Annotated in this window: 54 protein-coding genes and 3 pseudogenes (1 of these 57 running past the window's edge); 35 read left to right on the forward strand and 22 right to left on the reverse strand. The window is 42.7% G+C overall.

The window, feature by feature from the left end; all coding sequences use genetic code 11:
- A pseudogene (locus tag V7K49_RS03990) lies at positions 1–122 on the reverse strand (photosystem II D2 protein (photosystem q(a) protein)); the annotation flags it as partial.
- 978 nt (positions 123–1,100) lie between these two features.
- Between V7K49_RS03990 and V7K49_RS03995 the strand changes: the two are divergent.
- Entirely contained in the window at positions 1,101–1,670 is a 570-nt protein-coding gene (locus V7K49_RS03995; RefSeq protein WP_334971987.1) for a photosystem I assembly protein Ycf4, read from the forward strand.
- 61 nt (positions 1,671–1,731) lie between these two features.
- On the opposite strand, the gene V7K49_RS04000 is transcribed toward V7K49_RS03995, so the two are convergent.
- Positions 1,732–1,905, reverse strand: coding sequence for a hypothetical protein (locus V7K49_RS04000; protein ID WP_335204604.1), 174 nt, complete (start codon positions 1,903–1,905; stop codon positions 1,732–1,734).
- A gap of 211 nt (positions 1,906–2,116) precedes the next feature.
- On the opposite strand from V7K49_RS04000, the gene V7K49_RS04005 reads away from it, so the two are divergent.
- From V7K49_RS04005 to V7K49_RS04015, 3 genes are all read left to right on the forward strand, one after another.
- Positions 2,117–2,917 carry a peptidylprolyl isomerase gene (locus V7K49_RS04005; RefSeq protein WP_335204605.1) on the forward strand — a complete coding sequence of 267 codons (801 nt, stop codon included), beginning with the start codon at positions 2,117–2,119 and terminating at the stop codon, positions 2,915–2,917.
- A 179-nt stretch (positions 2,918–3,096) separates the two neighbouring features.
- Positions 3,097–4,239, forward strand: a complete 1,143-nt coding sequence (locus V7K49_RS04010; protein ID WP_335204606.1) for a beta-ketoacyl-ACP synthase — start codon at positions 3,097–3,099, stop codon at positions 4,237–4,239.
- Positions 4,240–4,820: 581 nt separating this feature from the next.
- Positions 4,821–6,110 carry a Glu/Leu/Phe/Val family dehydrogenase gene (locus V7K49_RS04015; protein WP_335204607.1) on the forward strand — a complete coding sequence of 430 codons (1,290 nt, stop codon included), beginning with the start codon at positions 4,821–4,823 and terminating at the stop codon, positions 6,108–6,110.
- Positions 6,111–6,318: 208 nt separating this feature from the next.
- Here the strand turns inward: V7K49_RS04015 and V7K49_RS04020 are convergent, their stop codons facing one another.
- Complete coding sequence (locus tag V7K49_RS04020) at positions 6,319–7,440, reverse strand: Gfo/Idh/MocA family oxidoreductase (protein WP_335204608.1); 1,122 nt, start codon at positions 7,438–7,440, stop codon at positions 6,319–6,321.
- 393 nt (positions 7,441–7,833) lie between these two features.
- Between V7K49_RS04020 and V7K49_RS04025 the strand changes: the two genes are divergently transcribed.
- The 7 genes and pseudogenes from V7K49_RS04025 (at position 7,834) to minE (ending at position 13,741) form a co-directional block, all read left to right on the forward strand.
- Positions 7,834–7,998 (forward strand): hypothetical protein, encoded by a 165-nt coding sequence (locus V7K49_RS04025; RefSeq protein WP_334867329.1) that lies wholly within the window; start codon positions 7,834–7,836, stop codon positions 7,996–7,998.
- A 96-nt stretch (positions 7,999–8,094) separates the two neighbouring features.
- A pseudogene (locus V7K49_RS04030) lies at positions 8,095–8,589 on the forward strand (DUF29 domain-containing protein).
- 359 nt (positions 8,590–8,948) lie between these two features.
- Positions 8,949–9,611, forward strand: coding sequence for a hypothetical protein (locus V7K49_RS04035; protein WP_335204609.1), 663 nt, complete (start codon positions 8,949–8,951; stop codon positions 9,609–9,611).
- 185 nt (positions 9,612–9,796) lie between these two features.
- Entirely contained in the window at positions 9,797–11,137 is a 1,341-nt protein-coding gene (locus V7K49_RS04040) for a four-carbon acid sugar kinase family protein (RefSeq protein ID WP_335204610.1), read from the forward strand.
- Positions 11,138–11,279: 142 nt separating this feature from the next.
- A complete protein-coding gene (minC, locus tag V7K49_RS04045; protein ID WP_335204611.1) occupies positions 11,280–12,308 on the forward strand; it encodes a septum site-determining protein MinC in 1,029 nt (342 codons plus the stop codon).
- A gap of 293 nt (positions 12,309–12,601) precedes the next feature.
- Positions 12,602–13,408, forward strand: a complete 807-nt coding sequence (gene minD, locus V7K49_RS04050) for a septum site-determining protein MinD (protein ID WP_334867319.1) — start codon at positions 12,602–12,604, stop codon at positions 13,406–13,408.
- A 36-nt stretch (positions 13,409–13,444) separates the two neighbouring features.
- Positions 13,445–13,741 carry a cell division topological specificity factor MinE gene (gene minE, locus V7K49_RS04055; RefSeq protein ID WP_273768710.1) on the forward strand — a complete coding sequence of 99 codons (297 nt, stop codon included), beginning with the start codon at positions 13,445–13,447 and terminating at the stop codon, positions 13,739–13,741.
- A gap of 160 nt (positions 13,742–13,901) precedes the next feature.
- On the opposite strand, the gene V7K49_RS04060 is transcribed toward minE, so the two are convergent.
- Together V7K49_RS04060 and V7K49_RS04065 are read right to left on the reverse strand one after the other, a co-directional pair.
- The gene (locus tag V7K49_RS04060; RefSeq protein ID WP_335204612.1) at positions 13,902–14,435 is read right to left on the reverse strand and encodes a Rho termination factor N-terminal domain-containing protein; all 534 of its coding nucleotides are present in this window, start codon (positions 14,433–14,435) and stop codon (positions 13,902–13,904) included.
- A 281-nt stretch (positions 14,436–14,716) separates the two neighbouring features.
- Complete coding sequence (locus V7K49_RS04065) at positions 14,717–16,033, reverse strand: hypothetical protein (RefSeq protein ID WP_335204613.1); 1,317 nt, start codon at positions 16,031–16,033, stop codon at positions 14,717–14,719.
- Between the two features lie 859 nt (positions 16,034–16,892).
- Between V7K49_RS04065 and fmt the strand changes: the two genes are divergently transcribed.
- Positions 16,893–17,897, forward strand: a complete 1,005-nt coding sequence (gene fmt, locus V7K49_RS04070) for a methionyl-tRNA formyltransferase (RefSeq protein WP_334867312.1) — start codon at positions 16,893–16,895, stop codon at positions 17,895–17,897.
- A gap of 149 nt (positions 17,898–18,046) precedes the next feature.
- Here the strand turns inward: fmt and V7K49_RS04075 are convergent, their stop codons facing one another.
- Positions 18,047–18,409: a DUF6464 family protein gene (locus V7K49_RS04075; RefSeq protein ID WP_335204615.1), complete on the reverse strand. Its 363-nt coding sequence runs from the start codon at positions 18,407–18,409 to the stop codon at positions 18,047–18,049.
- A 107-nt stretch (positions 18,410–18,516) separates the two neighbouring features.
- Positions 18,517–20,028: a hydroxysqualene dehydroxylase gene (locus V7K49_RS04080; protein WP_335204659.1), complete on the reverse strand. Its 1,512-nt coding sequence runs from the start codon at positions 20,026–20,028 to the stop codon at positions 18,517–18,519.
- Between the two features lie 278 nt (positions 20,029–20,306).
- On the opposite strand from V7K49_RS04080, the gene V7K49_RS04085 reads away from it, so the two are divergent.
- Positions 20,307–21,209, forward strand: a complete 903-nt coding sequence (locus tag V7K49_RS04085; protein ID WP_335204616.1) for a class I SAM-dependent methyltransferase — start codon at positions 20,307–20,309, stop codon at positions 21,207–21,209.
- Positions 21,210–22,115: 906 nt separating this feature from the next.
- Positions 22,116–23,918 carry a molybdate ABC transporter permease subunit gene (gene modB / locus V7K49_RS04090; protein ID WP_335204617.1) on the forward strand — a complete coding sequence of 601 codons (1,803 nt, stop codon included), beginning with the start codon at positions 22,116–22,118 and terminating at the stop codon, positions 23,916–23,918.
- A 215-nt stretch (positions 23,919–24,133) separates the two neighbouring features.
- On the opposite strand, the gene V7K49_RS04095 is transcribed toward modB, so the two are convergent.
- A complete protein-coding gene (locus V7K49_RS04095) occupies positions 24,134–24,268 on the reverse strand; it encodes a hypothetical protein (RefSeq protein ID WP_335204618.1) in 135 nt (44 codons plus the stop codon).
- A 35-nt stretch (positions 24,269–24,303) separates the two neighbouring features.
- Here V7K49_RS04095 and V7K49_RS04100 point away from each other — a divergent pair, with 35 nt between their 5' ends.
- Positions 24,304–24,918 (forward strand): Uma2 family endonuclease, encoded by a 615-nt coding sequence (locus V7K49_RS04100; RefSeq protein ID WP_334867302.1) that lies wholly within the window; start codon positions 24,304–24,306, stop codon positions 24,916–24,918.
- Positions 24,919–25,536: 618 nt separating this feature from the next.
- Here the strand turns inward: V7K49_RS04100 and V7K49_RS04105 are convergent.
- Positions 25,537–26,706 (reverse strand): pyridoxal phosphate-dependent aminotransferase, encoded by a 1,170-nt coding sequence (locus V7K49_RS04105; RefSeq protein ID WP_335204619.1) that lies wholly within the window; start codon positions 26,704–26,706, stop codon positions 25,537–25,539.
- Between the two features lie 198 nt (positions 26,707–26,904).
- Between V7K49_RS04105 and V7K49_RS04110 the strand changes: the two genes are divergently transcribed.
- From V7K49_RS04110 to V7K49_RS04145, 8 genes are all read left to right on the forward strand, one after another.
- On the forward strand, positions 26,905–27,504 hold the full coding sequence (locus V7K49_RS04110; RefSeq protein ID WP_335204620.1) for an MBL fold metallo-hydrolase: 600 nt from the start codon (positions 26,905–26,907) through the stop codon (positions 27,502–27,504).
- 739 nt (positions 27,505–28,243) lie between these two features.
- Entirely contained in the window at positions 28,244–29,272 is a 1,029-nt protein-coding gene (locus V7K49_RS04115; RefSeq protein WP_335204621.1) for an effector-associated domain EAD1-containing protein, read from the forward strand.
- A gap of 45 nt (positions 29,273–29,317) precedes the next feature.
- A complete protein-coding gene (locus V7K49_RS04120) occupies positions 29,318–29,713 on the forward strand; it encodes a hypothetical protein (protein WP_335204622.1) in 396 nt (131 codons plus the stop codon).
- A 20-nt stretch (positions 29,714–29,733) separates the two neighbouring features.
- Positions 29,734–31,149, forward strand: coding sequence for a VMAP-C domain-containing protein (locus tag V7K49_RS04125; protein ID WP_335204623.1), 1,416 nt, complete (start codon positions 29,734–29,736; stop codon positions 31,147–31,149).
- Positions 31,150–31,162: 13 nt separating this feature from the next.
- Entirely contained in the window at positions 31,163–32,188 is a 1,026-nt protein-coding gene (locus V7K49_RS04130) for an AAA family ATPase (protein WP_335204624.1), read from the forward strand.
- Entirely contained in the window at positions 32,181–35,315 is a 3,135-nt protein-coding gene (locus tag V7K49_RS04135; RefSeq protein WP_335204625.1) for an SAV_2336 N-terminal domain-related protein, read from the forward strand. Before V7K49_RS04130 ends, V7K49_RS04135 begins: the two co-directional genes overlap by 8 nt.
- A gap of 389 nt (positions 35,316–35,704) precedes the next feature.
- Positions 35,705–36,967, forward strand: coding sequence for an NAD(P)/FAD-dependent oxidoreductase (locus V7K49_RS04140; RefSeq protein ID WP_335204626.1), 1,263 nt, complete (start codon positions 35,705–35,707; stop codon positions 36,965–36,967).
- An 80-nt stretch (positions 36,968–37,047) separates the two neighbouring features.
- On the forward strand, positions 37,048–37,251 hold the full coding sequence (locus V7K49_RS04145) for a hypothetical protein (protein WP_334867291.1): 204 nt from the start codon (positions 37,048–37,050) through the stop codon (positions 37,249–37,251).
- Here the strand turns inward: V7K49_RS04145 and V7K49_RS04150 are convergent.
- Positions 37,238–37,369 (reverse strand): hypothetical protein, encoded by a 132-nt coding sequence (locus tag V7K49_RS04150; protein ID WP_334867289.1) that lies wholly within the window; start codon positions 37,367–37,369, stop codon positions 37,238–37,240. The genes V7K49_RS04145 and V7K49_RS04150 overlap by 14 nt on opposite strands.
- Positions 37,370–37,551: 182 nt before the next feature.
- On the opposite strand from V7K49_RS04150, the gene ribD reads away from it, so the two are divergent.
- Positions 37,552–38,766 carry a bifunctional diaminohydroxyphosphoribosylaminopyrimidine deaminase/5-amino-6-(5-phosphoribosylamino)uracil reductase RibD gene (ribD, locus tag V7K49_RS04155; RefSeq protein ID WP_335204627.1) on the forward strand — a complete coding sequence of 405 codons (1,215 nt, stop codon included), beginning with the start codon at positions 37,552–37,554 and terminating at the stop codon, positions 38,764–38,766.
- 42 nt (positions 38,767–38,808) lie between these two features.
- Here ribD and V7K49_RS04160 read toward each other — a convergent pair whose 3' ends face one another.
- From V7K49_RS04160 to V7K49_RS04205, 10 genes and pseudogenes are all read right to left on the reverse strand, one after another.
- The gene (locus V7K49_RS04160) at positions 38,809–39,027 is read right to left on the reverse strand and encodes a hypothetical protein (RefSeq protein WP_163937100.1); all 219 of its coding nucleotides are present in this window, start codon (positions 39,025–39,027) and stop codon (positions 38,809–38,811) included.
- Positions 39,028–39,379: 352 nt separating this feature from the next.
- On the reverse strand, positions 39,380–39,622 hold the full coding sequence (locus V7K49_RS04165) for a hypothetical protein (RefSeq protein WP_335204628.1): 243 nt from the start codon (positions 39,620–39,622) through the stop codon (positions 39,380–39,382).
- 271 nt (positions 39,623–39,893) lie between these two features.
- Positions 39,894–40,298, reverse strand: a complete 405-nt coding sequence (locus V7K49_RS04170; RefSeq protein ID WP_334867281.1) for a nuclear transport factor 2 family protein — start codon at positions 40,296–40,298, stop codon at positions 39,894–39,896.
- Between the two features lie 99 nt (positions 40,299–40,397).
- The gene (locus V7K49_RS04175) at positions 40,398–40,883 is read right to left on the reverse strand and encodes a MarR family winged helix-turn-helix transcriptional regulator (RefSeq protein ID WP_335204629.1); all 486 of its coding nucleotides are present in this window, start codon (positions 40,881–40,883) and stop codon (positions 40,398–40,400) included.
- Between the two features lie 336 nt (positions 40,884–41,219).
- Complete coding sequence (locus V7K49_RS04180) at positions 41,220–41,573, reverse strand: nuclear transport factor 2 family protein (RefSeq protein ID WP_335204630.1); 354 nt, start codon at positions 41,571–41,573, stop codon at positions 41,220–41,222.
- 423 nt (positions 41,574–41,996) lie between these two features.
- Positions 41,997–43,348 (reverse strand): annotated as a pseudogene (locus V7K49_RS04185) (IS4 family transposase); the annotation flags it as partial.
- Positions 43,349–43,354: 6 nt separating this feature from the next.
- Complete coding sequence (locus tag V7K49_RS04190) at positions 43,355–44,056, reverse strand: aldo/keto reductase (RefSeq protein WP_335204631.1); 702 nt, start codon at positions 44,054–44,056, stop codon at positions 43,355–43,357.
- A 29-nt stretch (positions 44,057–44,085) separates the two neighbouring features.
- A complete protein-coding gene (locus tag V7K49_RS04195) occupies positions 44,086–44,235 on the reverse strand; it encodes a hypothetical protein (RefSeq protein ID WP_335204632.1) in 150 nt (49 codons plus the stop codon).
- 75 nt (positions 44,236–44,310) lie between these two features.
- Positions 44,311–46,170, reverse strand: coding sequence for a protein kinase domain-containing protein (locus V7K49_RS04200; RefSeq protein ID WP_335204633.1), 1,860 nt, complete (start codon positions 46,168–46,170; stop codon positions 44,311–44,313).
- A gap of 94 nt (positions 46,171–46,264) precedes the next feature.
- Positions 46,265–47,212, reverse strand: coding sequence for a LysR family transcriptional regulator (locus V7K49_RS04205; RefSeq protein ID WP_334867271.1), 948 nt, complete (start codon positions 47,210–47,212; stop codon positions 46,265–46,267).
- Between the two features lie 131 nt (positions 47,213–47,343).
- On the opposite strand from V7K49_RS04205, the gene V7K49_RS04210 reads away from it, so the two are divergent.
- From V7K49_RS04210 to V7K49_RS04230, 5 genes are read left to right on the forward strand one after another with little or no spacing between them, the layout of a single operon-like run.
- Positions 47,344–47,988, forward strand: coding sequence for a DsbA family oxidoreductase (locus tag V7K49_RS04210; protein ID WP_335204634.1), 645 nt, complete (start codon positions 47,344–47,346; stop codon positions 47,986–47,988).
- A gap of 44 nt (positions 47,989–48,032) precedes the next feature.
- On the forward strand, positions 48,033–48,614 hold the full coding sequence (locus V7K49_RS04215; RefSeq protein WP_335204635.1) for an NAD(P)/FAD-dependent oxidoreductase: 582 nt from the start codon (positions 48,033–48,035) through the stop codon (positions 48,612–48,614).
- Positions 48,611–49,345: an FAD binding domain-containing protein gene (locus tag V7K49_RS04220; protein WP_335204636.1), complete on the forward strand. Its 735-nt coding sequence runs from the start codon at positions 48,611–48,613 to the stop codon at positions 49,343–49,345. Before V7K49_RS04215 ends, V7K49_RS04220 begins: the two co-directional genes overlap by 4 nt.
- Entirely contained in the window at positions 49,330–49,782 is a 453-nt protein-coding gene (locus tag V7K49_RS04225; protein WP_335204637.1) for an FAD binding domain-containing protein, read from the forward strand. The genes V7K49_RS04220 and V7K49_RS04225 overlap by 16 nt, the downstream gene beginning before the upstream one ends.
- On the forward strand, positions 49,779–49,955 hold the full coding sequence (locus tag V7K49_RS04230; protein WP_334867262.1) for a TMEM175 family protein: 177 nt from the start codon (positions 49,779–49,781) through the stop codon (positions 49,953–49,955). Before V7K49_RS04225 ends, V7K49_RS04230 begins: the two co-directional genes overlap by 4 nt.
- A gap of 141 nt (positions 49,956–50,096) precedes the next feature.
- Here V7K49_RS04230 and V7K49_RS04235 read toward each other — a convergent pair whose 3' ends face one another.
- Positions 50,097–51,158 (reverse strand): hypothetical protein, encoded by a 1,062-nt coding sequence (locus V7K49_RS04235; RefSeq protein WP_334867260.1) that lies wholly within the window; start codon positions 51,156–51,158, stop codon positions 50,097–50,099.
- 676 nt (positions 51,159–51,834) lie between these two features.
- Between V7K49_RS04235 and V7K49_RS04240 the strand changes: the two genes are divergently transcribed.
- The 5 genes from V7K49_RS04240 to V7K49_RS04260 all read left to right on the forward strand — a co-directional run bounded on the left by V7K49_RS04240 (position 51,835) and on the right by V7K49_RS04260 (position 56,345).
- Complete coding sequence (locus tag V7K49_RS04240; protein WP_334867258.1) at positions 51,835–53,763, forward strand: alpha-amylase family glycosyl hydrolase; 1,929 nt, start codon at positions 51,835–51,837, stop codon at positions 53,761–53,763.
- A 361-nt stretch (positions 53,764–54,124) separates the two neighbouring features.
- Positions 54,125–54,865, forward strand: coding sequence for a hypothetical protein (locus V7K49_RS04245; protein WP_335204638.1), 741 nt, complete (start codon positions 54,125–54,127; stop codon positions 54,863–54,865).
- Positions 54,866–54,980: 115 nt separating this feature from the next.
- Entirely contained in the window at positions 54,981–55,655 is a 675-nt protein-coding gene (locus V7K49_RS04250; protein WP_334867254.1) for a hypothetical protein, read from the forward strand.
- A gap of 84 nt (positions 55,656–55,739) precedes the next feature.
- Positions 55,740–56,177: a DUF29 domain-containing protein gene (locus V7K49_RS04255; RefSeq protein ID WP_334725679.1), complete on the forward strand. Its 438-nt coding sequence runs from the start codon at positions 55,740–55,742 to the stop codon at positions 56,175–56,177.
- Positions 56,178–56,201: 24 nt separating this feature from the next.
- Positions 56,202–56,345: a hypothetical protein gene (locus tag V7K49_RS04260; protein ID WP_334867250.1), complete on the forward strand. Its 144-nt coding sequence runs from the start codon at positions 56,202–56,204 to the stop codon at positions 56,343–56,345.
- A gap of 292 nt (positions 56,346–56,637) precedes the next feature.
- Here V7K49_RS04260 and V7K49_RS04265 read toward each other — a convergent pair whose 3' ends face one another.
- Complete coding sequence (locus tag V7K49_RS04265; RefSeq protein ID WP_335204660.1) at positions 56,638–57,042, reverse strand: hypothetical protein; 405 nt, start codon at positions 57,040–57,042, stop codon at positions 56,638–56,640.
- Positions 57,043–57,339: 297 nt separating this feature from the next.
- Here V7K49_RS04265 and ppsA point away from each other — a divergent pair, with 297 nt between their 5' ends.
- Positions 57,340–57,671 carry the 5' portion of a phosphoenolpyruvate synthase gene (gene ppsA, locus V7K49_RS04270; protein ID WP_335204639.1) on the forward strand. Its footprint extends 2,170 nt past the window's final position, so the window shows 332 of its 2,502 coding nt (coding positions 1–332); the start codon lies at positions 57,340–57,342; its stop codon lies beyond the right edge, outside the window.

The raw sequence follows: 57,671 nt of genomic DNA on the forward strand, positions 1-57,671 counted from the left end.
AAGGCGCAGGGGAACAATAATATCCCTGACCAACCTACGAATACGAAGCGATCGCGCTTGAGCCAGTCGTCTAGAACGTCAAACCACCCTCTACTAGGGGCGCGTCCAACTGCGATGGTCATCGGACTAAAATCCTCTTTTTTTACTAAAATTGCAACGTTTCTAAAGCAATACGGAGAGCCGATGTAACCGACTGCCGTGAGGAATTAACGTTTTTTTTGACAATCTCAACTGCGTGAAAGCAACTAAGATTCTGAGAATTTGCTGATTAGTGAAATCAGTATTTCTCTTTCTTTATGCCATTACACGTACCATCGGCTAGTAATCTAGCTTGTGGTAACTTAATGATTCTTAACTTATCACACTAGTCGCGGTTTTTGCCTGATACACAGAAGCAAATCAGGCATTAGACGCAAACCTTATAATTAATATGAATATCAGAAATTTTACAATTTGACACAAGTTTTCTCAGAAATGTAAAAAAATTTAGTGCAGATGGACGTAGGTAGGTAACTCATTCTCAAGAGGTCAGAAAGAGGCAGGGGGCATACAACTCTTGGAGAGGCTGCGCCAACGACTGCGCCCTTCGGCTACGCTCAGGACAAGCTCAGTAACCAGGGGGCAGGGGAGAAAGAATTTTTATCAGCTACTGAGTGAAAAAATTATTATATAACGTGCCTTAACAAATTATATGGATTATATGGGTAGCAGGAACAGGAAGGGGCGCAGTTGAGTTTTTGTCAACAATGTTTGGTAAAATGTGGATGGTTACTTCGCAGCCCTGGTCGTTGATACACCTCTGGAAAACCTATGTGAAACGTTGGACAAGGGGAAAGGAAGTTGGCACATCTTGACTAATACAAATAGCCTAAGTGGTTTGTCCCATAGTGCAAGTAAGCCAGCATCATCCAGGACAGTAAAATTTGTCGGGTACAGGGTAAAAAATTCATAGTCTGCGGTAATGTATCCCGTGGACTTAAGACAGAGCTTCAGTGCCTCCTAAGCATTAGCCAGGTTGGCACCGAGAGCCACCACTCTATGCAAGAGCATTCAGTGTACGAGTATGTCACAGCGAGTATCTCAAGGGCAATGGTAGTTCAATGATGGCATCAACAACAATTAACAAAGGCGATCGCCTCCTGCATCAAAATGTTCTCGGTTCTCGTCGCTTCAGTAACTACTGGTGGGCAACTATCGTTACCTTGGGAGCAAGCGGCTTTTTATTGGCTGGAATATCTAGTTATTTAAAAGTTAATTTACTCATAGTTTCCGATCCAACTAAACTGGTATTTGTCCCCCAAGGATTAGTGATGGGATTATATGGCACTGCTGGCTTGCTATTAGCCACATATTTGTGGCTAGTGATTTTATTGGATGTAGGTGGCGGTTACAACGAATTTAATCAGGAAACTGGCACAATCAAAATCTTCCGTTGGGGGTTTCCTGGCAAAAACCGCCGAATTGAGATTGACAGCCGCATAGAAGATGTGCAATCTGTGCGAATAGCCGTCAAAGAAGGTCTTAATCCCCTTCGTGCCCTCTATCTACGCATTAAGGGCCGACGAGATATACCCTTAACACGGGTTGGACAACCGTTATCTTTAACAGAGTTGGAAACAGAAGGCGCAAAGTTAGCCCGCTTTTTGGGAGTGTCACTAGAAGGACTTTAATTAATTGGGCATGGGGCAAAAGAATTTTAGATTTTGAATTTTAGATTTTGGTGAAGCAGCGCTAGCCTCTCCCCTTGGGAGAAGCTAGCGCCAAGGGGGTTTCCACGCCACTTGCTTTATGCCGGGGAACCCGTCCACCGCAGTGGCTCCCCATGAGTGACTGCACCAAGCCGAAGGGATTGAACAATCTAAAATCTAAAAGATGATCGTAAGCGTTGTGTAGAGCCTGCGGCATGGCAACTCTTAGAGAGGCTACGCGTAGCTTGCTTCCCCGCAGGGGTACGCTTAGAGCGACTGTGCGTAGCGTCTGACTCGCTAAGGCAAATCCAAAATTGAGGGGGCATGGGGAATGAAGAAAAATAATGTTTTGCTTGCTCCCTCATCTCCCCCTAATCCCCAATGCCCCTCGAAAGGATAAGATACTGTGGTTGAATCAGTAACTGGCAATGCGGTTAAAAATTTCACAATTTTTGCTTTCTCTTGTGATCATCAGTGCTTTGATGTTGGGAGGATGTTCCACACAGCAAGTAGCTTCTAATACGTCTTCTCCAAGCTCGACAGCTACCTCGGCTACAAGCCAGGCAAGCACTAAGACGACTACTGAAGCAACATCTGTATCTCAAACTAGTAGTGAGAGTATTCCTGGAATCACAGATTTACCACGGCTCGAAGGCAAGGCTACTGTGGTGCTCACAGTTAAAGGTTCGCCGATTACTATCGAAGTAGACGGCACTGATGCCCCCATTACAGCTGGCAACTTCGTAGATTTAGTGCAAAAGGGTGTTTACAATGGTTTAGCTTTCCATAGAGTTGTGCGCGAACCCCAACCGTTTGTAGTTCAAGGGGGCGATCCCCAAAGCAAAGACCCGAAAGTTCCAGCAGATAGACTGGGAACCGGTAGCTATATTGACCCAAAAACGGGAAATGCTCGCTATATACCTTTAGAAGTTAAACCAAAAGGTTCAGATACTCCGATTTACAATAAACCATTTGATGCTACTGCTCAACCTGTCGTATTACCCCATAAGCAGGGTGCAGTAGCAATGGCGCGATCGCAACCACCAGATTCCGCCTCTGCTCAGTTTTACTTTGCTTTGGCAGATTTGGCGTTCTTGGATGGTAACTACGCCGTGTTTGGCAATGTCACTCAAGGCTTCGATGTAGTGAACAAAATTCAGCAAGGCGATCGCATTGAATCTGCTAAAGTCACCCAAGGGGCTGAAAATCTGAAAACACCAGGGCAGTAAGAGGAACAGGGGAGATGGGCGAGATGGGGGAGATGAGGAAGTTTATTAGACATATCCGCGAATTAAATCTCGAAGGGTTATAAATCGAGAATCAAAACCTAATTTCCGGACAAGTGGATTAAAAATTACGCTTCCTCATCGCCCATATCTCCCTCATCCTCCTCATCCCAAAATTCAAATTGGTTAAAATTTGTGTAACTGGTATTGGTTTAATTTCTGCCTTGGGTGGAAGCTTAGAGGATAGTTGGCGAAATTTGCTAGCAGGTAAATCTGGAATTCGGTTGCATCAACCATTTCCAGAAATTACACCACTTCCTCTAGGTTTGATTGCTCAACAACCATCTGAGTTAACATTGGCAACTCAGATGGTTGTTGCTTCTGCTTTGCAAGATGCTGAGTTAGTTTCACCTTTAGCTGATTGTGCTGTAGTCATTGGATCGAGTCGCTCTTATCAAGCGTCTTGGGAGATGCTGGCGCGGCAAATGTATGAGGACACGGGCTTCGCCGTGTCCTCTTTTGGAAATTGGCTAGATACATTACCTCACATGAATGCGATCGCAGCTGCAAGACAAATCGGTGCATCTGGCATAGTTTTGGCACCGATGGCAGCTTGTGCAACTGGAATTTGGTCTATTGCCCAAGCAGCTTTGCTGATCCAAACTGGGCAATGTCAACAGGCTCTAGCTGGTGCAGTGGAAGCGCCGATTACACGTTTAACTTTAGCTGGATTTCAGCAGATGGGTGCTTTGGCGAAAACTGGCGCTTATCCCTTTGATTTGCATCGGGAAGGCTTAGTTTTGGGCGAAGGTGCAGCTGTGTTTGTCTTGGAATCAGCAGAGTTGGCAAAACAGCGGCAAGCAAAAGTGTATGGTGAAATTCTCGGTTTTGGTTTAACTAACGATGCATATCATACCAATTCACCAGAACCTCAAGGGAAAAATGCGATCGCTGCCATCAACCAATGTCTAGAACGTAGTTGTCTCTCACCAGCCAATATTGATTATATTCATGCTCATGGCACAGCTACCCAGCTAAATGACCGGATAGAGAGCATGGTAATCCAGCGTTTGTTTCCCCAAGGCGTAGCAGTTAGTTCCACCAAGGGAAGCTCAGGTCATACACTAGGTGCATCTGGAGCTTTAGGTGTAGCTTTTTCTCTCATGGCATTAAAGCATCAAATTTTACCACCTAATGTAGGATTGCAGCAGCCAGAGTTTGATTTAGATATGGTTACAGCAGCCCGTCTAAGTAAAGTTAGGCAGGTATTATGTTTGAGTTTTGGCTTTGGGGGACAGAATGCTGCGATCGCGTTAGCAAGGTAAAAACTTGTGGGTTTAACTATCTGAGCGACATCAAGTAAAAAATATCCAACTATTTCTTGTGGGATGGGCGTCTCATACCATTTCACTTTAATAATGATACAAATACGTTGGTGGGGGCATGGCATTGCCCATACGTGTCAACTTAAGCAAAAACTCCTTTAAAATCTCGTTTCCAGCCAGAGGCTGGAAATGCTCTTTCATTGCGGCTCTGCCGCAAGTCTTGAGGCAGCAGCCCCCCATTAGGCATTCCCAGTCGGAGACTGGGAACGAGGCAATCTCTGAAGGACTTATCTAGAGAGGCTTTTACGTTCTCCTGGCGGCAGAGCCGCCAGGGTATGCATTTCCAGCCAGAGACTGGAAACGAGATTTTACGAAGGTTGGCTAGGGAGCCACTTTCCACAAGATTGGATAATTTATTTTTTGGAATTCCCTAACTTTGCATACTGCTTTGCACCCTTACCAATATATAAAATATAAAACTGTAACAAAAACTACAAAAACCCTATTGTTTCCGAAAAAAAGATAAGCTAGTTAAATATAATATCCGGTTCGTAAAGATACCGTGATTAGGAGAAAATTTTATGATTTCAAAATCCCTGTTGCTGCCAGAACCTGCTTCTCCAGCACATATATGTCCTTTTTATCAAGCCTGTAGCTACTTAGAAGCGGCAGCTAAAGAATTAAATTTAAATCAAGGTTTGCTGGAAATTCTCAGCCACCCGCGTAAGGTGGTCACGGTTTCCATTCCTGTGAAACTAGATGATGGGCAAATACAAGTTCTCGCTGGACACCGGGTACAGCACTCCGATGTTTTAGGCCCCTACAAAGGTGGAATTCGTTATCACCCGGCTGTGACACTGCGCGAAGTTTCAGCTTTGGCAATGCTGATGACCTGGAAATGTGCTTTGTTAGGTATTCCTTACGGTGGTGGTAAGGGTGGTATTGCTATAGATCCAAAACGTTACAGTGTTGGCGAATTAGAGCGAATCAGCCGCCGTTATATCAGCGAGTTGATTAAAGATATTGGGCCTGCGGTAGATATTCCTGCACCGGATATGGGTACTTCGGCCCGTGAGATGGCTTGGATGATGGACACTTACTCTGTGAATGTCGGTCATGCTGTACCAGGGGTTGTGACTGGGAAACCGCTTTCTATTGGTGGTTCACTGGGACGGGAAATGGCAACCGGACGTGGCGTGATGATTATTGTCCGTGAGGCGCTAGCAGAACAAGGTAAATCCTTGGCAGGAGTACGAGTAGTTATCCAGGGTTTCGGTAACGTTGGTAGTGCCACAGCGGAATTACTACATCAAACAGGCGCGAAAATTATCGCTGTTTCAACGGGTGCTGGGGGAATATTTTCCGAAGTTGGTCTTGATATTCCCAAGTTGAAAGTCTACGCTGCTGAAAATCGCAAGAGTATTGTGGGTTTCCCGCAATCTGTACCAATTAGCAATGCAGATTTATTAAGTTTACCCTGCGATGTCTTAATACCAGCGGCTTTGGAAAACCAGATCACTGAAGAAAATGTGAATCAGGTACAAGCGCAGATTGTGGCAGAAGCAGCTAACGGGCCAGTTACTCTTGAGGCTAACTTGTCGTTAGAAGCGCGGGGTGTGACAGTGCTACCGGACATCTTGGCGAATGCTGGTGGTGTGGTAGTCAGTTATTTGGAATGGGTGCAGGGTCTTTCCTATGTATTTTGGGATGAGGAACGCGTCAACCGCGAAATGGAGCATTTGATGGTGCAAGCCTACCGCCGGGTGATTCAGCAGTCGAAGGTACGGCAAATTCCTTTAAGGTTAGCAGCTTACACACTGGGGGTAGGTAGAGTGGCGCAGGCGCTGACTGACAGAGGTCTTTATCCTTAAGTTTTTATATTTAGTTGTTCACGGGGCAGAATAGATCATTGTCGCCAGTAATTGTACTTGATCCGCCATTGATTGATCTGCCTTTTTTTGTTGAGCGATCGCTACAACATGAAGATACCGATTACTGTAAAGTCGCATAGGACAAGGGGATTTTGCCCCTTGTCTCACCAAGCTGATATTATTTGGTCAAAGGATACTTCAACCTAACTTACGACTCCTTAGAAGGTGCAGCAGCATGAATCAGGTCTGGCGTCTCCTCAACAGGAGGACGCTGAATAGTTTGAGCCGATGTGGGACGTTGATGGCGATCGCGAGTTTCTATCTGCACAGGTTGACGCGTCTCAATTGACTTGTAGAGCGCTTGAATGATCGAAACATCAATCAACCCTTCCGTTCCAGATGGCTCTGGGTTTTTATCTTGCAGAATACAATCAGAGAAGTAGATAAATTCAGCTGCTAGTTGATCGTGATCCTCAAAGGTACGCTCTTGGGTTTCACCATTAATTGTCAGGTAGTGCTTCAGTTCTCCCTGCCAAGCATAGGCAGATTCTACTCGCAAATCGCCTTGAGTACCTACAATCTGATAGCTCGAAACACTTGCCCCTCCAAAGCTACAGGTAAATGTTGCCAATCGCTCGTTGGGAAAACGCAAGATGACGCTAGTCATTTCTTCCACTTCGCTGAAGCGTTCTTCTCCGTTATTGGCAGCTACAGCAAATACTTCAATTGGTTCATCTTGCAATATATAACGTGCAGCATTAATGCAGTAAATGCCAATATCATAGAGCGTGCCACCACCTGTGACTTCTCGTAAACGAATATTGCCTTCTTCTACTTGCTGAGTAAAAACTGAGTTGAAAATCCGTGGTTCACCAATTTGCTTTGAGCGGACAATTTCAACTGCTTGTAAATTGGCTTCTTCTAAATGTAAGCGGTAGGCAATCATCAGCTTCACATTGTTGTCATTGGCAGCTTTAATCATTGCCTCACACTCTTGTTCAGTCGTTGCCATTGGCTTTTCACATAACACATGAATTGCCTGATTAGCAGCCCGTACAGTATACTCGCAATGCAAGTGATTGGGCAGCGCAATATAAACGGCATCAACCTCGCCGCTTGTCAGACAGTCCTCATACTGCTCGTAGGAGTAAGTATGCTTAATGCCATACTTTTTGCTTAGTTCTTCTCTTTTAGTGGCGTCATCTGAAACCAGTGCAACTAATTCTGAGTTTTCGGCGTGGACAAAGGAAGGCAAGGCGGCTTCTTGAGCAAACCAACCTAAACCAACAACGGCATAACGAATTTTACGCTGATCATTTGTAGCAGTCATTTTTATACCTCATGATGAATAGCTCGGTAATTTTAAGGGACTTCCAGTTAAAAAAATATCCCATTGTAGAAGCGCAAGGCTTGCGTCCCTACAAATGTACAAATAATTTTGGATAATTTATTTTTTGTCAGTCCCTAATGCCCTAATTACGTGCAAATTATGGCTTGTTTATCTGCCTCAATTAATGAAAGAATGTCTGTTACTTTAGTTTTAGCTATCTTCTCCCTTCACTAATAATCAATTTCTAGGGCTGAGAATTTGGAGGTTGATCAATGGTATCTCGTATATTCTCAGGGACTTGGTAAATTAAAACCTCATTCTTTCAGTAAGCTTTAGTTCAGACTTAAGGAATATTTTTGGTATTGCACCTTAACTAAAATTCATAACCTTGGCATGATGGATACTGAGTATGGAGCATTAGCAGCCCAAGGCTACGACCCCAACCTGAAACACCAACTGAAGATTTCCCCACAGACCAACCGCTTATATAATCAATCAACCAACAACTCAACTTTCTTTATTATGATGGTGTCACAGGGAGTATTTTTATTTTGGTGAGAGATTGGAGGCAACTCTGAGTATTCACAACCTGAAGCACAATTGGTGGATAAAACACACTGTGTCTAATACAAATTATCGGAGTTTAACAAGTGTATGGTGATCCAAATACAACCATCAACTTAGACTTTATACGACCAAGATTATTACCTTTGGCTTAGGACAACCATCAACAAACTTCGCACTAGTCAGTTTTCATCTGTAGATTTAGATAACTTAATTGAAGAGTTGGAAGATATGGGCAGGAGCCAGAAGCGAACGGTGAAAAGTTTGTTAATTCGACTTTTTGAACATCTGCTTAAGCTCACATACTGGAATGTGGAACAGGAGCGAAATGAAGGGTATTGGAAAGGAGAAATTAGGACATTCCGTAGAGAGATTAAGGATGAACTCAAAGATAGTTCTAGTCTTAAGCCTTACATCTTAGAAATATTTGATCAATGTTATGAAGACGCAAGGACAGAAGCAAGCGATCGCTCTCAACTTGCTATTCACATATTCCCCTTGATACCCATTGGCTCTTTAGAGCAAATTTTAGATGAAAACTGGTTTCCCGAATATAACCACAATCATCACGCTAAAGCTGATTAGAATAGATACTTAACTTGTGCTGACTAAAGAAAGGATCATAATCTAAATCAAAATGATAATAATTTTTTCTGAATTGCTTTCATCCAAAGAGCGATGCGGGAATTGATATCTTTTTGCTCAACTTCATCGACACCCAATTTTACCTTGAGGTATTGGATATGATTTTGAACAGCCCTGAGCGATATATGAAGACGATGAGCGATCGCTTAGTCGTTTATTTACTGAATTAGTCTAGCTATTTATTATACGAAAAACTTTCTTGATGTTTTCCCGACTTAGGATAAATGACGGGAGGCTAAATTGGCGTTTACCCTTTAAAATAAATACGCAACTCGCGCTTCCTCAAGGAGTATCAATCCGTGCAGCCGGACTTAATAGGCTTGGAAATTAGCAAAGGAGAACTGAGACGTTTGACTGGGTTCGATCCAGAAGACGTTTTTAGACCTTCTGTTTTGCGAGATAGCAAGAAGCGATTAGGGTTTTTCATCAATGAAATGCTAGTGACGCTGGCGCTAACGCCAATAATTGTTGGCTTTGTTTACGCGTTTATTATTCTGCCGACAATTGGTTCTTCAATTCGACTAGGAATTCTTTTACTAATTCTAGTGCCAATCCCGATATTAGTTGGGCGAGCGCTCTGGCGGCAATTGACCTGTCCCCAAGGACTGACAATACTTTTAGATGAAGTTGATAAATATCATGACCTGGTTGGCGCCATAGATATTAATGACCAATTGGCAGCATCAGGAAACGTAGAAAGCAGTATCCATGACCGAGATAAAGTAACCGCCGCCCTGCAACTAATTAGAGAAGATTTAGTCCGCGCTTTGAAAACGGAACGAATTTTGCGAGATAATAAAAAATTGCTTGCTAATAACCAAGAGTTATTTGTCAATAATTTAGCCAGTCTGCAAGCTTTACAACTTAGTACTCAAGCAGGCGAATATGCTCAACTGCTAAATCAATCATTGCAAATTGCGATCGATGTGCAAGCAGAAATCAGAAAATTGCAGAAAGGCTGAATTGATGTTTGAAAAGTTACAAATGATACTGACAGACCTCTCTTTTTTGAGGAGAAAGGCTTTGAATCTCTCCCTAACTCTAGTATGGAAGGGGGTAGGGGGTTAGGTTGCAATTACTTTGATGTTTAGCAAAATACTTTTCAAATCCGAACTTTCCTAAAAAACAATCGTCCCGTTGACTTAAAATGAGCAACAAACCAAAAATAATTGTCCTGGATGATGACCCTACAGGTTCTCAAACAGTCCACAGCTGCTTGCTGCTAATGCACTGGGATGTGGACACTTTACGCAGCGGGTTGCAGGATGATTCGCCGATTTTCTTTGTGCTGACTAACACTAGATCACTAACCCCGGAATCAGCTGCATCTGTTATCAAAGAAGTTTGCCATAACTTGAAAATTGCTTTGAATGTTGAAGGAATTGACGATTTTCTGATTGTCAGCCGTTCTGATTCTACTTTGCGAGGGCATTATCCCATTGAAACTGATGCGATCGCACAAGAACTCGGCCCCTTTGATGCTCATTTTCTCGTACCTGCATTTTTTGACGGCGGACGCATTACCCGCGACAGTGTACATTACTTGATTATTGCTGGTGTACCCACCCCAGTGCATGAAACCGAATTTGCCCGTGATTCAGTCTTCAGCTACCATCACAGTTACTTACCCAAGTATGTCGAAGAAAAGACTCAAGGACGAATTAGTGCCGAAGTTGTAGAAAGGTTTCTCCTGGCCGATATTCGGGCTGGTAGTCTAGAACGCTTGTTAAAACTGAGTAGTAATCAGTGCGCTGTCGTCGATGGTGAAACTCAAACTGATCTCAACCGCTTCGCAGTGGACATATTAGCAGCAGCAAGTCAAGGGAAACGCTTTCTGTTTCGCAGTGCAGCCAGTATTTTAACAGCTTTAGCCGCTTTACCACCCCAACCCATCGCCGCTGAAAACATGGCGCAGTATGTGCGCCAAGGCAAACCAGGTGCGGTAATTGTTGGTTCCCATGTGAAAAAGACTACTCAGCAATTAGCAGCGCTATTGCAAGTAGAGGGAACTGTGGGAATCGAAGTAAATGTAGCACGATTACTTGATCAGGGGGCAGATGAATCTGCGGCACTGCTAACTGAAATCAAAGAAAGTACACGGGCGGTACACGACGCTGGCAAAACACCAGTGGTTTATACTAGCCGTCAGGAACTGAGTTTTAAAGATGTCAACACCCGATTGGAGTTTGGGGCAAAAGTTTCAAGTTTATTGATGGATATTGTGCGGGGTTTACCATCTGATATAGGATTTTTAATCAGCAAGGGTGGTATTACCTCAAACGATGTCTTGAGTACTGGACTAGCCTTAACTTCAGCCCGCTTACTCGGTCAAATTTTAGCTGGTTGTTCAATGGTCTTAACGCCATCCGATCATCCCCAGTTTCCTAATTTGCCTGTGGTGCTGTTTCCAGGTAACGTCGGCGATGCTGATGCCTTGGGGACAGTTTATCAGAGGTTAACCGTGCCAATTTTAGATTTTAGATTTTAGATTAAAGGATCTTTTGGTTCATGTCAGATTAACGTCCTGCTACGCGCTTTCACCTTTTGTGGGTGACACAAATCCAAAATCCAAAATTGAAAATCCAAAATCTGTTGGCTAAAACTGTCCCTTGTCTTTTGGCTAGTACTGCATGAATTCTGATTCTGCGATTCCCAATCTAAAGTCAAATTCTGCACTTCCTGATGCAGAACCGAACTCTATCCTTTCTGAGGTAGAGGTAAATCCTACTGTTTCTGATCTAGAGTCAGATTCTATCCTCCCGGATGCTGAGTTAAATTCTGTCCTCCTTTATTTAAAATCAAATACTGTCCTTGCGGATGTAGAGTCAAATCCTGCTAACCCAGATGCAGAGTCAAATCCTGATGCGGGATCAGATTTTATCCTGACTGATTTAAATCCCGATGAGTTAGCATTACCAGGGCATCGCGTAAATGATAATACTCAAGTCCAGTTAAAAAGTCAGGACGGACGGCTGTTATTAATTTTGCCTCCGGAATCTCAAGGATTTGGCTCAGAACTCAGTTGGTCTGATATTTGGCAACAAATAAGGCAACGTCTGAATGCAGGCGATCGCTTCCGTATATCTAACACGCCTGTACATCTAATGGCACAAGACCGCTTAGTAGATACCAGACAACTGCAAGAACTTGCGGAGGCTTTGAGTGAAGTTCAACTCCGGCTAATATCTGTCTCGACGAGTCGTCGGCAAACTGCGATCGCTGCTGTGACATCTGGGTATTCTGTAGAACAATTACAGCCCGTAACTTCTCTGATTTCAGAGTCAAAAGCGACAGCTACACCCCAGGCAGATGCCCTCTATCTAGAAACAACAGTCCGCTCTGGAGTAGAAATTCGTCATCCTGGTACAGTAATTATCTTGGGAGATGTAAATCCAGGTGGTATTGTAATTGCAGATGGAGATATTATCATCTGGGGTCGTCTACGTGGAATTGCTCATGCTGGGGCCGGAGGCAATCGTGAGTGTCTGATTATGGCTTTGCAAATGGAACCTACCCAATTGCGGATCGCAGATGCTGTAGCTAGGGCACCAGAAAAATTACCCATGCAATTTTCTCCAGAAGTGGCACATATTATGCCCCAAGGGATTCGCATCGCTAGGGCTAGTGATTTTTCTAGAAACCAATTTACTAAGATCTAATCAGTAGCGCTGAATATTTACTTAAAGAATGAAGAATATGAAGGATGAAATATAGCGGTTTTCATGTAGATGGAATACACTACTCTAATCCCTTTGTCCTAGCGAAGTGTATTGTATACAACTGAGCACAGACGCAAAGCGGCTTGTCGCCAGACATCGCAATAAAAAAATATTCATCCCTCGCCCGAATCAGGGAGACCAGATATTTCTTAATACCTGATACGATACTTCATACTTTATACTGCAATTTACTGTTTTATATTTTCTGAACCCTCATTGACCGCATTTCTATCATGACTCGCATTATAGTGATTACCTCCGGTAAAGGAGGAGTGGGTAAAACCACAGTTTCAGCAAATCTGGGCATGGCTTTAGCCAAAATGGGGCGTCAAGTTGCTTTGGTTGATGCGGATTTTGGTTTAAGAAATTTGGATTTGCTGCTAGGGCTGGAAAATCGCATCGTTTATACTGCGGTGGAAGTCTTGGCCAGAGAGTGCCGCTTAGAACAAGCCTTGGTGAAAGATAAGCGCCAACCCAATCTCGTACTCCTGCCGGCAGCCCAAAATCGCTCCAAAGATGCAGTCACACCTGAACAGATGAAGTTACTGGTGAATGCCCTAGCGCAAAAGTATCAGTACGTGATTATTGATAGCCCCGCCGGCATTGAAAATGGGTTTAAAAATGCGATCGGCCCGGCAAAAGAAGCGCTAGTTATCAGCACACCAGAAATTTCCTCAGTTCGTGATGCCGACCGGGTAGTGGGGTTACTAGAAGCACAAGGTATCAAGCGTGTTCATTTAATAATTAACCGCATCAGACCCGCAATGGTGCAGGCAAATGATATGATGTCAGTGCAAGATGTTCAGGAACTTCTCGCCATTCCCCTGATCGGGGTAATCCCTGACGACGAGCGTGTTATTGTATCTACCAATCGCGGCGAACCCTTAGTGTTAGCGGAAAATCCCTCTTTAGCTGCTACAGCCTTTGAGAACATTGCTCGTAGATTAGAAGGGGAAAGTGTCCAATTTATGGAGATCGACTCGTCCCAAGACAGCATCTTCGCCCGTCTACGAAGGTTGTTCAGGACAAAGATTGTTTAACTTACTTTTCCAGTCTCCGCGCCAGACCTATTCGTAATGATTGAACTTCTAGAACGACTTTTTTTTCGCGGTCCTGATAGCAGTCGAACTCAAGTTAAACGTCGCCTGCAATTGGTGATTGCTCACGATCGCGCTGACATAGACCCTCAAACGTTGGAAAAAATGCGGCAAGAAATCTTAGATGTAGTCTGTCGCTATGTTGAAGTTGAGACAGAAGGCTTAGAGTTTTCTTTAGAAAGCAATCAACGAACCACAGCTTTAATTGCTAATTTGCCCATCCGCCGGGTCAAAGGTGCCATCCCTGAGTGGGAAAGAGGTGATAAATCTTTATGAAGTAGTTAAATTATCTTTAATTGCAACGAATCATCCCAACTTTTGGATTAAAAGTATTTACAAAAAAGCGATTCCAAGTGAGATAAGTTAAGTAAGTGAGTATTGTATACAAGTATACTTACATACAAAAATTAGTTTCAACTAATAGAGTGCGAAAGCCTCAGCTTTGAGCATCATGAATCGCTTTGAGCAGTTCGTCTTTGCTCATTTTGCTACGACCTTCAATATTCAGCGCTTTCGCTTGCTTATATAACTCCCGCTTTGACGGCTCAAACCCATCTTTAACCTCATGGATAGCTCGCTTGATAGCAGGAGTCCATTCGACGTGTTGCTTACCTTCTTTAGAAGCTTGTTCCTTTGTTTCCTCTGCTTCTTGTTTTTCCTTGTCGCTCAACTTATCCCACACGGAGGAAGGCAAGTAGCGCTTAGTGACTTTGCCCTCACGGGCGCGGTCTTCACCTTCTTCAGTCTGCCAATCTTGCTCAGACCATTCTTCCAGTGATTTTGCTGCTTCGTCTTTTTCGGCTTGCTTGTAGTCTCCACCTTGTTTCTCATATTCCCGCACTAAAAGCTGACTTTTTCGCGCAGACCACTGACCAGGCTTACCACCTTTATCGGATTTGAGAATTTCTTCCTTGAGTTGGCGACGCAGTTCAGGGTGAGTATATTTTTCTTCGTAATTCTCATCAGCCATATTATCTACTTGCCTTAAATTCTGTGTGTGAAGAATCTTACAAAATTATTTTTCTTTCCTCAACCAAGATTTATTGACTGTTTTTGATAGTTTTGAAAGCGATAAATATTTTTTACCAAGGTATGTGGTTTTGTTGATATTTTCCTCTGTCAAAGGGGGAGTCAAAGAACCAAAAATCCTCCGACTTTTTGTGTAAATAAACTATTAGTATTTCTCCTCTTAAAAAAAATCTCCCGTTGTCAGCAGTGACGACAACGGGAGGATATAAGATTTTTAATAAACTATCGGTACGCTACTTGTGGCCCTGCCCAAATTTCTGTAACCTTTTTACCAAAAGTAATCGGCTGATCATCATATGTTGTAGTGACAGTTTTACCATCATTACCAACTTGCATTAATGGCCAGTTTTCCTCGCCCAATTCACCCGCCCGAAATAGGACATGATCCGGTTGGCTTTTACTCCAACCTAACAATACTGCAATTTTTTCATGTTCTTCCTGATTAACAGGAGAAACCGTGTTAGCGTGATTTTTTTGCCGATCCCAAATTACTGCGCTATCTGTGGAATCACCTGTGTTAAATATACCTTCAAACTTGCGTGCTAAGAAGCGATCGCCTTTTTCCGACCAACTAACTGGAACTAATACCCCAATTTGACCATTCGGATCAGTTTCTTCTGACGACGCCGCCTTTACAGCCTTTATCTTTAATAAAGGATCACTAACAGGAGTAGTTGAAGCCATCACCCACAACTTCTTGCTTTGCATATCTTGGACAAACAGAACGCTGGTAACACGGCTGTTGTACATTTGGGGTTTTACCTCCAGTTGTACCCGGCTATAAACAGCATATTTACCATCTGGAGAAACCACGGGTACGCTGCGGTAGTGACGCACTCCCGAACCACCTTTAGAACTAATTGCCTCTTGAGTAGCTGTAATCCATTTCCAAGGAATAGGATGAGGACTACCTATGGGATCTATTTGTTCTGCTTGGGACTCCTCAACTGGTTCAACAACAGGTATTTCCGTCGTTGTGCTTGGTTGTGCTCTAAGAGTTGGTGCAACTTGAGTTGCTGTCAATGATTCAGTAAAAGACTTTTCTCTAGAGAGAGAATTTTCTTTTCCTTTCAAAGACTTGATATTAGCAGCTTTGAGTTTTCGGATTAAATTAAGTTGATTAACAGGAACATCTGTTAATGGTGCGAGTTCAACTGCTGCCAAACTATCAGGAACAGTTAAATCGCTATTTGACACAGAACTATCTGCTTTAGCCAGAGGCTCAATTTTATCCGCTGGTAATACTTGCAGTTCCTGAACAGCAGTACTTTGTGTTGGCACAGAGTCAAATTCTTCTGTTAAAGAGTTGATTTGATCTGTTTTTAATATTTTAACTATATCAGGTTCCCCAACTACAGCTATTTTCTTTGACACAGAGTCAGAATTTCCAGTTATCTGTGTTAATTTAGCTACTTCGGATCTGACTTGGGTCGAGTTACCTGACGCCGCTAGCAAAGGTGCAATCAGTATCACAACGACAACGTAATTCAGAAATGGTTGTAAGCGGAACCATCCTGATAGCAAAAGGGGTTTAAGCATTTGTAGACTCTCTAGAGGGGCGGTTGCTATGTGAGAAGCAATACCTATGCAGCAATGGGGCAGGCGGTAATTATATGTATAACAAGAAACTAAAAGCTTTGACGAAATATTTTCTTCAAAGTTTGGAGAGTTTTACAAAAATTAAGTATCATTGTTTACACTTTTTTTACTCAGGTAGTAGTTTTTTTGGCAAAAATATGTGAGTATAGTAAATATGCTGAAAACTCAGTAATTACTACACGATATAGAGTGTTGCAGTTCCTATACCCAACCACACCAAAAACAGGTATTGGTTAAGGGATATTCCGGGTATAGCTCAGGCGATGACGCTGGCAATTAAGAATGAGATAACTCGGCTATTGGGGATCATAATAGCGATCGCTATTAGGCAGCAAACAAGCCAGGTTACACATTAAATATAACAGCGCAAACCCTGATAATGGTAAACATGAGGCGTTACGTAGAAAACCTGGGAAAGCCGATGCATAATACATCATACTCAGAAAATACTGTTGTCAGCAACCCAAAGTTATAAATTGCAATCTCAACTACAAAAATAGCTAAAACAAGCAATAGTTTTTTAGAAACTCAACTGTATTTAACGCCAATTTGGGAAAAATAATCGGGAACACAAGAAAATTTACTCGGTAGATGCTCTAGCGGCTCGTGACGATACACCACTAAACTATGAGGCTCACTAAAGGCAGATGCAGCTTATATTAGCTGTTACACTTGTCAACTTAACTATTAAGTTAAATATTCCAGCCTTTGGTTTCACCAATACGAAAATATTCTATCACCAAACAGCCGATATTATTTACCATTAACTAATGGCTAACGATTAACAACTAAATTATTAATGAAAATTGTATTCTTTGGTACACCACAGTTTGCTGTGCCCACGTTGGAAAAGTTATTGAATCATTCAGAATTTGACGTGTTGGCAGTTGTCACCCAACCAGATAAACGCCGGGAACGCGGAAATAAACTTACGCCAACACCTGTAAAAGCGATCGCTACTGCTCACAACTTACCAGTATGGCAACCCGAACGGGTGAAAAAAGACACTGAAACTTTAACCCAACTCAAACAATTAGACGCAGATGTGTTTGTTGTTGTTGCATACGGACAGATATTATCGTCAAAAATCCTAAATATACCAAAGTTAGGCTGCATTAATGTGCACGGCTCGATTTTACCCAAATATCGCGGTGCAGCGCCGATTCAGTGGTGTTTGTATAACGGTGAGAGGGAAACGGGGATCACAACTATGTTAATGGATGTGGGGATGGATACTGGGGCGATGCTACAAATAGCCACTACACCGATAGGATTACTGGATAATGCCCAAGATTTAGCCGAAAGACTAGCTGTGATCGGTGGGGATCTGTTAGTGGAAACTCTGTTGAAGTTGGAACGTCAGGAAATTCAACCAATTGCCCAAGATAATTTAGCAGCTACTTATGCCCCTCTGATTCAAAAACAAGATTATGGTTTGGATTGGTCAAAAAGCGCTATCCAATTACACAATCAAATCAAAGGCTTTTACCCTAACAGCACTGCTAGCTTTCGTAACAACCTGTTAAAAATCACCGCTTCTGCTCCCCTTGCTTCTGTAAGCGATCGCGAGCTACCACCAGAATTACAAGAATTAATTCATAAATTGCCTGATTTGTCAAATATATCAGACAGACCGGGAGTTGTAGTGAGCATTGCCAAAGGAATTGGGGCGATCGTCCAAACTGGGGAAGGTTTGTTGCTGTTGCGAGAGGTTCAGCTAGCTGGTAAACGTCCCCAGTCGGGATGGGATTTTGTTAATGGTACCCGCTTAACTGTGGGAGAAGTTTTTGGTGTAGGCAGTTGAGGGGTTGCCAATTTTAGATTTTAGGTTGCACCTTTGGTGCGCTAGAAGCGCAACTTGGATTTTGGATTAAAAAAAATCTAAAATCTAAAATCGTTCGACTGAGCGTTCGCGCAGCGTCTCGTAGAGAAGCCGAAGTCTAAAATCTAAAATTAAATAACTCCTAACTTTTCATAAAAGCGACAAGATTTGCAAGGGCCATCTGGGTTAACTGCACAGCGAATAATTTCTGAATGAGCATTGTAGCAGCAGGTGGCATCACCAATTACCCAACGTCCCTCAACCAAACTTTTCTCAGATGGTCGTTTAGCCGACTGCACGTAAATGGCAATATTATGCAAACGGTATCGCCCAGCTTTAAGTTGGTATCGATGGCGGCGCTCTAAAACTGCATAGGTTTTACCTTGAAAATCGAGATAGTTTCCGGGTTGGGGTGTCCAATCAAGTTGCACTCTACCGAGGGACTCACGCGGGTGCGTCAGAATCACTTCGGTTTGTAAAGAGTCTGACTCCATAAGCTTATGTGATTTGATTTACATTATAAGGATGGTATCGCAATAGCTTTCTTTAGCTTACCGAATTTAGATTACAATTAATGATTCACTCTTGGCGCCCCTAAGGATTACGGCAACCAAAAGTCAGGTAGGATAGATTTGCCCAAGTCACGCAAAGTTTGGTTGAGCGATCGCCCCACTTGTATATGCACTTCATCCTCTTCTACAGCTAAAATCTCAGATGGCTGACCTTCTCCCAAATAAGACACCACCAAATTCGCCGCCTCCAAACCAGTAACATAAGCCTTTTCCTGTGACCAGGAACCATGACGGTTTACAATCCAATCCCCACTCATAAACACATTCTCAAAACTTGTCTTAGCGGGCAACATATAACGATAGCTACCAGGTGCAAAGTGAGTCACCGCCTGAGGTAGCCGAATTACACTGCTATCAATGATCTTTGCCTCCCGAAACGCTGGCAGACAAGTTGCTAAATAACCCTGAACTATTGGTAAAATCTCCTCATCGCTCAAACTGAGAAACTGATTAGCGTGATAGAAATCAGCTTCAATTACTGTTCCCGGCTCATTTTGATATTCATCATGTAGAGCATTCAAATCAAAAAATGTCCAACCTGTAGTTGTGTCGAATCCAAAGCAAGCATTAGAAGGACGAGGAATATCAATTTTGCGGTCAAACCATAGTCGTGTTGCTAAAACATCAATTGCTCCTAAATTGCTCAAATTACGGAATTCTTCACGGCTTTGTAAACTAGGGCTAGTTGAGACAATTTTCTTCATCCCCGTGATCCCAACCGCAAAAATTACGGCATCTGCTTCAATTACTTCATCACCGCAAACTACACCCTTTGCTCGATGATTACTATCAACAATTAAGTCTGTAACTCGGCGCTTAGATAACACTCGCACACCAGCTTTTTCAATCCGTTCCACCCAAGGACGAAATATCTTTTCCCCGACAGTTCCCCGACACCAAACCACATCAAAATCTGGTTGATGAGCCAGAATAAAAAAGTAAAGCATCCCTAAAGTTGCTGCGGCTGAACATTGTTCACCAGGGGCAAACAAGCCCACTAATAACATTGGTTCAAAAGCCTCACGGTAAAGTCGTGCAGAAACGTTAAAGTCTTTGAACAATTCACGGGCAGTTACAAAGTCATAGCGCCGCCAAGCATCATCAGAATTGTCAAAATCAACAACAGCATAAAGTAAAGGCAGGGCGCTGAGACGGTCAATTAGTGGCAGCCGTTTAAACTGAGTGTAGAGAAAAGTTCCTAGTGGGGAGGGGAGTCGCGGTAAGTCTTGAAAAATCGGTGATTCAACTTCCAAACCTGCTGGCGAATATTGCGAAGAACGAGTCCAAGTAGTAAAAGGATTAATTTCTAATTCATTGATTAGGGAAAAAATATTTTTGTAAGGATACCAAAAGCCATGAATGCCAGCTTCAACAGATTTTCCGGCGGCTGTTTGCCAACCTGCCACCAATCCACCGGGATAGGGGCCTGCTTCTAGAAGGGTCACATCATAGCCTTGTTTTGCCAAATGGTAGGTTGCTCCCAAACCAGCCCAACCTGCACCTACAACTACCACCCGTTTTTGTTCTGACCCTTCTACCATCCCAGCCTCCGATTGTTGCAGTCCATTAACTAATGTATACGAACTTGCCGCTCTCATCAGATAACGGGTTGCTATTACAGCGGTTTTCCTTTGGATGCAATACGCGCTTTGGTAGCCCAGCTGTGCGCCCCTACGATATATATTCCATCGAATTGAAAACAGCTATAAACTTTGAAAAAAGGCTAAGGGGAAGCAGTTCAGTAAAAATCCCTTGCGGTTAATGCTGAGTTAAGAGTATAACAGAAAACAGAACTAACTATTCATAAGGAATAATCCTAATGACTCAATTAGCAAATGTAAAATCCAGTCTGAATGATTTTGAATTACGAGATGGCATTTATTTTCCTAGTGACTATGAACAATTGAATAATACTCAACATAAAAAAACATGGGACGCAATTGGTAAAACATATTATGGTTCCCAAAAAATTGAAAAAATTGCAGAAACATCGCCCATCAAACAAGATTACACTCTGCTAACTGGCACGCCTGGAGGTACTTGGAACAAATTTCCGTCGAATAAATCTTTTGACTCTATTCTGGAGATTGGTTCTGGTTATGGTCGCGCACCTTTACATCTCTCAAAAGCTAAAAATCTAAGATGCAAAAAATATTATGGAATTGATATTTCTGAACCTTTATTGCGGCGGTTAATCAAAGTTAAACAAGAATATAATTTTTTTCCAGAAGCTGAATTTAACTTGATTTGCGATTCTGCTGAAATATTGCCCTTAGAAGAAAATTCTATAGATTTGGTAATTTCTAACTGCGTCTTTATGCATATCCCAGATGCACAATTAAGAAATTTGTTGGCTGATATATCTCGCGTACTAAAACCTGGTGGAATTTTTGTTTTCAATCATTCCTTTCACAACAAGTCTTGTCCTTCTCATATTATCCATAATTTTATCAGAAGGCTGAACCCATTTGTGAGAAACCCAGTTTATCTCAAGCAATATTCAGCCGCTGAAATTAATGAAATGTTAGCGACTGCTGGCATCCAAACGAAGTGTCCAGAATATATTGTCGAACCAACGGAAGAATATGCGATTTTGCCGGAAACTATTAAAGGAATCCCAGTACCCTTTGCTAATGCTATTAACAGAAGTCTTAAACCATCAGATGCTTTAAAAGAAACTTTGGCTTATGGTTTTAGTGCCTACAGCACTCAACTGGACTAATTACAGCTATTTTCAGGTAAATAGACCACGCCCTACGGGCACAGAATTGCTCATTGGGGTCAACTTAAGCTAAAACTCTTTTAAAACCTCGTTTCCAGCCAGAGGCTGGAAATGCTCTTCAATTGCGGCTCTGCCGCTAGTCTTGAGGCAGAGCCTCTCATTAGGTATTCCCAGTCGGAGACTGGGAACGAGGTACCTCTAAAAGCTTGTTCGCTTACTGGCTTTTGCCTTAAGTTGACACGTATGAGCAATGTTGTGCCCCTACGACAATGGTTCAAATAAATGAAAACTTCTGTAAGAAACTATCTCGTTGTCAGTAGCCAAAATATATAGGTCATTAAGCCACGATAATGTTGCAGAGTGTGCTTTCCTGATTTACTAACTTGTCCATAAATGATATTGGGGCAATCAAAGTTTTGGATGCTAAAATCAACTCTTCACCCCTTTTAGTGCCTCAAGCTTGACCAAGATTTTTTCAAAAAGCTTACCAGATAGACTTTTTGAATCTTGATCAACCTTATTGCTCGATTATGCCTTTTAGTTCATACAATAGATTATCAAAAAGTTGAACAACTTGATTATTACTACTAAACTCAATAATTTCAGCTTCAGTGATCTTACTCCTATTAGGCGATCGCTTTCACCAACTACTACTCTAATTGTAATTCTGGGCCTTCTGAGGTCATTATGATGCCAGAAGTCTCTTCAGCCCATCGCTATCATATTTGATTTGTAAGAATTGCAAGCCGAAGATCCCCGACTTCGTAAAAGTTGTCGGGGATCTTGTTTCTTACGAATGATTCAGGATTGCTATATTTGTGATGTAATTTACCAACTTTTAGCAAAATATTGAGATTAAAGTTGGTAAATTAGGGATTAGTTGAGCTAATTCTTCCCCAGACAACTATGCCATTGGATTTATCGCCTCTTTGGATATCACTCAAAACTTCATTACTTGCTACATTTATCACCTTCTTCTTGGGTATCGCTGCTGCCTACTGGATGCTGGGATATCGTGGCAAAGGTAAATCGTTGATTGAGGGTATCTTTATTGCGCCCCTGATCTTACCACCCACGGTTGTCGGTTTCTTGTTGCTGCTATTTTTTGGGAAAAATGGTCCCGTAGGGAAACTCATGCTGGCTTTTGACTTCAGCATCGTCTTTACTTGGTATGGTGCAGCGATCGCAGCTACCGTAGTTTCTTTCCCGTTGATGTATAAAACTGTATTGGGAGCCTTTGAACAAATAGATGGTAATCTGCTGCGAGTAGCCAGAACTCTTGGTGCAACCGAAGCCACAATCTTTCGGCGCATCAGTTTACCCCTAGCCCTACCCGGCATTGTCGCCGCCACAATGCTAGCTTTTGCCCGTGCTTTAGGAGAATTCGGCGCAACCTTGATGCTGGCTGGTAATATTCCCGGACAAACGCAGACAATCCCAATGGCGATTTATTTTGCTGTGGAAGCGGGAGCAATGAACGAAGCTTGGTTTTGGGCGATCGCAATTATGGTGATTTCTCTATCTGGAATTATTGCAGTCAACTTCTGGCAAGAATTGAGGGAAAAGAGAAGGGGAGGCGGGAGCAGGGAGCAGGGAGCGGGGGGAGAAATTCTCTACAACCCGCACTCTAGCTTTGAATCTGGTGGATTGTTTGTCAATATTGAAAAAATACTTCCTAGCTTTCATTTAAAAGTTGCTTTCACTACTGATGAGCAACCCTTGGGATTGTTAGGGGGTTCTGGAGCAGGTAAGAGCATGATTTTGCGCTGCCTTGCGGGGATAGAAACGCCTTCTTGTGGACGCATAGTTTTAAATGGTAGAGTCCTGTTTGACTCCGAACAAGGGATTAATTTACCCAGTCGCGATCGCCGCATCGGTTTTTTAGTGCAGAATTACGCCCTCTTTCCGCACATGAGTGTGGCGCAAAATATCGCTTTCGGCTTGCCCAAAAAACTATCTGCTGGAAGTATTAGGGTGCAGGTAGAACAGCAACTATTAGCCATGCAGTTGCAGGGATTAGGCGATCGCTATCCGCACCAACTTTCTGGGGGTCAACAACAACGGGTAGCTTTAGCACGAGCATTAGCAAGTCAACCGGAAGCATTGCTTTTGGATGAGCCATTTTCGGCACTTGACACCCATCTACGTAGTCAATTAGAGGAGCAAATGACAGAAACTCTAGCTGGCTACCAAGGTGTGACTCTATTTGTCACCCATAATATGGAAGAAGCTTATCGGATTTGCCCGAATCTGTTGGTATTGGAGCATGGTAGAGCCGTTCATTATGGCAGCAAACATGATATTTTCCAGCATCCAGCTACTGTGAGTGTCGCCCAACTTACCGGATGTAAGAACTTCTCCCGTGCTGTTCTCCAGTCATCACAACAGGTAGAAGCGACTGATTGGGGTTGTACTCTTCAAGTTATTGAACCAGCCAAGAGCGAATTATCCCACGTCGGCATTCGTGCCCATCAGTTCATTTTTACCAACGACTCATCACAGGAAAATACCTTTCCCTGTTGGCTAGTACGAACAAGTGAAACGCCCCATCGAATGACGTTGTTTCTCAAACTACATTCTGCTGGCAAGAATTCTCAAGATTACCATCTGCAAGCTGAAGTCTTCAAAGAAAAATGGGCGACTATGAAAGACCAACCTTTTCCTTGGTATGTGCGTTTAGATCCTCTGCGCTTGATTTTGATGGAATGAACGCAGAGATGCACGTAACAGGGGGCATTGCATAAAATGCTTGTGGAGAGTTGGGTTAGACTACGACCTGGAAGTCGTCAAACTCCAGTTCCCTGTGAAGTTAAGAATCCCATCGGCTAAAAGGCGATCGCTGCTGATATTTTGCAATTAGACCATATACTAGCGTACAAGTTAGAAAGTATATCAATACTATGCGCTTGCAGCAAGATTTAGAGTCAGAGGTGGATTGAGTTCTCCTTTTTGCCTGTACCAGGGTTGATTGTCATACCTGGCGTCAGGAGAGAACGCACAGTGCCAGAGGCGATCGCGAAGACAAGCGTGTAGAATGTGTTAGTTAATAGGGTAGGCATCTTTCACTTAAATCCCTATTGTGTAAGAGGTCAAGATGGTACAGACACCCGCCAGTCCAGAAACCGAAACCCTATTGATTGAGTTGCCTAAGACAATCGGGTTGTACGTCACTCAGGAACAGTTTGCAGCATTAGCAGCAGCCAACCGAGACTTGACATTAGAAAAAACCGCAGATGGAGAGTTAATTGTGAACCCACCAACGGGTTGGGAAACTGGAGAACGCAACCGCAGCCTCACTGGACAACTCGATCGCTGGTACGAAGAAAACGAAGATTTGGGTAAAGCCTTTGACTCCTCGACTGGCTTCATTTTACCCAATGGTGCGACTCGCTCCCCCGATGCCTCTTGGGTAAGCCGAGAACGTTGGCAGGCACTCACTCCAGAACAAAAAGGAACGTTTCCTAATATCTGCCCGGATTTTGTTGTAGAGTTACGCTCTAGCTCAGATCGGCTTGGGTCTTTGCAATCTAAGATGAGGGAGTACATTGACAATGGCGCTCTGCTGGGCTGGTTAATCGATCCGCAGCAGCGACGGGTGGAAATTTATCGACCGGGATTAGCAGTGGAAGTATTGGAGAATCCGACTGAGTTGTCCGGTGAAGCGGTGTTACCGGGTTTTGTGTTGAATTTGCGTCGGGTGTGGGATTGAAAATTGAATATCTCCTAGATGACATCTGCAATCTGCCAGGGGAGTGGCACTTTCATCCTTTGGTTTCGCCTGTTAATCCGACTTCTTTGCTCTAAAGATACGCGCTCAAGAAATACTGCTTTGGGCGATCGCTTTTCTCTTCGTGCAACAGGCTAACAAAAGTGAGAATGGCGATTTATTTATATTCTTGCATTTTTTGCAAGAGGTAGCTGATTTTAATGTTGGTATAGTGATCGCGTGCATCTTTAATGATTGATCGCTTGCTCTGGATTGCTGCATGATGGCTTATATGAGGGAGTTGCTGTAGATGAGAGTTGCGGCGGGAATCCCTAAAGAGCAGATTGTTTTGTGCTAAACAAGCAACGAACAACTAGCGGGACTTAAACATTTTTGAGTGAGAAACAAGCCTCAAACCCATGCAGAGTAATGTAAATACACCAAATGCTCAAAAATAGCCCAAACCCAGATATATAAAGAAAACAAGTAAAACGATGTCAAAGTATTTCTATATATACATTTGAGGCTATTTTAGGGGTGTTTTTTGTCTAAGTCCCACTAGATGCGATCGCATTACAAGCTCAGGCGATTATATTCTGAGGGGTCATGTTAGGATGTGGGTTATAGATTTGATTGGAGTTTTAGTAAGCGATCGCTAGCTGTTTGTAATGTCTCAGGCTTTTTGCTGAAGCAAAATCTGATCAATGAATGTCCTTTTTCTGGTTGGCTGAAAAAGCTGGAACCAGGAACTACGGCAACACCAATATTTTTAATTAGATGATAAGTGAATTCAACATCAGTTTTGTAGCCAAATTTGGAAATATCTGCAAGAACGTAATAAGCTCCTTTGGGAACGAAATAGGGAATGCCAACTTGATCTAGAATCTGTAAAATCCTGTCTCGCTTCTGGTGATAAAGTTTGGCTAGTTCTTGATAATAGGATGGTGGCAGTTGCATGGCGGCAACTCCGGCTCGTTGCAATGGTGCAGGAGCGCCAACGGTGAGAAAATCATGGACTTTGCGAATCGCTCCTGTCAATTCGGGGTTTGCGAAAATGTAGCCGACTCGCCATCCAGTGACGCTGTAAGTTTTGGATAAACCGTTAATGGTAACGGTGCGTTCTTCCATACCGGGAAGGGTCGCTAAGGCAATATGTTGAGTGCCATCATAGAGAATATGTTCGTAGATTTCGTCTGTAAACGCTAACACATCCCACTTTTGACAAAGTTCAGCAATTAGGGTGAGTTCTTCATGGGTGAAGACTTTACCTGTAGGGTTGTGAGGTGTGTTGATAATAATAGCTTTGGTATTGGCATTGAAAGCTTGACGCAACTGTGATTCATCAAATGTCCAATAGGGGGGATACAGTGTTACGTACTGGGGTTTAGCACCAGCTAAAATCACATCAGGGCCGTAGTTTTCGTAATACGGCTCAAATATAATTACTTCGTCACCGGGATTGACTGTCGCTAGCATCACAGCTGCCATTGCTTCTGTGGAACCGCAGGTAACAGTGATTTGGGTTTCAGGATTGATATCTAAGCCGAGATACCAACGAACTTTGTTGGCGATCGCATGACGAAATGGGCCATCGCCCCAAGTAATGGCATACTGGTTGACATCTGCCTGTATTGCTTCGTAAGCTGCTTGTTTCAATTCCAAGGGACAGGGAAAATCAGGGAACTCCTGCGCTAGATTCACTGCACCATGTTGCAGTGCTACCCGCGTCATTTCCCGAATCACCGACTCTCTAAACTGGTCTGCCTTCGCTGATATTTTTTGGCGCTGCATCTCACTCACCCCTATACCTCCGTTGATCTCTATTGCAGTTATGCGGAAATTTCTGTAAACCAAATAAAATTCATAATATCGATAGATTTATCGTAGTATACTCAAATTCCAAATTTATAGAGAATGCAACCTTAATAATCTATATACTTAATTATTGATATTAATAGTCAATTACTGAAGTACCGATCCAGAATCATCATGAAATCTTTGCACCGTCCCGATCTTTATAGCTGGTCTAATTTCAATCCGGCAAGAAATATTGATTTCAATGGGATTGCCTGGATTCGCCCAGATGGCAACATCTTGATTGACCCAGTAGCCCTATCTAACCATGATTGGAATCATCTGAAATCCCTCGGTGGTGTAGTTTGGATTGTGCTGACGAATTCCGAGCATGTCAGGGCAAGTAAAGAAATTGCCGATCAAACTTATGCTAAAATAGCTGGGCCTCTGGCAGAAAAAGACATTTTCCCCATACATTGCGATCGCTGGCTGTCTGATGGTGAAGAATTTGTACCAGGATTGGAGGTGATTGAACTCCAAGGCTCAAAAACTCCCGGTGAACTAGCTCTACTACTGGAGGAGACGACTTTGATTACAGGGGATTTAGTCAGGGCACGCAAGGCAGGTAGCTTGACAATATTACCAGATGATAAGCTGCTGAATCGAGAGGAGGCTGTTGCTTCTGTGCGGAGGTTGGCTCAACTGAGTCGGGTAGAAGCAGTGCTAGTGGGGGATGGTTGGCCTGTCTTCCGCGATGGACGCGATCGCTTAAAGGAACTTGTGGCGACGTTGTAAATGTTTCCCCTAATGAAACAGAGAAACTGTGTTTTTGCCGGAAATGGCAGATAATCCATTAACAGCGATCGTGTCATGATTTCACTGTCGCTCATACTTGTTTTCACCTCTGGTTTTACCAGTGTTGTGCTTTTTACTTGCTTATGACAAAAATTGTTGTGATTAGCGATCCATTATCTATGCTAGTCATCGGGGAAGTCTGATTTGAAAAGCTAGTACCGCAAGGCGGAAGTCAAAAGTCAAAAGTCAAAAGTCAAAAGTATTATGGAATAAGCTCTTTAGGGCTTTTCAATGGTCTGCTTATTTCCGCCGTGCTGTACTAGTAACTTTGATCTTCTTACTTCTCCAGCCTTTTTTCCTAATTCACATTAGGCATGATTTTATATTTCTTAACCTTCACTACTTCCGTAAATCTGCTATTAATACTAATATCCATTTTTACTCAATTATGTCTACTTGTAGTTTTTTTACACACAATATAGTCTAGTACAGTGCGGCGGAAATAAACAACCCATTCCAAATCAACGAAACACTTATGCTGTATTCATTTTGACTTTTGATTTTTACTTCAACTACGCTCAGTACAAGTGATTTTTGACTTCCGCCGTGCTGTACTAGTGGCTATGCACATTAGTAATGATGTCAAAAAGTAGTTCCATGCGGCTTGTGCTTTACGTAGGCTGAAGATCAGTCAACTCAATTGTTCAAGTTATTTTTACATAAGTTCTTAAGATTGATTATGAACCTATCTGGTGCTGAACTCAAAAAGTTAGTTAAAGCCATTGTTAGTGCTTATCCCACTAAAAGTGATTTGGCAATGATGGTTGAGTTTGAATTAGAGGAAAATCTGGAGGCGATCGCAGGTGGTGAAAATCTTACAGATATTGTCTTTAAGTTATTAACTAGGTGGGCTATTCCCAGAGGAAAAACATATAGGTTAATTTTAGCCGCCTACGAAACTAATCCTGGTAATGAAGACCTGAAAAAATTTTATGACTCAGTTGTTATTAATAAACGGTTTATTCTTGACGTTCCGGTAACAAGAACAGATTTTGGCCCCAATATTAACTGGAAAGGGGAAACTGATGAAATTCAACTGCAAAATTGGCTAAAACCTAAATTTGATTACTGGGATGTAGGATTTTTGAAACGGGCAATTCAACAATCTACATCGGTATGTCGGATTGAAATACCATCTTGCAATATTATGGGGACAGGAGTTTTAATTACTCCTAATAAGGTATTAACAAATTATCATGTTTTTCATCCTAATGAAGAAAACAACGCTCGTGATGCGGTTTTGAATTTTGGCTGTTTTACCTCAGACAATGGTGTTAAAGATTATGGTAGTTCATTTAAACTAGATAACCAAAAACCCATTTTACGTTTTAGTAAAACTGAACATCTAGATTATATTTTATTACAGGTAGAATCTAAAATTACCCAAGAAAAGAATATTAAACCTGCGCGTTGGGATGAGAGGAAGTTACCTATTGAGAAAATGGGAATTAGTGTTTTACAACATCCTGAAGGTGATTCCATGAAACTGTCCATCAGTCACGATGGAATCACAGGGGTTTATCATGATAGTGGTTTAGTTCAATATGTTAATAAAACGGCTTTAGGTTCGAGTGGATCACCTTGTTTTGATGAAGATTGGTGTTTAGTTGCATTACATCATGCCCAGAGAGCAAAAACCTTTGGAACAATTCGGGAAGGAATTTTGTTTGCTGCTATTTATCAAGAAATACAATCAGATTTAGCTTAAATTATTAAAGAGTTAAACATGGGACGTAGAATAATTAGTGACCAATTGGAAGCGAAGGGAGAGGGAGCGAAAATTGATGATTATTTTTCCAAGCTGCTTAAATATATTCCTACAGAAATTGTTGGCGGATGGATTGCCATTACGGGATTAATTAAAAGTGCTACTGGTATTCCTACAAATACTATATTGTGGGTTTTGTTGATTATTTTTACAGTAATTACTGCTGCTTATATTCTTCAGCAAACATCTGAACGACAAAAACCACCAGCAGTTAAACAAACTATTATTTCCAGTATAGCATTTCTTGTTTGGGTATTTGCGCTAGGAGAACCTTTTAGTTCATTAAGTTTTTATAGCCCTGTTTATGGGTCAATTTTATTGATTATATGTAGCTTAATTATTCCTTTAATTAACCCCATTGAAAGTAAAGTTAAAAGTTAGTCAAGACAAATAGAGTTGCTATGGAATCGTGGTTAGAGAACAAGAAAAAATATTTAATAGATGCCATTATTCACGTTTATCCTGATAAAACTGATTTGGCAATAGTGGTTAATTTTGAATTAGGGGAAAATCTGGAGGCGATCGCAGGTGGTGAAAGTCTTAGAGATATTGTCTTTAACTTAGTAACTAAATGGGCAATTCCTAACGGAAACTTAGAACAGCTTTTTCAAGCCTGTTATCAAGAAAAACCAGATAATTCTAAATTACAAGAGCTTGAACAACAGTATCAAAACCATGAAAAGCTAGACAAACTTGTTCATATATTACAAGGATACTTTGAAATAGAAAAAACTATAATTTTTACTGCTTATGAATCATCTTTATATCAAGTACGTAAGCTTAACAAAACAAAACCTCAAAAGGTCGAAGAAATAATTAATGAGTTAGATATGCCGATACAAGGTAATTATAATTATATAGATAAATTTGTCGGCTATTTATCTTTGCTCAACACAGAAACATCTTTATCTAATGATTTAGAAAAATGGGGGAAAGAAAACATTATAGACTTTGATGAATTAATTCAACAGGTAAAAAAAGAGCAACGACAACGAGAGAAACAATGTCATCCCTGTCTAATAATAGCAATTAGTAAATCAGGGGATAATTATGTTGTTGAAGCATGGCTCATAAAAAATATAGTCCAATATCATCGAGAATCTTTTTCTGATTGTGAACAACTTAAAATTGAAAATAAATCAGAAATACCTACAGATAAAAATTTAAGCAATTTATCTAAAATTACAATAAATTTAATCCAACAAGGCTTAATTAAAGCTAATAAGTCCATAAAACAAATTCATGTTTTATTGCCATCTGAATTAATAAATCATGATTTTGATTCTTGGAAAACCGAGGAAGATGAGGAAGGTGAAGAGGATTTTTGTACAGGAATTTGTGAAGAGTATGAAGTAGTAATTCGTTGTTCAGATAGATTAAGAGGTAAAAGTCCACCCGTTTTTAAATGGCGGGAAAAAGCAAATACATTTAAGGATCAATTAAAACAATATGCCAATAGTGTTTTTGTTTTAGCCTCTAGTGATAATCAAAAAACTTTATTTGATCAAGTCAAACAGGAAAACATTATCGCCGTAAAAATCACAAGTGTCTTTGAAAAAGGAGAGGTATTAGGAAAAATTCTTTTCAAATCTGCTGTTCCTCTAGCATTATGGACTCGTCAACAGATTCCTGATATTGAAGAGAAATTCAATAGGATTTTAAAAAATGAAGATAATGATATATCTTTAAGAGAGTTACCCTCCCAATTGAAAAGCAAAAAAGCACAAGGTGAGAAGAATATTAACCATTTATGCTTATTGTGGGATGACCCCGATTTACTACCACCCGAACAGCTATTAACTGAAAACAAACTCTAAACTGATTAATTTTATGACTGACTGGCAAATTTTTACAGGAAACAGTAAACCTCACGATGATTGGGAATTACCCAAATCTCCCAAGTGGCGACCTTTTGGTAATGAAATTGACCCAGATCAAAGTCGCAGCCAAGTAAGAGGTGAAACTTTTCAACCTCGTGAAGAAGAAATAAAAATAGTCAATGCAGCTTTATACCTGCGACGACCTTTATTGATAACAGGTAAACCAGGAACAGGTAAATCATCCTTAGCTTATGCAGTAGCTAGAGAATTGATGTTGGGGGAAGTTTTATATTGGCCGATCACATCTCGAACTATTCTTAAAGATGGATTATATAATTATGATGCGATCGCTCGATTACAAGAAGTTAAACAGCAGCCAAATTCCTCAACATTGTCTCCAAAAGACGAAAAGAAACAACAAGCCAGCAGCATTGAAAACTATATCACCTTGGGGCCTCTAGGAACAGCTTTACTCCCATCAACAAAACCCCGGATTCTCCTCATAGATGAAATTGATAAAAGCGATATTGATTTACCTAACGACCTGTTAAATGTTTTTGAAGAAGGATGGTTTGACATCGAGGAGTTAGTTAGACTAAAAAAAGAAATTCCCAAAGTTAATGTTCGTACTGCATATACCGCAGATAAGAGTCACGAAATTATAGAAGGAAGAGTAATTTGTACTACTTTTCCCCTAGTCATCTTAACCAGTAATGGAGAGCGAGATTTCCCTCCACCATTTTTGAGACGATGTTTACGGCTAACTATGAAAGAGCCAGATAAAGAACAGTTAGTTAAAATAATTGCGGCTCATTTAGGTAAAGAAATAGCAGATCCTGACAATTCCACAAAATTAACAAATGAAGCTCTTGATACATTAGTTGAGAATTTTATGAAAGAAAGAGATACAAAAACCCTAGCCAATGATCAACTCCTCAATGCTCTATTTATGGTGACAAAAGGACGCATTGACACCAAAGATGGACTGATTAAACAACTGCTGCAAGATTTAGGTCAGGTTGAAGAAGATGAGTAAACCTTCTTACTATGACGCAGTAAAACGTTTTGTTAATATCTTGGAGCATAGTGGTTTAAGGAAACGTTTAGAACTGAGTGATGAGGATATAGCAGATACTCTTTGGTTAGCTTTGCAAATGGCAGTAGAAAATACTCAAATCAGAGAAAAACCACCTCAAGCTCCAAAAGAAACCGAAACCATTTTTGAAAAGACAGACATTCGGCCTCCTGAACCAGTTGAGCCGTCTATTAATATTTATACGCCACCCTCAGATTCGTCGTCTACACGGTCTCAAAATGAAGAAAATATAGAGGGTTTACCCTTTCAAGCTCCTGCTGCACCGGCTTTAACAAACAAACTACAAATTAGTAGAGCTTTGCGTCCTCTCATGCGTAAAGTTCCTTCATACTCTAGAAGAATTTTGGATGTTGAAGCCACTGTTAACCAGATTGTAGATTCTTTGATTGTAGAACAGGAAAGTTGGGTGGCTATCACTAAACCTCAACCTGAACGCTGGTTAAATCTTGAGTTAGTGGTAGAAGAAAACCGTTCTTCATTTATTTGGCAAGAAACTATTAATGAATTAACCCAAATATTAGAGAATTATGGTATCTTTCATACTGTCAGAACTTGGAATTTATCAAGTTACCATCAAGGAAATTTACAATTAGTCAGCAGAAAAAAAGGAAAGCAAAAAAATCATTGTCAATATAATTATCGAGAGTTATATCATAGCAATGGGCGAGGCTTAATTTTACTCCTCAGTGATTGTGTATCTACTATTTGGCAACGAGAAACTATCTATCAGTGGTTACAAAAATGGTCAAATCAATCTCCAACTGCAATTATGCAGCTTTTCCCAGAAAGACTGTGGTTAAGTAGTGAGTTAAGTTTCGGCTATAAAGTGAAATTGAGTGCTTTTAACCCTGGTGTACCTAACTCTAAATTAATTTGTAGGGAAGATTTAGATATAGAGCAAGCCTTAAATTTACCTATTATTACCCTAGAACCTGAATCTCTCAAAGAATGGGCTAAAGTGGTTGCAGGTTATGGCAGAATCCAAACACCAGCCATTGTTTTAGACCTTGATTTTGTTAAAGAACAAGTAAACAAAACAGTAATATCTCAATCTTCAGAAGCATCACCCGAAGCAATAGTAGATCGTTTTTTAGCCACCGCTTCACCTACAGCACAAAGATTAGCTGGATTAATGGCAGCTGTTCCTGTGAGTTTACCTGTAGTGCATCTAATTCAAAAGACTATGCTACCTAAATCTACACCTGTAAATGTGGCAGAAGTCTTTTTAAGTGGCATGATTGAAAGAAAACAAGATGTTTCTTCTTCCGTCTCTGTGCATCAAGAAGAGGTCAAAAATAGAGAAGTTCATGAATATGATTTTGTGGCAGAAGTCCGAAAATTACTCAACCAGGCAATGCGTTTAGTGGAAACCGAGAAGGTTTTAGATGTGGTATCTGAATACATCGCTGAAAAAATGGGATCATCCATTAAAAGCTTCACTGCACTGCTTTTAAATCTGCCAGAATTAAGTCAACAAAAACAAGAAGATTTATTACCTTTTGCCCATGTTGCAGTAGAAGTTTTACGCAATCTTGGTGGAAAATATGCCGAATTTGCAGAAGAAATTGAAACCAATAAATTACAAAAAATACTAGATAATAATCAACCAATTTTCCAATTAGTTGCAGGAGAATACACTTGTGCAGTTAAATGGGGTGGACAGACTGGTACTTGGCATGAAGGCACAGAAATTTTATTGATTTCTCCACAAGGGAAAGTGAAGTTTCGTTCGCGGTTGGGTTTGGCGGTAATTGAAAATTTGCAAACAGAACAGCAAAAATTGTCATGGAGTTTTGAGAATAATCGCACTGCTGCTAGCATTACTTTTAAAGAAAATAGTGAAAATAGTTATTTTTGGTCAGGACATCAAACAGGCAAGTTATTTGAGGGATGGTTGAATTATCCTAATGAAGGCAGAATAGATTTTAGAGGTTGCTTGTCTAATTTTGAAGATCAGATATTAAGAGTTAGCCGCGAAACTTGTCCATCTGGCTTCACTTTGGTGACATACGAAGAAGCTATAGAAAATAGAGACATTCTGAGTAGAAAGTTAGAGGCTTGGGACATTGCCCGACTTGCAGGCGGCGGTTCTATGGATGGTTCAGGATATGATTCAAAGATACGTCAGCAAGATGAACGCGGACTTGGGCATTCTCTTTGCAAACGATTAAATTTAGGCGTTATTCAGTTCACTATAGCCACCCTAGAAAGTCAGTTAGACAAAGCTAAAGGCAAACAAGAAGAATGGATCATAAACCGTCAACAAAGCCAAGCAGAGAGCATTACTGAGGTATTAGCAGAAGGCATTGAACTTGAACTGATAGAAATTCCTACAGGGACATTCTGGATGGGTGTCCCGGAGGATGAATTAGAGAGTAGGAGTAATGAAAGACCACGACATCAGGTAACAGTTCCTAGCTTCTACATGGGGCGATATCCTATTACACAAGCACAATGGAAAGCTGTAGCCGCACTCCCACAAGTTAACCGACAACTACAACCAGACCCATCTAATATTAAAGGTGCAAATCGCTCTGTTGAGGAAGTTTCTTGGTACGATGCGGTTGAATTTTGCGATCGCCTCTCCCAACATACAGGCAAAAGCTACCGCTTACCTAGTGAAGCAGAATGGGAATATGCCTGTAGAGCCAGAACTACTACCCCATTTCATTTTGGCGAAACAATCACATCAGAACTGGCCAACTATCATGCTATCCAAACTTATGGTGCTGGGGTGAAAGGAATATATCGAGGGGAAACAACAGAAGTAGGGAGTTTTGGGGTAGCTAACGCCTTTGGGCTGTACGATATGCACGGGAACGTATGGGAATGGTGTCTTGATGATTGGCACGATAACTATGAAGGTGCGCCAACAGATGGCAGTGCTTGGTTCTATTATAATAATAACCTTTCTCAAAAGCAAGGAAATGTCGTGCTGCGGGGCGGTTCCTGGGACTACATTCCTAAAGACTGCCGTTCCGCGTCTCGCTTCAACGGCGACCGCGACCTCCGCAACGACTTTATTGGTTTTCGTATTGTCTGCGGGGTTGGGAGGATTCTTCAGTAGCCCTTTATACTTTAGTCCTTTTACCCTTTACTCTTCTTTTTTTGCCCTTTGTTAGCGAAGCGGAGCGGAGCGTTATAAATTTTTTTTCAAATTTAAGCTTGGGAAGTTCTAAACTGACAATTAAGTGAATTAATGTGAGTTCTACGAGTCATCTTACATATCCGCTGAAAAAACCTCTCCCTGGTTTTACTACGCAAAACCTGTCCCTCTCCGAGTCGGAGAGGGACAGACTTGAACTAAAGTTCAAGGCAGGGAGAGGTTTATTGAACTTAGGTTGAATTAGAAACGCCCTTTATCCTTCCCCTGTCAGTTAATTTCAGTGCGATTATTATCAATATATTGACAGTCAATAACTTGACCGACTAGCTAAGTAAATCAAGAGGGGAACGATGAACAGTCGCCGCGTTGTCATTGTTGGCGCTGGATTCGGTGGGTTGCAAGCTGCCCAATCTTTAGCTGATTCTGGTGTAGATGTATTGTTAATTGATCGCAACAACTATCACACCTTTGTACCGTTGTTATATCAGGTTGCGACAGGTCAATTGGAACCAGAATACATTGCTTACCCAATCCGGACAATATTACGGCGATTCTCTTTCCTCCGGAATAAGCCTAAGGTTCAATTTTTGATGGCTGAGGTTGAGCAAATTGATTTTTCAAGGCAAACTGTTGAAACAGATAGTTGTGTAATCACCTATGACTTTCTGGTACTTGCAACTGGAAATCGAACCCAGTTTTTCGGAGTTCCTGGAGCTTCGGAATATGCTTTCTCAATGAGAACGCTAGAAGAAGCAATAGCAATCCGAAATCACATTTTCTCTTGTTTTGAGCGAGCTATCCAGGAATCTGATTCATCACGACGCCAACAACTGCTGACGTTTACGATCGTCGGCGGTGGGCCAACGGGTGTTGAGGTGGTAGGTGCTTTCGTTGAAATGCTTCGAGGTCACTTGCGTCGAGATTATCGGATACTTTTAAAGGAAGTGAGATTGATTCTGGTGCAATCAGGCGATCGCTTATTGGCCGATCTGCCAAAGAAGTTGGGAGCTTACACTTACAAACGATTACATCAGCTAGGAGTGAAGGTTTATCTACAAACAAAAGTGATTAGAGTGACTTTTGAATCTTTACATCTGCAAAACCATGAAGTAATTTCAACTGCAACCGTCATTTGGGCTGCGGGGTTAGAGGCAAACTCTCCCACAATATCTCAGGAGGTATCTTTGGCAAATAAGGGAAAATTACTTGTTCATCCCACACTACAATTGCTAGAGCAACCCAATGTTTATGCGATTGGGGATTTGGCCTATGTGGAACAGAACGGTAAACCATTAACTGGGGTTGCACCAGAAGCGGTTCAGCAGGGTGTTGCTGTAGCCCGAAATATTCAGCGGGAATTTCGAGGTAAATCACCAAAGCATTTTAGCTATTTCAATAAGGGAAGATTAGCGATTATTGGCTGTTATTCAGGTGTGGGAAAAATTGGCGCATTTACCTTTACAGGCTGCTTGGCTTGGCTGATGTGGCTAGGAGTTCATTTAGTATATCTTCCTGGCTACCGCAGTCGTTTGCTAGTGTTACTTACTTGGCTTTACACTTACTTGTTACGCGATCGCCCAGTTCGCTTAATTCTGTCTGTGAAAGAACGTTAGCTCTCAAAAGCGCCAAATATTTCCAAATTCCTGCAATTGAAATCAACCGCCGTTGACGTACCATAGTTGGAGTTCAGGCAATGACTGAAAATAGAACCTACATTAGTCTCAAACCAAAAGATGTTGCGATTGCCTATTTGTTGCTGCGAATTCTCATCGGTGTGAATTACTTTAATCACGGATTCACTCGCATTTTTAACATCCCTGGATTCGTTGAAGAGACTGTCAAAGAACTAGCAGATTCTTATTTCCCAGAATTTCTGGTGAGAATCAATTCTTACTGAGGGGATAGTTGGCCCGTCTTCCGCGATGGAAGCGATCGCTTACACGAACTTGCAGCGACGCTGTAAATGGCTGGGTAGCACAGATATCTGTGCTACCTAACAGAAGATTGTGGTTCAAATAAATGAAAAAGGCTACAAAAACAATTGTAATCTGAATATTACAGGCCGATGCAAGTTAAGACAGCTAATAAATAATAGCACCTGAATTTGACTCTGTTTAATTATCAGGGGCAAAGCGCGATTCTCCTGTGAAAAGACTGCGCGATCGCGTGCAGAATATTTACAGTGTTGCCTAAAATTATGGATAATTCCCCAGTGGTCGCTCAAGCAGATGCATCCTTACCAAATTACACTCAGGAAAATATACATTTAGTGGAGTCAGCAGTTGGATCGAATTCACCACCGCAGGAAAAGGTAGGAAGTGATTTTGACTCTCGCATGATGCTGCGGTGTTTGGAACTTGCTCGCCGCGCTTTAGGACGGACTTCACCAAATCCGTTAGTCGGAGCGGTGATTGTCAAGGATGGCGAGATTGTCGGCGAAGGGTTTCATCCTTGTGCAGGTGAGCCTCATGCCGAAGTGTTTGCCTTGCAAGCAGCAGGCGATCGCTCTCGTGGTGCAACAATCTATGTCAGCCTTGAACCTTGCAATCACTACGGACGGACTCCCCCTTGTTCGGAAGGCTTGATCCAAGCAGGGGTGGCAAAAGTAGTAGTGGGTATGGTTGATCCCAATCCACTGGTAGCTGGAGGTGGGATTGCCCGTTTACGTGCGGCGGGGATCGAAGTGTTGGTAGGAGTAGAAGAAGAAGCTTGTCATCAGCTAAATGAAGCTTTTGTGCATCGCATTCTCTACAAACGACCTTTGGGAATTTTAAAATATGCCATGACTTTAGATGGCAAAATTGCTACTACCTCTGGTCACAGCGCCTGGGTGACAAGCCAAGAAGCCCGTACTGAAGTACATCAACTGCGGGCGGCAAGTGATGCAATAATTGTCGGCGGGAATACAGTCCGACAGGATAATCCTTATTTAACCAGCCATCAGGTGGAGGCACATAATCCCCTGCGAGTGGTGATGAGTCGCCATCTCAACTTACCGGAAAATGCCCATCTGTGGCAAACTGCGGATGCTCCAACTTTGGTGTTGACAGAGGAGGGTGCTAACCCCGATTTTCAAGAACTGTTGCGAAAACTTGGGGTGGAGGTGGTGGAATTAACATCCCTTACACCAGATAAAGCTATGGCGTATTTATATGAGCGAGGTTTTTGTAGCGTGTTGTGGGAATGTGGTGGGACTTTAGCTGCTAGTGCGATCGCTCAAGGAGCAGTGCAAAAAGTTCTAGCATTTATCGCCCCGAAAATCATTGGTGGTAGTATTGCTCCCACACCTGTGGGTGATTTAGGTTTTACTACCATGACTGAGGCGTTGTCTCTAGAACGTGTTCGTTGGCGTGTAGTAGGCTCTGACTGCTTAGTGGAAGGTTATTTTCCCCAAAAAGCCAATAGTCAATAGTAATAACACTTGACTATCAATTAATTCATCGTGATTTTGCTATCATGAACACTGACGTTCATGGGCAATATCACGGATAAGGGCTAGCCGAGATTGAATGTAGTGGCACAGAAAATCAGTTTCGTTAGAATCTAACAACACTTGCGTTTCGGTTTGTTTCACTAACCACTGCACCAAGCTAGCATCATCCAGTTGCAACAGGAGCTTGGCTTGGGCAGTTTCAACCACTGACCAAAGCTGACGCATAATCGTAGGAGTCATCAGACCTCAATTGAATAATTAGCTTTGTTGTTTTCAGATTACACAATTTTGATCGCACTTGAGACATAAATGTAGAGGCTGAGACAAGTATTATCAAAAACTTAATAATGGTATTTATAACTTTATGAAGATTAAGAATTTAAAACTCAGTTTTAAAAATGGGGATTGGAAATTGAGGCATGGGAAAGACAGATTTTCGTGGATTTAGTCGCAAATCCGAGAAAACAAATCCACTAAATTCTAAAAACTGGTTTTTTGTGTTTGCGAAGACCGAAATTATGTTGATTGTAGCCCAAGAAAGCCAGTTTTTTCAGGACTATATTGAATACTAAATCTGTCTTATAGAGTCCGTTTAGGATCTGAAGGGGTCGGGAATGGCGATCGGTCGCATACCAATATCGGCGAACAGCCTTGCACGCTGGTCGTCCGGCACCTCCGGCTGAGTCCAACCGGGCGGCGGCAGGTTCCTCGACTGCGTTAACTCGCCGAGCATGGCGACGCTGCGCTCAAAGCCGGCCGGGGTGTAGAGATTCAACAGGCGGGCGCTCTCGCTGTTTATGCGGAAAGCGTGGACGGTTCCTTTCGGGATGAACACGAGGGCGTTCTTGCCCGCATTATCGATGATAGTTTAAGGTTATTTTCATTTTGTCAATACCTCTAAGGAGTGACAAAATATGTAGTAATAATGTGAAAAAAAGTCCAATTTGGTGGGGGCGATCGCTAAGCAAACCGAGGCCGCCGAGGCTGCAAAGCTGTAAAACGCCGGCTAGGTCCGGCGCTCTACAAGAAGGGATCGTCCCTGTGCTTTGCTTGTTACCGACGTTCAACAAACGTTCGCGAACGTGGCATTTGCTTTGCGAAGCCCGTCACTTCGCGCGATTGTGCCCCGGAAAAGCCGCGGACGGGCCTTGATCTGAGTTGCTTTCGCCTTCCTTAATGTCCATGCCTTCGATCAGGCCGTTCGCGATGGTATAGACGTGCCACAACTCCGTATCTGACAGGACATCGCCTTTGAGATTTTTAACAAGTTGATGGACCTTGACATCGGCTTTGCCTGCCTCACGGTCGATGATCTGAAGCACTTCCACGTAAGGATCGAATTCAGCCCACTGACGCGTCCAGTAAGCACGGATGTCTTGTTTCCCGACTACTCGACCGCCTTCTGAAGCCTTTGGCCAACTGACGTTCTCACTCATCAGCGCGAGCGTGCCATCAATGTCTCGCCGATTAAACGCAGAGTAAGCCTGAGCTACCAATGTTTGTGTATTCATGATTCTCCTTTGAGTCGGGTAAGTGTATTACACACATATTTAAGAGATGCCTCTGGCGAGTTCCAGGATTGATCATTTCAGACCTTGCATGCACCTCGATTACGCGTTGCCGCCGGGGGTCTCGTTCAGCCTGTCGGCAAGCATTCGCATCAACCGGACGAGTTGGTCGAAGTCATCGCGGGACCAACCCCGGAATAGCGTCAAAGCGATCCGTTCGCGCGCTTCATCTACGGCATCTGTCGCGATCTTGCCCTTTTGCGTGATGACCGCTTCCCGCATTCGTCGATCCGCAGAGCTGATCTGACGGCTTACCAGACCGAGTTCTTCCAACCGTGCGACCTGCCGGCTAAGGGTCGTGTAGTCACGCCCCACGCGCCCCGCAAGGTTCACCACGCCGATCGGACCCAACTTGGCAATCAGCACAAGGGGCGTGAATAGGGCTGGTTCGAGGCTCAGCCCTGCCATCTCAAGCATGGCTTGATCAAGTTCGGGCCGATTCATAACGCCGACGATATCAAGGAGGGAACGATGCAGTCCTGGGAAAGCAGACTTAATGTGTGTACTGTGCACCTTCTCTAATGACATCCGATTGCCTCCCTCAGACATTATAGACGCACATAGATCAGCAACTGGAGAATGGTGGCAACGACTTTGCTGCCATGGCGTGAGAGGGCGGTCAGTTTGTTGCGTTCTGTGCGCATAGCACTTCTCCTCTCATCACAGTTTTTTGAGATCCATCCGCACTATGAGCCGATCCTTGATCTGGCACGTATGCTCAAACATGCCTCTTGAGATGACGGAACCGTCTAGCGCATAGACAACTTGGTCAATGCGGACCGCGCTCCTCTCTTCGGAGAGATCACTGATTGCGACGGGTTCATCGTGCGGGTGAATTTTTGCCCACTCTTTGAGCCAGTACGCTCAGACTGCATCTTTGCCGTGCAGCCTGACATCATCTTCCGGCCAATCGACATCGTCGCCCACGAGAGCGAGCAATGCATTGGCGTCCTGTCGATTGAACGCCGCGTAAGCCTGCAATATCAAATCTTTATGCTTTGAATTCATAATGGCTCCGTTGCTTTTGCCCGTATTCGGTTTGCTGGTCTGTTTGGTGGCACGTTCGCCGCTGCGACCGGTTACGTCGTCCTCGGCTAAGCCTGCGACGCCAGTCAACGGTAGCAGCGCAGCTCCGGAGATCAACGCAGTCAGAAGACGCATGGCCTCGCGGCGCGAGAGAGAATCATCGAGCAGAAATCCATGTTTCCCGAGTTTCATCTCGACTCCCCTAGTTCTGCACTGTTCGCGCTTATATGTGTAGGATACACACAACAGGCTCAGGATGCAAGAGCGAAATGATAATGTGCACAGCACACATAAATTTGTGTGAGGTCCATCAGATATTAGAGTGCGCCGTGCCGAGAATAGGCGGTTCTACCCATCTGTGATAGGTTAGGAGAACTGCCCCTTTGTCAAGGCAGGGCTGTTTCATTCGATAAGGTCATTATTTTGTCAAGAGTATGAGCGGTAAATTTAGGGAAGTGGGAAAAAGAAAAATTACCAGTTCAACGGATAAATTTAAGTGCAAATGCCATTTCCTTGTCTAATCAGATTTTTTAGTTACCTGATTTTTTTGCTTGAAACGCTTGTAAACCAGCGCCTTTTAGGGGATGAAACAGCCCTGCTTTGTCAAGGGGGTAGAGGAAAAGGTGATAAATCCAGCTTGGGGACAGGCTTTCGGAGATATTTAACCACGCCTAAATCTTGGTTTTCTTTTGCAGTGAAGTACTGAACTAGGTCTGTGGCTTTACCTTTATCGTAAGCGACGCTAAAATGATACAAACCCCGATAGACCATCTCTAAAGAAATGCGATCAAATGGAAGGGATAATTGATCGGCGATCGCGTCCCCCAAGTCAACCAAAACCGCATAAAATAACCAAGTAGCCCATACCTGTAATTTGATACCATTAATAGAACCCTTCGGGTTCGCCACTTGCTTCAAGCCGGGGAACCCGTCCAACGCAGTGGCTCACCAGTCCACAAATAAGACAATCCCAATAAACGTTTTACCGTGTGAAAAGCCTCTTCAATTTTCCATCTTCGTCGATACAAATCAGCCACAACGTAAGGAAGTAAAACATTTGGAGCAATGGCAGAAGTAATGTAATATAAGTCCGCTTTCCCAACGCGGATTTCCACCAATCGTAAAGTTAGAATAGGAGTGCCACCTCGACCAGTGCCAAGTTGAATTAATTGGTCTTTTCCAGAATAATCGTAAGTAAATACCTTTAATACTTTAATAGATGCTTTGGCTTTTAATCGAGTAATAAAGTCAACATTTTGATTAATAAGTTGATGAAAAAATTGGAAATGATAAAAGCCTCTGTCTAATAAAACTAAGGTTTTAGCAGGAAGTAAATTCAGAAGCAGTGTCTCAAAATTAGTATCGCTTGCCGATGGGTTTGTATGAAACCAAATTTCTATTGGTAGTCGAGTCACCAAATCAATCACTGTACAAATCTTTCCGGCTAACTGTCCTGTTTTCAGGTCTTCTAGGCTTTTGAGCTTACGGAATAAAGCTTCCAATGTTGTTCCATCCGCCACCCAAAGTTGTTCAAAATTCGTCTACGCAAACTTAATACTATCTGGTACTGGACGCCTGAGTCGTTGCTGCCAATTGTGTTGTAATTGAGGCAGTAAATCTTTAAATACTTGTTCAAATAGTTCTGCTGGAAAAACTAAAAATCTTTCTGCTAGCGACTGCTGAACAATTTTAGTAGCGCAACACCACAACAAATCTTCTCGTGCTAACAGACGAGTTAACTCTTGAACAGAAGGAACTTGTCTCCATAAAAGTGTTAATACTGCTGCTACCATTAAGGATAAATTAATTATACGATTTCGCAATCCTAATTACTTATAGTATTTTTGTTGAGGATCAATTGCTGGAGTTAATAAAGCCTCTAATTGTTGACTAATTACTTCGTTATTAATCGTAGGCGTATTATGCCGTTTGACATGGTCAGGATTACGGTTTGTTCGCTTAGGCATTTTGCATCAGCCAAACTTCTCATCACTTAGTTTGACATCTTTATCCGACAGTACACCTCCCGCCAACGGTGACCACGGTGTGACTGCCAGATCGAAGGCGTTTGCCATCGGTAACAAATCGCGTTCTGGCGTGCGTTCGACTAAACTGTACTCAATTTGCAGTGCGATAAATTGCGTCCAGCCATTGCATCGAGCTAACGTATTCGCTTCTGACACAATCCACGCAGGCGTATCGGACACGCCAATGTAAAGCACTTTACCTTGCCGCACCATATCATCAAATGTTCGCATCACTTCTTCAACGGGAGTGGTGAAGTCCCATGCGTGCAGCCACAGCACATCGACATAATCTGTATTCAAGCGCTTCAAACTGCCTTCAAGCGATTGCATGAGATTCTTGCGATGGTTGCCGCTGCCATTAGGATTTTTGCTGCTATCTTTCATCTGATTCGATAGCGAATACTTGGTGGCAACCACAAAGCGTTCTCGATCTGAAGCAATCAATTCACCGACAATCTTTTCGCTGCTCCCGTTGGTGTATTGGTTTGCCGTGTCGATAAAGTTTCCACCCGCTTCAACAAACGTCTCGAAAATCTGACGGCTCGTGTCTTTGGGCGCACCCCAGCCCCAGTCTTCACCAAAGGTCATCGTGCCGAGACACAGTTCAGACACGCGCAATCCACTCTTGCCAAATAATTTGTACCGCATGTTAGTAATTTTATTGTTGGGAGTTGCAATCAAATGACCAATAATCCTTTCTGATGAAACAATACCAACTCAACGAATACATCTACCGATTGAGATATTAGTGGATCAGCCTGAGAAACTGATTGATCGCGTTCACAATAGTTTGGCACTCCTAGCGATCGCAGGTAATTGGGGATCAAGAAATTAGTTTGGTTGATGCCAATTCTAGTTGCATAAAGTACTTTAAACTTTTAAGAACAATCTTTCCCAGGTAACTAACACCTTTTGGCTGTCGATGGACTCACAAAATCATGTAAATCTGCATCCCAAATGCTGATGTAAATAAAATCACATTTTTGGCGGATAATCTGACCTTTAACTGAGCCATTCTGAAAACTAAAATTATCAGACTGGCGCTGTTGTACCTGTTTAAGTCCCTGCTTCATTTCTTCAGTGGCTTGCCCATCTAACATTCCATTCAAGGTAGCCTCCATTACCTGCGGATCTACCGATTGAGCAAAAGCTACCTCAGTTTGACGCAGCACTTTAGAATTACGATCAAATAAGTAGCCAAGGTCAATTTTGTTTGGCACTAGTTTGTAAACAACAGCACGCGTCTTGGGCCATGCGCCTCTTAAATCTTGATTTGGTTTGCCGAGGGTAGCTTCTACGATGTTTCTTGCTGTACCTGTAGGGAATGCGGGGACGCTTTGTCTGCTGGTAGTGGCAGCTAATTTACTCCGGGGCTTGTTCTGTGGTGTGGAACGCACTTCTGGTGTGGGAACTGCGTTGGCATTGCCCGCCTTTGGCATCGCCTCATTCTCTGGTTCTGGCTGTGGTGTGAATACTGCTACTGGCGCTGGAGTATCTGAAGTTACAGGCTTCTTTTTTGGCAGTGGTGTGGATACAACAGGGGGATTAAAGGTTGGCAAAGAATCGGGAATTACTGGCTGTTGTGGTGGTGAGATCGGTACAACTGGAACTGGAGAAGTTTGGGAAGAAACAGGTGGTTCGGGAGATGCAGGAGTGGAAGGCAAAGATTTTGGCGATGGGGTGGGACTTGTGGCAATGGTTATTTCTGGTTGTTGCTGACGAGTGATGTTAGCAATTGCGATCGCACCAAGCAAGCCACCTACCAGCAAACTACCAACAATCACAGCAGGCTTTTGCCAGTTTCCACCAGAGGAAGACTCTGCGATCGCAGAATTTTTTTGCGGGGAATATAATGGTTGGGTTTGTCGAGTCGATGTCGCAGTGGGAGAAAAAATGACTGTGGAAGCATTTGCACCTGACTCAGGAGGTATATTACTAGCAGATTGCAAGGCATCGAAGATTTTACTAGCAGTGCTGTAGCGATCGCCAGCATGAGGTTTAATTGCCTGATTGAGTACCGCCGCCAATTGGGAAGAGACGTTAGGGGCGAACTGAAGCCAAAGTATTTCCCCAGTTTTGAGATCAGTTAGTAGTTCTTGCGGGTGTTTGCCAGTCAGCAGATAAATCGCCGTTAAACCTAAGCTGTAGATATCAGTGGCGTAAACTGGGCGGCCAACGGCTTGTTCGCTAGGCATATACCCAGGCGTACCAATGACCAGCGATCGCGTCGGGTGTCCTGGAGAATTCACCACGGAACGGATTGTTTCTTTGACTGCACCAAAATCAATCAAAACTGGCTTGCTATCAACAGAACGGAGAATAATATTATCTGGCTTGATATCCCGGTGAATAATGCCTTTGCTGTGGACATAATCCAAGACTGAAAGCAGACTCAAGAGAATTTGCCGAACAGCAGTTTCACTCTCAAATCCTTTGGCTTCGACAATTTTTGTCAGGGTTTGGCCGTGAATCCATTCTTGGACGAGGTAAAATTGCCCGTTCTCAGAAAAGTAGGCGTAGAGTTTGGGAATTTGGTCACTACTTTCACCCAAATACTCCAAGGTTGCTGCTTCCCGTTCAAAGCGCTGTTGGATAAGTTGGTAGGTTTGCGGGTCATTATTGGTTATCGGTTTGAGTTGCTTGATCACACAGCGACGGCGAGATGGCATATGGACATCTTCTGCCAGAAAGGTTTCGCCAAAACCACCAGCGCCGATTACTTGGATAACTCGATAGCGATTGTTTAGCAGGGTTAAAGTCATGAAAAATCACAAGCGTAGACACCGGAGATACTTCGCCTCTGGGCTTGTCGTCAGACATCGCCCTTTCCAAATGTACATCAGATGAGTTGATGAGTTATGGACACTGAATTGAGAACGGGTCTGTCTCCCAGTAGGGCGGATTGCCAAATTGCTGAATCAGGAAATCCATGAACACTTGAACACGTAGCGAGTGCTTACGATTGGGTAAATACAATGCATAAACACCTGTATCTGGATCAGTTTGTGGAGAGATTTGAAAATCAGACAACACTGCCTGCAATCGTCCAGCTTTAATATCTTCACCGATCAACCAGGTTGGCATCAAGATCAAACCACTGCCATCTAAACAAACTTGACGCAGTATCTCCGAATGGTTTGCTACTAAAGACCCACTCACTTTCACTTCACACACTTCTGTCTCACGCTGGAAGCGCCAGATTTGATGATTTGTGGAATAAGCAAACAGCAAACAATTGTGCTGAGTTAAGTCGTTGGGATGACTCGGTTTACCTTGTTGTTTAAAATAGGCTGGGCTACCGCAGACCAGCCAATGGTAAGTCGCGAGTTTGCGAACCATTAGATTGGCATTGGAACGATCGAGGTTGCCGATGCGGATGACCAAATCTAGATCGGCTTCTGCCAGGTTTGCGAGTCCATCGCTCAGTTGGAGGTCGAGTTTCACTTCTGGGTACTGAATCAGAAAATCGCTCAGAATCGGAGCAATGTGCAGCCGCCCAAAGGTCACAGGCAGACTGATTCGCAAAGTGCCGTGCGGAATATCACCCTGTTCCACAACACAAATGTTGGCTTCTTCCACATCTTGCAGAATCTGCACGGCTTTGTCGTAATACTTCTGCCCCTGTAGTGTGAGCGTGATGCTGCGCGTGGAGCGGTTGAGTAACTGAGTGTTCAGCATCGCTTCCAGGGAATTGATTTGGCGCGTCACCGAGGAGACGGCTAACCCTAACTGCCGTGCAGTTTCAGAAAAGCCACCAGTTTCTACGACTTTGACAAACGATCGCATCGCTGCCAGTTGATCCATCGCCTCCTCCCGGAACTGATTATTGCAAAAAACGCAAAGGTATTTAGCGTATTTAGTACATTAACATTCTTTTCAAATGAGATTAAAGTGAAACTATCAACAGTTGCAAAATAGTCCCAAAGGAGGCAACAATGACGCTGACGATCGCAATTACTTCTGATTTCATTTGTCCTTGGTGTTTAGTGGCAGAAACGCGGTTGAATCAAGCGGTCGCGCAACTAAATTCTGCTATTGAGATTGAGTACCTCTGGTTTCCCTTTGAGCTAAATCCGCAAATGCCAGCAGCCGGAATGGATCGCAAAGCCTATCGCACTGGCAAATTTGGCAGTTGGGAATACTCGCAAGGGTTGGACGCAAAAACGGTGCAGGCAACACAAGCTGATCATATTAACTTCCGCTACGACCTGATGAGTGTCACGCCCAACACCCTGAAAGCACATCGATTGACCTGGTTTGCAGGCAATCAGGGCAAAGCGACTGAGATAGCTGTCCGCATTCTTAATGCCTATTTCACAGAAGGTCGAAACATTGGCGATGTTGAGACTCTAGCAACTTTGGCAGCAGAGATCGGGATTGATCCTGCTCAAGTGAAGGCGTTTCTTGAGTCAGAAGCAGGAATTCAAGAAGTCAAAGACTTGGAACAACAAGCGATCGCCCAAGGAATTCATGGTGTTCCGGCCATTCGCATTGGTAGAGAAATCATATCTGGAGCGCAATCAGTTGAAGTCTTTCGGGTAGCTTTGCAACAAGCAGTGAATGAATTAGCAACCGCTTAATCACGCCTGTTGCAATCACAACTCAAATCAATAATCACAAAACAATGACGAATGATACAACTGCACAATCTGCTGCAAAAGTTCGGCTCTATGGTTTACCGAATTCAGCAGAAGCCTATGAAATTCGAGACTTCCTGAATCGCAGTGTGGTGGAATTTGATTGGATTGAACTTACGATTGATCAAGACTGTAATCGAGAACTAGGGTTTTCAGCCCTAAGTGATCTCCGCTTGCCAATGGTTGAGTTTCCAGATGGCACGCAACTTTTCTCGCCTTCCATTCGAGAAATTGCTCAACGACTGGGTTGGGTGACACAGCCAAAATTCCGTGAATACGATTTGTCAATTTATGGAGCAGGCCCGGCGGACTTGAGTGCGGCAGTATATGCTGCATCCGAAGGGCTACGCACGGTTTTGATTGAGCGTCACGCGGTGGGTGGACAAGCGGGTACGAGTTCATTGATTGAGAACTACATGGGTTTTCCTAAAGGAATTCGCGGGGCAGATTTAGCTGAGAGAGCGCGGCAGCAAGCCGTTAAGTTTGGGATTGAACTGTTGCTGTTGCGCGAAGGCATCAAAGCTGAGTTTAAAGACAATCGCATTAAATATCTGGAGGAAAATAGATGAACGCTACTGATTGTCGTGCCATTGTGATTGGTGGATCACTGGCAGGGCTATTTACGGGAACCCTGCTGCGATCAATTGGTTGGCAGGTCGATATTTATGAGCGATCGCCTCATCTGCTCGATAGTCGCGGCGGCGGCATTGTGCTCCAGCTTGATGTGATTGAAGCGTTTCAACGCGCGGGCATTTTCCAGGACAAACTGGGTGTCGTGGCGCAGGAGCGTTATTACTTGAAGCAAAATGGCAGCATTCAACGAATGCCGATGCGTCAAACCTTGACCTCCTGGAACTTGCTCTACGCTTCGATGCGGCGGCAGTTTCCAGATGAGCATTACCATCAAGGGAAATGCTTGAGCGAGATTGAGCAAAACGGCAATCAGGTGACAGCCATATTTGGGAATGGTACGCGTGAGACGGGCGATTTATTGGTAGGAGCCGATGGGCCGAATTCGACCATCCGCCAATTGCTGCTGCCTAGCTACACGCCCCAGTATGCAGGCTATGTCGGTTATCGCGGCTTAGTTGATGAATGGGAGCTAGACCCAGAAACGGCTGCCATTTTTACCGAGCGCTTTGTGTTCTATCAGTTTCCCAATTCACACATCCTGCAATACGTCATTCCAGGCGAGAATGAGTCGCTTGTGCCGGGAAAACGTCGCTTTAATTGGGTGTGGTATGTCAATTACGATCAAACAACTGAATTGCCGCACATTCTGAATTGCCGCACATTCTGACTGATAAGCACGGCAAGCGTCGAGATTTCTCGATTCCACCCGGTCTGATCGCGCCATCTGTAGAAGAGGAGATGCGATTGTATGCGAATCGAGTCTTAGTTATTCCGTTTCAAAAGCTAGTGGCAGCAACAAAAGAACCGTTTGTGCAAGCCATTCTGGATCTGGGTGTGCCCCAAATGACATTTGATCGCATTGCCTTAGTGGGAGATGCAGCGTTCATCCCCCGCCCGCACACCGCAGCGAGTACCTCAAAAGCAGCAGCAAACGCGATCGCGCTCGTTGATGCCCTCATGGTTCATCAGGATGTCTCAAAAGCACTCTCCGCTTGGGAAGGCGATCAACTGGCGCTGGGAATGCGGTTATGGAAACATGGTCAAGCTTTGGGAGAGCAATCCCAGTTTATCTATGGCCCAGAGCGCTGGGAGGGAGAGCAATGAAGTCATTAATGAGCCTGAATCGGTTTGAGACATTTAGCAATGGCGTGTTTGCGATCGCAATCACCCTACTGGTAACTGAAATTAAACTACCGGATCTGTCTCACGCGGCTCCATCAGAAGTGACCAGTGAAATGATGCACATTGCACCGCACCTGTTGAGCTATGTCACTTGAATCGACGAAGCCCGTCTAGTGTCAAGTTCGTGATTTTCTCAGTACCCATCAAGAACACATTCAATGCAATCCCAATGCATCAGCCACATTGTTAATGCGTTCCCCTGCATTAAAAACGCTACGCTTTTACGCAAAGCTGTACTAAGTGAACTCTATAGTCTCAACAAACTCTAAAATACTCTCCTTGATGTCTTCCGCCTCTTCTTCAAGGGAATCAGGAGTTTCGCCGTTAATAAAGCTGTGCTGACTACTAACTATATACAAAAATTCACCACTGATAAAGGTGAGCAGCCCCCGGTAAGCGTCTAATCTGATCGCAGTTCCATTATTTTCTTGCTTAGAAATTGTCGAACCTTTGGGCATATCGATTAACACGTAGTAAGCGCCTCGCAAAGTATCTTTCAGATATTCGCTATACTCCACAGAAGCATCTGGTACATTCACAAAAATCGCTTGCGGTACGTACTTGTCTACTAAGATTGTTTGTAAATATTCTTCTTGTCCAACAGACTCCAGTTCCTCTAACTGTTCTAGAGGGAAAGGATAATAATCGATTCTCAGCAAAGTACCGATGTCATCAGAAAAGCCAACTACTCCTTCCTGGCTTTGAATTCTACCACCCTGATGCGGATCAACTGGAATCTGCACAGTAAAGTTACCTAAGGGTGATTGATATGTCTGTTGACTAAAATCTTCTATGACTACTGTTTCATCTTCGTCGTCTGCATATTCGTCGTCTACATATTCTTCTTCTGTTTCTTTAAAGGCTGCAATTACCTCCTTGATGATTTCCTCTGCTTCTTCATCCTCCAGTTCTAAGGCTGCCTGTAGCTTTTTGAGGTAGGCTTGTTTCGGTTTCGAGATGGCGAGTTGATCGTCTAAAAGCACTATCACCCCAGCTGCAAAACCATCCAGCACTAATTCTTCAGACAGAGATACTTTGGCGGTATTAAACAGGGGTCCAATTCCCTCTTCTTCGGCAATGCCTATGAGTCTATCAACTATTTCGGCGATTTCATCTTCTGAGTATTCCTCGAAGACCTCGAATTCCCAGAGGATACCCGCTAAACTTTCTGCATCTACATCTTCAATGGCTGAATCAGCGATCGCAGTCACAGTTGCGATCGCCGCCACCGCTTCCTCTGGACTTAGTGATTCCTCTGATGTCTTTGGTGAGTTAAAAACCAAGTCATATTTTGTCATAATTGCTACCTAAATTAATTCTTTGATAGTAATAACAGATTGAAAGTGACAATGGTCAGTTTACCAATGGAGCGAATCTTCTAGAGAAAAAGTTGACTAACTAAGTAGGACGGCGTAAATAAAAAGGTTTGTAGTGTTCCCATAGCGTCTCGTAGAGAGGACTAAAGTCCTCTGGTGCGTCCGCTACGCGAGCAAAAAAGGGCTGGAGCCGCTGACTACCAAATCAATTACAATAATTTTACATTGCAAAACACATAGTTTGATTTATTCCCACCGACTTAACTTACGTCGTTTACTCAGTATTGCTCAGGGATAACGAAACCTTGTTGACAGCTAATCTCCAGCGCTAATTAAGCCTTGCTGTAATCAGACTCTACAAAACGCTGACTTCCCATATCATCGGCTCAGTATTTACCGCTGGCGACTTTGACTAAATATTGTAAATTTTTATGATCAAGCAATTACTGTTAATAATTGCTATATTGTTTGGTTTTTATTCTCTAGCAGATGAATTATATCTATCGATAGAATTAGGAACTAGCTAGCGATAGATCCTTACACCGTGGGCCGGATGTCACAATAGCGAAATTTGTAGTTACACACAATACTCGAAACGTTGTACTGTTGGTTCTACAAACGTGAAAACGTGAATTTCATGAAATTTTGAGTTTTTTTTATGGTACAAACCCCTCCATCTCAGTTTTCACCAGATCAATACAAAGTTGATTCTGCACACGAAAAAGTACAAGCTATTATAGAAACACCACCATCAGAGACTGAGATTGACCTAGAGTTTCTTTACACCAGAGATATTGAATTTCGTCAGGAAACCATTTACTTTCTTGTGGTCGATCGCTTTTATGATGGCGATCAAGATAACAGCGAAGGTGCAAACTCAGAACTGTACGATCCAAGTAGACAAGAATGGGGTAAGTACTGGGGTGGTGACTTGCAAGGTGTCATCGATAAATTAGATTATCTCAAAAATATGGGAGTGACTGCCCTTTGGCTAACTCCACTGTTTGAGCAGGTTGAAGAATTATTTGTTGGTAATGCAGCGCTACATGGCTATTGGACAAAAGACTTTAAACGGCTCAATCCTCGCTATATTGCTGAAGGAGAGAACCCTTCTTTAAATGCTACCCAAGAAGAAAAAAATACAACCTTTGATCGGTTAATTGCAGAACTGCACAAGCGCAATATGAAGCTAGTGCTAGATATTGTCTGCAACCATAGCACACCTGATACCAGCGGTAGCAAAGGAGAATTGTATGATGATGGTGTGAAAATTGCTGACTTCAATGATGATGTCAATCATTGGTATCACCACTATGGCGAAGTGCAAAACTGGGAAGACGATTGGCAAGTGCAGAATTGTGAACTGTCTGGTTTAGCAACTTTCAATGAAAACAATACTGAATATCGTGAGTATATCAAGTCAGCCATTAAACAATGGCTAGATCGCGGTGTAGATGCACTGCGGGTGGATACTGTCAAGCATATGCCCATTTGGTTTTGGCAAGAATTCACTGGCGATATGAGCAATCACAAACCAGATGTATTTATTTTTGGTGAATGGATTTACAGTAATCCTACTGACGATCTCTCAGTGGAATTTGTTAACCACTCAGGCATGACACTTCTAGACTTTGGGTTATGTGTGGCAATCCGAGCCGCACTGGGGCAAGGTTCAGAGATGGGATTCCAAACAATTCAATACATTTTTGACCAGGATTATCGCTATAACGGGGCAGCAGAATTAGTCACTTTCATCGATAACCATGATATGTGCCGCTTCCAATCGCTGAACCCCGATCCAGCGATGCTGAAGGTTGCGATCGCCTTAATTATGACATCTCGCGGCATTCCCTGCATTTACTACGGTACAGAACAGTATCTGCATAACGACACCGACGGTGGTAACGACCCTTATAACCGCCCAATGATGGAAAATTGGGATCCTGAGAGTGAGATTTATCGTTGCATCAGGCTGCTGTCTGGTTTACGGCGACTAAATCCTGCCGTGTCAATGGGTAGTCACTGGCAAAAATATCTCACCCCCGACATTTACTGTTATGTGCGTCGTTATCGTGACTCCCTATGTTTTGTAGCTTTAAACCGGGGAGGAGAAGTTACTCTCCCAGAAGTAGAAACAGAATTGCCCGATGGGGAACATACCTGCGTAGTGACTCGCAATAAGTATGAAGTGAAAGATGGTAAGATTTATGACTTAGTACTAGAAGAACGGGGAGTGATTGTTTTCAGCCACGTTGGGGAACGGATAAAAGCACAGACAATTGTGCGCGTCCAACTCAATGGTGTGGATACCCAACCCGGTGAAATCATTGTGGTAACTGGAGATTGCCCAGAGTTAGGTAACTGGGATATCAGCAAAGCATATCCCCTAGAGTACATCAACTCGAATACCTGGTCTGCCGAGATTCCCTTTGATGAGAGTACTGGTAAGCTGATTGCTTATAAATATGCCATGTGGCGGGAGGGGCGATCGCCTCTGCGTGAAAATCTTGTAAATCGTCGCTGGGTAATTGCCAAAGAAGGGACTGTAAAATGGCGTGATACCTGGGCATCGGGAAGAGAATCTTAGAAATTTCAGATAAATAATCAAGTGTGAAGGAGCAAAATTTTCATCCTTCGCACTTCATTGGATGTGAATTGATAGCGCTTCTCCTACCCTGTCTTAAGCCGCTACACTCTATGTATGCAATACTCTAATTTCTAAATACTTCTTGAATATATTTTAGTTTACAGTGATCGGGATCACACCATTTTATTAGTAAAAATAGATAGTATCAAGCACATAAACACCAAGTAACTGTCAAAATGAGGAGCTAAAAGGCTCTACTTTTACAGGATAAAGGGATGCATGATACCTTGATGAGGACTAAACTCACCAGTTTTTAATTCTTACCAAGTTATTTAAAAAAATGAGAAAAAGGTAAATGATAATGCTCGAACTATTACAAAAAAATCAATTAAGTGCTACAAAAACACTAAAAGTTAAAAATGAAATCTTGGCACGAGTTCAAGATCGAAAACCAGAAACTTTAAATGCCGAAATGAAGTTTTACAAAACTGAATTACTTCCCTATTTTATCAAGTTGAGCCAACATAATCCTACTTTCAGTGTAACAGAGCAATTACGGCTTTTAGTAGGTGTTTGGACACCAATCTGGTCTACCATATCGTTTCATGAAAGTTTACCAAAAAGAATACAGGAGCAGTCCTTCCAGATTTTCCAGCGTGATGGTTACTGTGCCAGTATAGCTCGCTATATACTGGGAAAAGAGTCGTCTTTATCCCAGAATTTTGAATCAAAATTACCAGCTTATGATTTCATGGTGATCCAAAAATATGGAGTTCAAAATGGTAAATGGGATCTTCAAAACATTGATAGATTTCAGGCTTTTAAAAATAGAGAAATTCCTCTAACTTTAGAATCAGTCTACAACTGGTTTACTAATGTAGTTAACACTAAAGTCAAACTGAATGCGTCAAAACTGGCTTTGCCTAAAGCTGTCAAATTAGAAAATCTAGAGATAAATCATCCTAATGAATTTCAAAAAACATCCTTAGCAGCTTCTCAAGTGTTTGAGAATTTATATATAGATAATGACTGGCGACTTGTGAAAACTCAAACAGATGCCTCACATCTACCTAATTACACAATTGCTGTGAGGAGGCGATAAAGATAATAATTTCTGTCAATCGAAAAGTTTTTGTCAGATACCAAGTATAAGTGTGCTAAACCGTAGTCTGCGCCATACTAATGTAGTAGTTAGCTGCTTTAGTAATTTTATACTCATGACACTTTTCTCCTACTGCCTACGTTTCGATGATGGCTCGGCTCCTAACCCATTCTGGGAAGTTTGCACTCTCGCAATTTGCAAGCCTGTTATCCGACGAGTAGCAAGCATTGGAGATTGGGTTGTAGGACTTGGTTCTACACAGTCACCAATTGGGAATATCGCTGATTACGTTGTGTATGCGATGCAGGTAACGGACAAGATGACATTGCAAGAATACGACGAGTTTTGCCGAGTTCATAGTCCTCACAAAATTCCAAAGTGGGAGAGCGAGAAATTCGAGTATCGTGTTGGCGATTGCATCTACGATTACAGCCAAGGAGAACAAATAGTATTGCGTCCAAGTGTTCATGGCAAAAGTAATCAACAAACAGATTTAGGCGGTATCAGTGTTTTAATGTCGCGGCACTTCTACTACTTCGGTGACAAGGCTGTTCATTTGCCTGCTTCGCTCACTCCACTTGTTCATAAAAACCAAGGACACAAATCGACAGCAAATCACCTATACGTAAAGCCATTTGTAACTTGGATCGATAATTTAGGGTACACGCCTAACCAAGTATATGGTGAACCCCAACTAAAAAAGGAATTTATCTTCAACCCAGATATTAACGGTTGCTGTGCCCGATGCAACTTGCAAGATGACGATGCTGATGAGAGGAGTAATTGCTAGATTACTTTTGTAAGATATCTAGTACAGCACTGCATTGGGCGAAAATATGATAAATGTCGTTGAAAGCAGAGGGGGTAACTGTTGATGAGTAAAGCAACACTCTACAATCAGGACTTTCTACTGTGGACACAACAACAGGCTGAGTGCCTGAAGAAAGGACGCTGGGCTGAGTTAGACGTTGAACATTTGGTAGAGGAACTAGAGGCTTTGGGTCGGAGTGAACAAAAGGAACTTGGAAGTTATTTGCAGGTGCTTTTAATGCACTTACTCAAATGCCAATATCAACCAGAGCGAAAAACCAAAAGTTGGGTTAACACAATCTCTAACAGCCGAAACCAAATTCAAGATTGCTTGGAAGATACTCCCAGTTTGCAGCGCTTTCTTGAGGATTGGGAGTGGATAGAGAAATATTATCGCCGTGCCCGTCGAGACGCAGCGAAGGAGACTCAAATGCCAATAGAAACTTTTCCCCTTGAGTGTCCTTTCACTATGGAACAAGTTCTTAATCCTGACTTCCTCTAAGTTAGACTGCTGATCCTAAGCAATATGAATGATATCATGTCCGTTGCTGAATCAGAGTATGAATTGGCATTTTTCGATATGACTAAACAACGGTTCTTTGCGCCTTTGCGTCTTTGCGTGAGACTAATTCATACTTTCAATCAGCAACGCCATATCATGTCCGGCTAATCACAAATCAATTAAAATTTCTCCGCGTAAGAGCGTCCCCGTGTCTTTGCGTCAGCCTAAATAATAAGTCTTTTACCGGACATGAGATGAGTGGTACAAAGAAGACCTCGCCTCCACGCAAACCAGCATCATAAATACCTGAATCAAATCCTATATCTAATTTTTTTGCTATGGTGATCCCAAAGGAATTATTAAGTACTTACGAGGTGTCAATCAAGTAACTATTTAATTAACTTGTATATTAAACTACAAATGCACACAAATATATTCTCTAGAAAGTGGATCTATTTTGTTACTGATTGGGTTGGGCAATACGCATTTCGCTCTCTTCCAATGTTTGTAACAATAGACTCCTTGCCTGCAATTGCCAACCCCATTTCTGAATTCTGTAAGCTAATACAGTCCCCACTACAGATGCTAACAAGCCTATGGGTTGATTTAAAGAAATTCCCAGTAACAAACCCAATCCAGCAATTCCCCAAAATGGTAAGGCTACCGCTTGTCTTTGTTCTTCGACAATTTGGGTAATTATATTAGATTTTGTAGTAGCAAGTAATGCCTCTTTGACTTGCTGCTGTTCTGTTGCTGATACTGTTAAACCTATTTTACGGCGCAGTTTTTCAATTTTACGGGCATCAGTGCTGTACTCAGTTAGCTCATCTTCTGCCATTTTTAGCAGTCGTTCTAGTTGCACCATTGTGGATTGCTTCAGGTATTCAGATATAGCCATTATCTCGAATAATTGTTATTTCTAAACTATAGTTTGCAATTTAATTGCACAATCCAAAATCACCTCGCTGGCTGCAAAATCTAAAATTGAAGATGGAAAAAATATACTAGTACACCACGGTGTAAATAAGCAGACCATTGAAAAGCCCTAAAGAGCTTATTCCATAATACTTTTGACTTTTGACTTTTGACTTTTGACTTCCGCCTTGCGGTACTAGTGGTTACGCACTGATCAAATTGAGTGTAAACTTAAAAGGTAATATTTATGGCTACTGTATCTAAAAGCACTTTATCTCTATCTGCAAAAGAGCGATCGCTGATTCTGTGGTTTGATGAAGTTGGCATTGCTGATATCCCTGTAGTTGGTGGTAAAAATGCCTCACTGGGGGAAATGATTCAACAGCTAACGCCCAAAGGTATTAACGTTCCCACTGGATTTGCCACTACTGCCTATGCTTATCGTCATTTCATCCAATCAGCAGGGTTAGAAGCAAAGTTACGCAAACTCTTTGCTGACTTGGATGTTGAGGATGTCAAAAATTTACGAGAACGGGGAAAAAAAGCGCGATCGCTATTAATTCATACCCCATTTCCTGT

Source organism: Nostoc sp., from assembly GCF_036919675.1.
Taxonomy (GTDB): Bacteria; Cyanobacteriota; Cyanobacteriia; order Cyanobacteriales; family Nostocaceae; genus Nostoc.

What these genes read in the sequence shown, in the direction of transcription:
- V7K49_RS04140 (WP_335204626.1), top strand. Translation starts at nt 35,705, where the DNA reads ATGAACAGTCGCCGCGTTGTCATTGTTGGCGCTGGATTCGGTGGGTTG.
- V7K49_RS04000 (WP_335204604.1), bottom strand. Translation starts at nt 1,905, where the DNA reads ATGCCGCAGGCTCTACACAACGCTTACGATCATCTTTTAGATTTTAGA.
- V7K49_RS04240 (WP_334867258.1), top strand. Translation starts at nt 51,835, where the DNA reads ATGGTACAAACCCCTCCATCTCAGTTTTCACCAGATCAATACAAAGTT.
- ribD (WP_335204627.1), top strand. Translation starts at nt 37,552, where the DNA reads ATGGATAATTCCCCAGTGGTCGCTCAAGCAGATGCATCCTTACCAAAT.
- V7K49_RS04180 (WP_335204630.1), bottom strand. Translation starts at nt 41,573, where the DNA reads ATGAAACTCGGGAAACATGGATTTCTGCTCGATGATTCTCTCTCGCGC.
- V7K49_RS04105 (WP_335204619.1), bottom strand. Translation starts at nt 26,706, where the DNA reads ATGCAGCGCCAAAAAATATCAGCGAAGGCAGACCAGTTTAGAGAGTCG.
- V7K49_RS04175 (WP_335204629.1), bottom strand. Translation starts at nt 40,883, where the DNA reads ATGTCATTAGAGAAGGTGCACAGTACACACATTAAGTCTGCTTTCCCA.
- V7K49_RS04235 (WP_334867260.1), bottom strand. Translation starts at nt 51,158, where the DNA reads ATGACAAAATATGACTTGGTTTTTAACTCACCAAAGACATCAGAGGAA.
- V7K49_RS04085 (WP_335204616.1), top strand. Translation starts at nt 20,307, where the DNA reads ATGACTCAATTAGCAAATGTAAAATCCAGTCTGAATGATTTTGAATTA.
- V7K49_RS04125 (WP_335204623.1), top strand. Translation starts at nt 29,734, where the DNA reads ATGGAATCGTGGTTAGAGAACAAGAAAAAATATTTAATAGATGCCATT.
- V7K49_RS04260 (WP_334867250.1), top strand. Translation starts at nt 56,202, where the DNA reads ATGAATGATATCATGTCCGTTGCTGAATCAGAGTATGAATTGGCATTT.
- V7K49_RS04080 (WP_335204659.1), bottom strand. Translation starts at nt 20,028, where the DNA reads ATGGTAGAAGGGTCAGAACAAAAACGGGTGGTAGTTGTAGGTGCAGGT.
- V7K49_RS04115 (WP_335204621.1), top strand. Translation starts at nt 28,244, where the DNA reads ATGAACCTATCTGGTGCTGAACTCAAAAAGTTAGTTAAAGCCATTGTT.
- V7K49_RS04170 (WP_334867281.1), bottom strand. Translation starts at nt 40,298, where the DNA reads ATGAATACACAAACATTGGTAGCTCAGGCTTACTCTGCGTTTAATCGG.
- V7K49_RS04005 (WP_335204605.1), top strand. Translation starts at nt 2,117, where the DNA reads ATGCGGTTAAAAATTTCACAATTTTTGCTTTCTCTTGTGATCATCAGT.
- V7K49_RS04230 (WP_334867262.1), top strand. Translation starts at nt 49,779, where the DNA reads ATGAAGTCATTAATGAGCCTGAATCGGTTTGAGACATTTAGCAATGGC.
- minE (WP_273768710.1), top strand. Translation starts at nt 13,445, where the DNA reads ATGATTGAACTTCTAGAACGACTTTTTTTTCGCGGTCCTGATAGCAGT.
- V7K49_RS04020 (WP_335204608.1), bottom strand. Translation starts at nt 7,440, where the DNA reads ATGACTGCTACAAATGATCAGCGTAAAATTCGTTATGCCGTTGTTGGT.
- modB (WP_335204617.1), top strand. Translation starts at nt 22,116, where the DNA reads ATGCCATTGGATTTATCGCCTCTTTGGATATCACTCAAAACTTCATTA.
- V7K49_RS04205 (WP_334867271.1), bottom strand. Translation starts at nt 47,212, where the DNA reads ATGGATCAACTGGCAGCGATGCGATCGTTTGTCAAAGTCGTAGAAACT.
- V7K49_RS04250 (WP_334867254.1), top strand. Translation starts at nt 54,981, where the DNA reads ATGACACTTTTCTCCTACTGCCTACGTTTCGATGATGGCTCGGCTCCT.
- V7K49_RS04025 (WP_334867329.1), top strand. Translation starts at nt 7,834, where the DNA reads ATGATGGATACTGAGTATGGAGCATTAGCAGCCCAAGGCTACGACCCC.
- V7K49_RS03995 (WP_334971987.1), top strand. Translation starts at nt 1,101, where the DNA reads ATGATGGCATCAACAACAATTAACAAAGGCGATCGCCTCCTGCATCAA.
- fmt (WP_334867312.1), top strand. Translation starts at nt 16,893, where the DNA reads ATGAAAATTGTATTCTTTGGTACACCACAGTTTGCTGTGCCCACGTTG.
- V7K49_RS04145 (WP_334867291.1), top strand. Translation starts at nt 37,048, where the DNA reads ATGACTGAAAATAGAACCTACATTAGTCTCAAACCAAAAGATGTTGCG.
- V7K49_RS04110 (WP_335204620.1), top strand. Translation starts at nt 26,905, where the DNA reads ATGAAATCTTTGCACCGTCCCGATCTTTATAGCTGGTCTAATTTCAAT.
- V7K49_RS04075 (WP_335204615.1), bottom strand. Translation starts at nt 18,409, where the DNA reads ATGGAGTCAGACTCTTTACAAACCGAAGTGATTCTGACGCACCCGCGT.
- V7K49_RS04265 (WP_335204660.1), bottom strand. Translation starts at nt 57,042, where the DNA reads ATGGTGCAACTAGAACGACTGCTAAAAATGGCAGAAGATGAGCTAACT.
- V7K49_RS04065 (WP_335204613.1), bottom strand. Translation starts at nt 16,033, where the DNA reads ATGCTTAAACCCCTTTTGCTATCAGGATGGTTCCGCTTACAACCATTT.
- V7K49_RS04255 (WP_334725679.1), top strand. Translation starts at nt 55,740, where the DNA reads ATGAGTAAAGCAACACTCTACAATCAGGACTTTCTACTGTGGACACAA.
- minC (WP_335204611.1), top strand. Translation starts at nt 11,280, where the DNA reads ATGAATTCTGATTCTGCGATTCCCAATCTAAAGTCAAATTCTGCACTT.
- V7K49_RS04210 (WP_335204634.1), top strand. Translation starts at nt 47,344, where the DNA reads ATGACGCTGACGATCGCAATTACTTCTGATTTCATTTGTCCTTGGTGT.
- V7K49_RS04190 (WP_335204631.1), bottom strand. Translation starts at nt 44,056, where the DNA reads ATGCGGTACAAATTATTTGGCAAGAGTGGATTGCGCGTGTCTGAACTG.
- V7K49_RS04040 (WP_335204610.1), top strand. Translation starts at nt 9,797, where the DNA reads ATGAGCAACAAACCAAAAATAATTGTCCTGGATGATGACCCTACAGGT.
- V7K49_RS04245 (WP_335204638.1), top strand. Translation starts at nt 54,125, where the DNA reads ATGCTCGAACTATTACAAAAAAATCAATTAAGTGCTACAAAAACACTA.
- V7K49_RS04220 (WP_335204636.1), top strand. Translation starts at nt 48,611, where the DNA reads ATGAACGCTACTGATTGTCGTGCCATTGTGATTGGTGGATCACTGGCA.
- V7K49_RS04200 (WP_335204633.1), bottom strand. Translation starts at nt 46,170, where the DNA reads ATGACTTTAACCCTGCTAAACAATCGCTATCGAGTTATCCAAGTAATC.
- V7K49_RS04130 (WP_335204624.1), top strand. Translation starts at nt 31,163, where the DNA reads ATGACTGACTGGCAAATTTTTACAGGAAACAGTAAACCTCACGATGAT.
- V7K49_RS04215 (WP_335204635.1), top strand. Translation starts at nt 48,033, where the DNA reads ATGACGAATGATACAACTGCACAATCTGCTGCAAAAGTTCGGCTCTAT.
- minD (WP_334867319.1), top strand. Translation starts at nt 12,602, where the DNA reads ATGACTCGCATTATAGTGATTACCTCCGGTAAAGGAGGAGTGGGTAAA.
- V7K49_RS04060 (WP_335204612.1), bottom strand. Translation starts at nt 14,435, where the DNA reads ATGGCTGATGAGAATTACGAAGAAAAATATACTCACCCTGAACTGCGT.
- V7K49_RS04135 (WP_335204625.1), top strand. Translation starts at nt 32,181, where the DNA reads ATGAGTAAACCTTCTTACTATGACGCAGTAAAACGTTTTGTTAATATC.
- V7K49_RS04100 (WP_334867302.1), top strand. Translation starts at nt 24,304, where the DNA reads ATGGTACAGACACCCGCCAGTCCAGAAACCGAAACCCTATTGATTGAG.
- V7K49_RS04160 (WP_163937100.1), bottom strand. Translation starts at nt 39,027, where the DNA reads ATGACTCCTACGATTATGCGTCAGCTTTGGTCAGTGGTTGAAACTGCC.
- V7K49_RS04015 (WP_335204607.1), top strand. Translation starts at nt 4,821, where the DNA reads ATGATTTCAAAATCCCTGTTGCTGCCAGAACCTGCTTCTCCAGCACAT.
- V7K49_RS04095 (WP_335204618.1), bottom strand. Translation starts at nt 24,268, where the DNA reads ATGCCTACCCTATTAACTAACACATTCTACACGCTTGTCTTCGCGATC.